The sequence below is a fragment of the Spirosoma oryzae genome (assembly GCF_003002825.1).
GTDB lineage: Bacteria > Bacteroidota > Bacteroidia > Cytophagales > Spirosomataceae > Spirosoma > Spirosoma oryzae.
Map to the genome: position 1 here is coordinate 1 of NZ_PVTE01000008.1, position 57,671 is coordinate 57,671.

Annotated in this window: 54 protein-coding genes; 31 read left to right on the top strand and 23 right to left on the bottom strand. The window is 52.9% G+C overall.

The window, feature by feature from the left end; genetic code table 11:
• The first annotated feature begins 352 nt into the window (after positions 1-352).
• Together CLV58_RS10690 and CLV58_RS10695 are read left to right on the top strand one after the other, a co-directional pair.
• A complete protein-coding gene (locus CLV58_RS10690; protein WP_106137802.1) occupies positions 353-754 on the top strand; it encodes a hypothetical protein in 402 nt (133 codons plus the stop codon).
• Between the two features lie 30 nt (positions 755-784).
• Positions 785-1,042, top strand: a complete 258-nt coding sequence (locus tag CLV58_RS10695) for a hypothetical protein (RefSeq protein WP_106137803.1) — start codon at positions 785-787, stop codon at positions 1,040-1,042.
• A gap of 205 nt (positions 1,043-1,247) precedes the next feature.
• On the opposite strand, the gene CLV58_RS10700 is transcribed toward CLV58_RS10695, so the two are convergent.
• From CLV58_RS10700 to CLV58_RS10720, 5 genes are all read right to left on the bottom strand, one after another.
• Positions 1,248-2,096 (bottom strand): TIGR01459 family HAD-type hydrolase, encoded by an 849-nt coding sequence (locus CLV58_RS10700; RefSeq protein WP_106137804.1) that lies wholly within the window; start codon positions 2,094-2,096, stop codon positions 1,248-1,250.
• Positions 2,097-2,167: 71 nt separating this feature from the next.
• Positions 2,168-3,208 carry an aminoglycoside phosphotransferase/kinase family protein gene (locus CLV58_RS10705; RefSeq protein ID WP_106137805.1) on the bottom strand — a complete coding sequence of 347 codons (1,041 nt, stop codon included), beginning with the start codon at positions 3,206-3,208 and terminating at the stop codon, positions 2,168-2,170.
• 2 nt (positions 3,209-3,210) lie between these two features.
• A complete protein-coding gene (locus tag CLV58_RS10710; RefSeq protein ID WP_106137806.1) occupies positions 3,211-4,572 on the bottom strand; it encodes a glutamine synthetase family protein in 1,362 nt (453 codons plus the stop codon).
• 301 nt (positions 4,573-4,873) lie between these two features.
• Positions 4,874-5,323, bottom strand: a complete 450-nt coding sequence (locus tag CLV58_RS10715; RefSeq protein WP_106137807.1) for an Hsp20/alpha crystallin family protein — start codon at positions 5,321-5,323, stop codon at positions 4,874-4,876.
• A gap of 50 nt (positions 5,324-5,373) precedes the next feature.
• Positions 5,374-5,628 carry a hypothetical protein gene (locus tag CLV58_RS10720; protein ID WP_245882298.1) on the bottom strand — a complete coding sequence of 85 codons (255 nt, stop codon included), beginning with the start codon at positions 5,626-5,628 and terminating at the stop codon, positions 5,374-5,376.
• Positions 5,629-6,000: 372 nt separating this feature from the next.
• Between CLV58_RS10720 and CLV58_RS10725 the strand changes: the two genes are divergently transcribed.
• From CLV58_RS10725 to CLV58_RS10735, 3 genes are all read left to right on the top strand, one after another.
• Positions 6,001-6,567: a hypothetical protein gene (locus CLV58_RS10725; RefSeq protein ID WP_106137809.1), complete on the top strand. Its 567-nt coding sequence runs from the start codon at positions 6,001-6,003 to the stop codon at positions 6,565-6,567.
• Positions 6,568-6,998: 431 nt separating this feature from the next.
• Entirely contained in the window at positions 6,999-8,114 is a 1,116-nt protein-coding gene (locus CLV58_RS10730) for a hypothetical protein (protein WP_106137810.1), read from the top strand.
• A 269-nt stretch (positions 8,115-8,383) separates the two neighbouring features.
• Positions 8,384-9,853, top strand: a complete 1,470-nt coding sequence (locus tag CLV58_RS10735) for a serine hydrolase (protein ID WP_106137811.1) — start codon at positions 8,384-8,386, stop codon at positions 9,851-9,853.
• Positions 9,854-10,136: 283 nt separating this feature from the next.
• On the opposite strand, the gene CLV58_RS10740 is transcribed toward CLV58_RS10735, so the two are convergent.
• Positions 10,137-10,898 (bottom strand): MBL fold metallo-hydrolase, encoded by a 762-nt coding sequence (locus CLV58_RS10740; protein WP_106137812.1) that lies wholly within the window; start codon positions 10,896-10,898, stop codon positions 10,137-10,139.
• Positions 10,899-11,256: 358 nt separating this feature from the next.
• Here CLV58_RS10740 and CLV58_RS10745 point away from each other — a divergent pair, with 358 nt between their 5' ends.
• From CLV58_RS10745 to CLV58_RS10770, 6 genes are all read left to right on the top strand, one after another.
• Positions 11,257-13,317 (top strand): S9 family peptidase, encoded by a 2,061-nt coding sequence (locus tag CLV58_RS10745; RefSeq protein WP_106138004.1) that lies wholly within the window; start codon positions 11,257-11,259, stop codon positions 13,315-13,317.
• A 185-nt stretch (positions 13,318-13,502) separates the two neighbouring features.
• Positions 13,503-15,137, top strand: a complete 1,635-nt coding sequence (locus CLV58_RS10750; RefSeq protein ID WP_106137813.1) for a M1 family metallopeptidase — start codon at positions 13,503-13,505, stop codon at positions 15,135-15,137.
• 219 nt (positions 15,138-15,356) lie between these two features.
• On the top strand, positions 15,357-15,665 hold the full coding sequence (locus CLV58_RS10755; RefSeq protein ID WP_146141407.1) for a hypothetical protein: 309 nt from the start codon (positions 15,357-15,359) through the stop codon (positions 15,663-15,665).
• A gap of 88 nt (positions 15,666-15,753) precedes the next feature.
• Entirely contained in the window at positions 15,754-16,065 is a 312-nt protein-coding gene (gene rhaM / locus CLV58_RS10760) for an L-rhamnose mutarotase (RefSeq protein ID WP_106137815.1), read from the top strand.
• A gap of 82 nt (positions 16,066-16,147) precedes the next feature.
• Positions 16,148-17,824, top strand: a complete 1,677-nt coding sequence (locus CLV58_RS10765) for a fatty acid--CoA ligase (RefSeq protein ID WP_106137816.1) — start codon at positions 16,148-16,150, stop codon at positions 17,822-17,824.
• Between the two features lie 10 nt (positions 17,825-17,834).
• A complete protein-coding gene (locus CLV58_RS10770; protein ID WP_106137817.1) occupies positions 17,835-18,326 on the top strand; it encodes a metallophosphoesterase family protein in 492 nt (163 codons plus the stop codon).
• A gap of 70 nt (positions 18,327-18,396) precedes the next feature.
• Here the strand turns inward: CLV58_RS10770 and ftsH are convergent, their stop codons facing one another.
• Positions 18,397-20,433: an ATP-dependent zinc metalloprotease FtsH gene (ftsH, locus tag CLV58_RS10775; RefSeq protein WP_106137818.1), complete on the bottom strand. Its 2,037-nt coding sequence runs from the start codon at positions 20,431-20,433 to the stop codon at positions 18,397-18,399.
• Between the two features lie 127 nt (positions 20,434-20,560).
• Entirely contained in the window at positions 20,561-20,953 is a 393-nt protein-coding gene (rsfS, locus tag CLV58_RS10780; RefSeq protein WP_106137819.1) for a ribosome silencing factor, read from the bottom strand.
• Between the two features lie 113 nt (positions 20,954-21,066).
• On the opposite strand from rsfS, the gene CLV58_RS10785 reads away from it, so the two are divergent.
• Positions 21,067-21,843, top strand: a complete 777-nt coding sequence (locus CLV58_RS10785; RefSeq protein ID WP_106137820.1) for a biotin--[acetyl-CoA-carboxylase] ligase — start codon at positions 21,067-21,069, stop codon at positions 21,841-21,843.
• Between the two features lie 112 nt (positions 21,844-21,955).
• On the opposite strand, the gene pafA is transcribed toward CLV58_RS10785, so the two are convergent.
• Both pafA and CLV58_RS10795 read right to left on the bottom strand, forming a co-directional pair.
• Positions 21,956-23,632, bottom strand: a complete 1,677-nt coding sequence (pafA, locus tag CLV58_RS10790; protein ID WP_106137821.1) for an alkaline phosphatase PafA — start codon at positions 23,630-23,632, stop codon at positions 21,956-21,958.
• Between the two features lie 180 nt (positions 23,633-23,812).
• Positions 23,813-24,787: a polyprenyl synthetase family protein gene (locus CLV58_RS10795; protein WP_106137822.1), complete on the bottom strand. Its 975-nt coding sequence runs from the start codon at positions 24,785-24,787 to the stop codon at positions 23,813-23,815.
• 216 nt (positions 24,788-25,003) lie between these two features.
• Here CLV58_RS10795 and CLV58_RS10800 point away from each other — a divergent pair, with 216 nt between their 5' ends.
• Positions 25,004-25,990, top strand: coding sequence for a patatin-like phospholipase family protein (locus CLV58_RS10800; protein ID WP_106137823.1), 987 nt, complete (start codon positions 25,004-25,006; stop codon positions 25,988-25,990).
• Positions 25,991-25,994: 4 nt separating this feature from the next.
• On the opposite strand, the gene CLV58_RS10805 is transcribed toward CLV58_RS10800, so the two are convergent.
• The 3 genes from CLV58_RS10805 to CLV58_RS10815 all read right to left on the bottom strand — a co-directional run bounded on the left by CLV58_RS10805 (position 25,995) and on the right by CLV58_RS10815 (position 31,585).
• Positions 25,995-27,290, bottom strand: coding sequence for a ComEC/Rec2 family competence protein (locus CLV58_RS10805; protein WP_245882299.1), 1,296 nt, complete (start codon positions 27,288-27,290; stop codon positions 25,995-25,997).
• Positions 27,256-28,113, bottom strand: a complete 858-nt coding sequence (locus tag CLV58_RS10810; protein ID WP_106137825.1) for a glycerophosphodiester phosphodiesterase family protein — start codon at positions 28,111-28,113, stop codon at positions 27,256-27,258. Before CLV58_RS10810 ends, CLV58_RS10805 begins: the two co-directional genes overlap by 35 nt.
• A gap of 79 nt (positions 28,114-28,192) precedes the next feature.
• Positions 28,193-31,585, bottom strand: a complete 3,393-nt coding sequence (locus CLV58_RS10815) for a TonB-dependent receptor (protein WP_106137826.1) — start codon at positions 31,583-31,585, stop codon at positions 28,193-28,195.
• Between the two features lie 329 nt (positions 31,586-31,914).
• Between CLV58_RS10815 and selD the strand changes: the two genes are divergently transcribed.
• From selD to CLV58_RS10850, 7 genes are all read left to right on the top strand, one after another.
• Positions 31,915-32,979 (top strand): selenide, water dikinase SelD, encoded by a 1,065-nt coding sequence (gene selD / locus CLV58_RS10820; RefSeq protein ID WP_106137827.1) that lies wholly within the window; start codon positions 31,915-31,917, stop codon positions 32,977-32,979.
• 68 nt (positions 32,980-33,047) lie between these two features.
• Positions 33,048-33,818 (top strand): alpha/beta fold hydrolase, encoded by a 771-nt coding sequence (locus CLV58_RS10825; protein ID WP_106137828.1) that lies wholly within the window; start codon positions 33,048-33,050, stop codon positions 33,816-33,818.
• Between the two features lie 112 nt (positions 33,819-33,930).
• Complete coding sequence (locus CLV58_RS10830; protein WP_106137829.1) at positions 33,931-34,632, top strand: SAM-dependent methyltransferase; 702 nt, start codon at positions 33,931-33,933, stop codon at positions 34,630-34,632.
• 96 nt (positions 34,633-34,728) lie between these two features.
• On the top strand, positions 34,729-35,367 hold the full coding sequence (locus CLV58_RS10835) for an MBL fold metallo-hydrolase (RefSeq protein WP_106137830.1): 639 nt from the start codon (positions 34,729-34,731) through the stop codon (positions 35,365-35,367).
• Complete coding sequence (gene pssA / locus CLV58_RS10840; RefSeq protein ID WP_106137831.1) at positions 35,364-36,035, top strand: CDP-diacylglycerol--serine O-phosphatidyltransferase; 672 nt, start codon at positions 35,364-35,366, stop codon at positions 36,033-36,035. Before CLV58_RS10835 ends, pssA begins: the two co-directional genes overlap by 4 nt.
• A gap of 86 nt (positions 36,036-36,121) precedes the next feature.
• Positions 36,122-36,373 carry a phosphoribosylformylglycinamidine synthase subunit PurS gene (gene purS, locus CLV58_RS10845; protein ID WP_106137832.1) on the top strand — a complete coding sequence of 84 codons (252 nt, stop codon included), beginning with the start codon at positions 36,122-36,124 and terminating at the stop codon, positions 36,371-36,373.
• A gap of 138 nt (positions 36,374-36,511) precedes the next feature.
• Entirely contained in the window at positions 36,512-37,519 is a 1,008-nt protein-coding gene (locus tag CLV58_RS10850; protein ID WP_106137833.1) for a 3-oxoacyl-ACP synthase III family protein, read from the top strand.
• A 64-nt stretch (positions 37,520-37,583) separates the two neighbouring features.
• Here the strand turns inward: CLV58_RS10850 and CLV58_RS10855 are convergent, their stop codons facing one another.
• A complete protein-coding gene (locus CLV58_RS10855; protein ID WP_106137834.1) occupies positions 37,584-37,955 on the bottom strand; it encodes a CoA-binding protein in 372 nt (123 codons plus the stop codon).
• 302 nt (positions 37,956-38,257) lie between these two features.
• On the opposite strand from CLV58_RS10855, the gene CLV58_RS10860 reads away from it, so the two are divergent.
• Positions 38,258-38,911: an NUMOD4 domain-containing protein gene (locus CLV58_RS10860; RefSeq protein WP_106137835.1), complete on the top strand. Its 654-nt coding sequence runs from the start codon at positions 38,258-38,260 to the stop codon at positions 38,909-38,911.
• Here CLV58_RS10860 and CLV58_RS10865 read toward each other — a convergent pair.
• Both CLV58_RS10865 and CLV58_RS10870 read right to left on the bottom strand, forming a co-directional pair.
• Positions 38,908-42,732: a sensor histidine kinase gene (locus tag CLV58_RS10865; RefSeq protein ID WP_106137836.1), complete on the bottom strand. Its 3,825-nt coding sequence runs from the start codon at positions 42,730-42,732 to the stop codon at positions 38,908-38,910. The genes CLV58_RS10860 and CLV58_RS10865 overlap by 4 nt on opposite strands.
• Before the next feature lie 92 nt (positions 42,733-42,824).
• Positions 42,825-43,118, bottom strand: coding sequence for an iron-sulfur cluster assembly accessory protein (locus tag CLV58_RS10870; RefSeq protein WP_106137837.1), 294 nt, complete (start codon positions 43,116-43,118; stop codon positions 42,825-42,827).
• Between the two features lie 100 nt (positions 43,119-43,218).
• Here CLV58_RS10870 and CLV58_RS10875 point away from each other — a divergent pair, with 100 nt between their 5' ends.
• On the top strand, positions 43,219-43,743 hold the full coding sequence (locus tag CLV58_RS10875; protein ID WP_106137838.1) for a DUF7935 family protein: 525 nt from the start codon (positions 43,219-43,221) through the stop codon (positions 43,741-43,743).
• Between the two features lie 93 nt (positions 43,744-43,836).
• On the opposite strand, the gene CLV58_RS10880 is transcribed toward CLV58_RS10875, so the two are convergent.
• The 3 genes from CLV58_RS10880 to CLV58_RS10890 all read right to left on the bottom strand — a co-directional run bounded on the left by CLV58_RS10880 (position 43,837) and on the right by CLV58_RS10890 (position 45,871).
• On the bottom strand, positions 43,837-44,685 hold the full coding sequence (locus CLV58_RS10880) for a hydroxymethylglutaryl-CoA lyase (protein ID WP_106137839.1): 849 nt from the start codon (positions 44,683-44,685) through the stop codon (positions 43,837-43,839).
• The gene (locus tag CLV58_RS10885) at positions 44,682-45,038 is read right to left on the bottom strand and encodes a transmembrane 220 family protein (protein WP_106137840.1); all 357 of its coding nucleotides are present in this window, start codon (positions 45,036-45,038) and stop codon (positions 44,682-44,684) included. Before CLV58_RS10885 ends, CLV58_RS10880 begins: the two co-directional genes overlap by 4 nt.
• A 113-nt stretch (positions 45,039-45,151) precedes the next feature.
• Positions 45,152-45,871, bottom strand: a complete 720-nt coding sequence (locus CLV58_RS10890; RefSeq protein WP_106137841.1) for a tetratricopeptide repeat protein — start codon at positions 45,869-45,871, stop codon at positions 45,152-45,154.
• A 330-nt stretch (positions 45,872-46,201) separates the two neighbouring features.
• Between CLV58_RS10890 and CLV58_RS10895 the strand changes: the two genes are divergently transcribed.
• The 3 genes from CLV58_RS10895 to CLV58_RS10905 all read left to right on the top strand — a co-directional run bounded on the left by CLV58_RS10895 (position 46,202) and on the right by CLV58_RS10905 (position 48,930).
• Entirely contained in the window at positions 46,202-47,359 is a 1,158-nt protein-coding gene (locus CLV58_RS10895; protein ID WP_106137842.1) for a galactokinase, read from the top strand.
• A gap of 103 nt (positions 47,360-47,462) precedes the next feature.
• Entirely contained in the window at positions 47,463-48,131 is a 669-nt protein-coding gene (gene fsa, locus CLV58_RS10900; protein ID WP_106137843.1) for a fructose-6-phosphate aldolase, read from the top strand.
• Positions 48,132-48,249: 118 nt separating this feature from the next.
• Positions 48,250-48,930, top strand: a complete 681-nt coding sequence (locus CLV58_RS10905) for a cell division ATP-binding protein FtsE (RefSeq protein ID WP_106137844.1) — start codon at positions 48,250-48,252, stop codon at positions 48,928-48,930.
• Positions 48,931-48,934: 4 nt separating this feature from the next.
• Here CLV58_RS10905 and CLV58_RS10910 read toward each other — a convergent pair whose 3' ends face one another.
• A complete protein-coding gene (locus tag CLV58_RS10910) occupies positions 48,935-49,303 on the bottom strand; it encodes a type II toxin-antitoxin system VapC family toxin (protein WP_106137845.1) in 369 nt (122 codons plus the stop codon).
• Complete coding sequence (locus CLV58_RS10915; protein WP_106137846.1) at positions 49,303-49,545, bottom strand: hypothetical protein; 243 nt, start codon at positions 49,543-49,545, stop codon at positions 49,303-49,305. Before CLV58_RS10915 ends, CLV58_RS10910 begins: the two co-directional genes overlap by 1 nt.
• Before the next feature lie 198 nt (positions 49,546-49,743).
• On the opposite strand from CLV58_RS10915, the gene CLV58_RS10920 reads away from it, so the two are divergent.
• From CLV58_RS10920 to CLV58_RS10940, 5 genes are all read left to right on the top strand, one after another.
• A complete protein-coding gene (locus tag CLV58_RS10920) occupies positions 49,744-50,622 on the top strand; it encodes an SDR family oxidoreductase (protein WP_106137847.1) in 879 nt (292 codons plus the stop codon).
• An 83-nt stretch (positions 50,623-50,705) separates the two neighbouring features.
• Entirely contained in the window at positions 50,706-51,632 is a 927-nt protein-coding gene (locus CLV58_RS10925; protein ID WP_106137848.1) for a M20/M25/M40 family metallo-hydrolase, read from the top strand.
• A gap of 53 nt (positions 51,633-51,685) precedes the next feature.
• Positions 51,686-51,907 (top strand): DUF433 domain-containing protein, encoded by a 222-nt coding sequence (locus CLV58_RS10930; RefSeq protein WP_106137849.1) that lies wholly within the window; start codon positions 51,686-51,688, stop codon positions 51,905-51,907.
• On the top strand, positions 51,904-52,278 hold the full coding sequence (locus CLV58_RS10935) for a DUF5615 family PIN-like protein (protein WP_106137850.1): 375 nt from the start codon (positions 51,904-51,906) through the stop codon (positions 52,276-52,278). Before CLV58_RS10930 ends, CLV58_RS10935 begins: the two co-directional genes overlap by 4 nt.
• 75 nt (positions 52,279-52,353) lie before the next feature.
• Positions 52,354-53,277, top strand: coding sequence for an aspartate carbamoyltransferase catalytic subunit (locus CLV58_RS10940; protein WP_106137851.1), 924 nt, complete (start codon positions 52,354-52,356; stop codon positions 53,275-53,277).
• 169 nt (positions 53,278-53,446) lie between these two features.
• On the opposite strand, the gene CLV58_RS10945 is transcribed toward CLV58_RS10940, so the two are convergent.
• Together CLV58_RS10945 and CLV58_RS10950 are read right to left on the bottom strand one after the other, a co-directional pair.
• A complete protein-coding gene (locus CLV58_RS10945) occupies positions 53,447-54,004 on the bottom strand; it encodes a DoxX family membrane protein (protein WP_211300845.1) in 558 nt (185 codons plus the stop codon).
• A 166-nt stretch (positions 54,005-54,170) separates the two neighbouring features.
• A complete protein-coding gene (locus CLV58_RS10950) occupies positions 54,171-54,758 on the bottom strand; it encodes a peptidylprolyl isomerase (RefSeq protein ID WP_106137852.1) in 588 nt (195 codons plus the stop codon).
• Positions 54,759-55,037: 279 nt separating this feature from the next.
• Here CLV58_RS10950 and CLV58_RS10955 point away from each other — a divergent pair, with 279 nt between their 5' ends.
• The gene (locus CLV58_RS10955) at positions 55,038-57,398 is read left to right on the top strand and encodes a TonB-dependent siderophore receptor (protein WP_106137853.1); all 2,361 of its coding nucleotides are present in this window, start codon (positions 55,038-55,040) and stop codon (positions 57,396-57,398) included.
• Positions 57,399-57,671: the final 273 nt, after the last annotated feature.

The following is a 57,671-nucleotide window of genomic DNA, read 5'->3' on the forward strand; positions in this document are numbered from 1 at the left end:
GACGGGGAGTCTGAACTGGGACGGTCGGTCGAGCGACGGCACGGAGTTGCCCAGCGGCTTGTACTACTACCAGGCGACGGTGCGCTACGCGGTGCAGGACCGGGGTGCGCCCGCACAGGTCTTCAAAGGCTACGTACAGATACTACGCGATACCGTTTCCATGCGTTGATTAGCCAGTTCATCCACTGGAAAAGGCTGACGGCTACGAGGTATGATACCCCGTAGCCGTCAGCCTTTTCTTTAACAGGCACCGTAGCTGCACGCTCCGCTCCCCGGCAAATGGCTGTAGCTGCGCAACGGGACTAAACACTCCGGTATTTCTCCGGTTTACTAGTCAGCAACAGATAAAATCATGAAACCACTCCGCACACTCACCGTTACCCTGATGGCGGTTGTATCGCTTCAGGCATGCACCCCTAAAATGGCTTTTCTTAACTCGACCGTAGCCCCTGCCGTTAGTGGTAACGTCCGCGTTAAGAAAGACAAAAATTCGAACTACATCGTCAACGTCGACGTAGCGAATCTGGCACCGGCGAAAAACCTCGATCCGCCCAAGAACACCTACCTGGTCTGGATGGAATCAAGCGATCGGTCAGTTCGCAAGCTGGGGCAGCTTAGCCCGGCTGGTCGGGCATTGGAAGCCAAGATGACTGCGACGGCCGTATCGAAGCCAGATGTGGTATTTGTCTCCGCCGAAGACAACGCCGACGTTGAATATCCCGCCGGACCAACCGTTATAACTACCCGCAAGTAGTCCAGTGCATTACCTATAAACTCAACGATCATGGAAAGCGAAGACAAAGAAGACATCATCCGGGCCAGGCAGGCCATTTCACCTAATGGGCTGGCCAATCAATCCGCAGAAGGCGACAGCGGGGTTAGCGGTCAGCTTCCGGATGACGCATTACCGGCAGACGCCTTGCCTAATGACAATCTGGAAGAGGAATACATGAACGGCGACGAGCCCGCCGAGAACGCACCGATGACGCACCCCAACCGCAACGTCGACAAGCCCGATAACGGCAAGGGATCGTACGCATAGCAATACCCTGTTAACCCGAACGAGCCGCGCAGTTTCTAACTGCGCGGCTCGTTTGCTTAGGTATATATCTTTATTTCTGTCCTCAGACGTTCAGTGGTGTCAGGTCCCTGACCTGACACATACGCGCCAGCCCTTTGCTTCGCCCTGGAATGTGTCAGGTCAGGGACCTGACACCACTGAAATCGTTCGATCAACAGGTAGTACATCACCCGACGATCGAGTCGCAGACATAGGTTGGAATAATACCCGTACTGCGAATCAGCAGTTCGGCATCGTCGGGCTGCGTGTTGCCGGTGAGGACGAGTACCGTATCCAGTCCAAATTTATTACCGCCGAGAATATCTGTTTTCAGCGTATCGCCCACCATCAGGATGTCGCTGCGCGTAATGCCCTTTGCCAGTTCCTGTACTCGCTCGTAGGCGAACATAAACAGTTGCGCGTCGGGCTTGCCGAAGTTGATAAACTGCTTACCAACAATCGATTCGATCATTCGGGCGACCGCACCGATGGCAATGGAAACGCGCGTTTTCGACGTCGGGTAAGTCGCGTCGGTATTGGCGACGATGACCGGAATATTGCGCTTTCGCAGCAGGTTGACAGTTTTGGTAATGTCATTATTCCAGTCGAACCCTTCATCGTCGAGCAGCACCAGTGCGTTGATGTCTGCCACGTCTTTCAAATCAACCTCGCTGATCGGCAATGTTTTCAGCTCAGCCGTTTCCAGATAGTGTGCCGAATTGGCCGTACCCAGATACGCTACCGTGCCGTGATGCACTTTCAGATCAAGGTAGTCGCGGGCGAGCATGCCCGACGAAATGATACGATCGGGCGTGATGGCGAAAAAATTCTGTCGGTAATACGACTCGGCTAGTTGTACCGGGCTACGCGACGCATCGTTGGTCAACACGTAGAACTCTTTGCCTTCGCTCTGAAGCCAGTCAAACGTCTCCTGAATACCCGGCAGAATCCCTTCCGCATTTTTCAACACCCCGAATGCGTCGAAAAAGACAAATTTATAGTTAGCCGCGACGGCTTTAAACGAAGACAGATCCATTCGTACGGTTTACAGTTTGTAGTTTACGGTTTACAGTTCCTGACAGTGGGCTACTGTCAAAAACGCACTCCTCACAGATTCAATGCCCGCAGTAGCTTGTCGACGTCGAAGGTGTCGATCGACGGAAAATGCAGCTCGTAGGCTTCGCGTTGCAACTTGATCGCGTACGTCCGGTGGAAGAAATAGCGACCATATTTGATGACGTAATTGAGCAGGAAAAAGCGGTACGCTTCGGGTAAGAATCGAATTTCGTTCTCCGTCAGCGGATACACTTTATGGTATTCCTGCAGGAACATGATAAAGCGGTCTTCCATCAGCGGACCGATATGGTAGCTGAATACAGTCCGGTCGCCAATGTCCGACACGACACGGCTGAAGAAATAAAAGTCGAGCACCCGGTAACTGATGCGGAACCAGTCGTAGTCCCAGCGCGAGTACAATTCGAGGCTGTCCGTTACGGAGAAGTTCCCGATGTTCCAGTCGACGAAGACGGGCATGGTTTCAACCGATCCGGCTACCAGCCGCTGCCGGTTTTGCAGAAAAATGTCGCACTGCTGCCGGAGTTCATCGATGTGCATCCGGTGCTCGAACTGCCCCGTTTCCGAATCAAGGAAGTCGAGCAAATCCCAGATGTCGGAACGCATTGTTTTCGAGGATTTGGGCAGTACCGTGCTGACCCGCGAGCAGGCTTTATGGAACAGCGCAATTTCCCGGCCCAGTCGCCGGATCTGCGCATCATTCAGCCGCCGGGGAAGCTTGGATACACTCCGGATGGGGTTGTAAAAAACGACCCATGCATCGACAAACCCGTCTTTGTGCCGATACGTGTACACCTGTCCGTCACGTAGCAGCGACTTTGCCAGCACATTCTCGAAAGGATATAACAGATTGTTGGACAGCGCATTGATGATTCGGTGATCCTCAACGAATTGTTCGTACGATCCGAAATACGACAGCTTGGCGATGATTGAATTCCCATCGTCAAAGGTCACTTTGAACACGTGGTTGGTCGACACTTTCGCGCTGATGTCGGTAATCGACTGAATCGATACCGATGCATCGAAGCCTGCCCAGGCCGCCCGTATTATTGTTGGATAATCAACTAGACGCATAATCAGATAATTTCAAAGTACCGCTTCAGTTCCCAGTCGCTGACCTGCCGCGCATACTGCCGGGCTTCCCAGTCGCGGGTGCGGGTGTAATAGTCGACAAAATCGGCTCCGAACAGGTCGACCGCAATCGGCGAATTAGCCATTTTTTGCGTGGCCTCGGCCAGATTGCCGGGCAACACACCGTGCTGCCTGTCGGTGTAGCCGCTACCCGTCGACGGGTCGATGTCGAGCGACAGTTGATGCCGGATACCGTACAGCCCCGACGCCAGCGCAGCGGCAATCGCCAGATACGGATTTGTATCAGCGCCCGACACCCGGTGTTCGACGCGGGTATACGCTTCATTTCGGTTCAACACGCGCAGCGCCGTCGTCCGGTTGTCGAGCGACCAGGTTACCGTTGTCGGTGCCCAGGCTCCTTCGACCAGTCGTTTATAGCTGTTTACCGTCGGCGCAAACATGGGCGTAATGTGCGGCAGGCAGTGCAGTTGCCCCGCGATAAACTGCCGCATCAACGCACTGATCCGGTTTGGCTGGTCAGCATCGAAAAACAGGTTTTTCGAGCGGTCGGGTGTCCACAGGCTTTGGTGGATGTGCCCGCTGCAACCCGGCAGATCGGCGTTCCACTTAGCCATAAACGTCGCGATGATGCCGTGTCGATACGCAATTTCCTTGACCGCCGTCTTGAACAGCGTCGCTTTATCAGCCGCCCGGACAACCTCATCGTGCAGGATAGCCGCTTCATAGACGCCCGGCCCGGTTTCGGTGTGTAGCCCTTCCAGGGCAATATCGAAATTAGTCAGGCCGTCGAACAGGTCGTTATTGAAGGCATTTTCCTGCGATGGGCGCAGCATCGAATAGCCGAACATGCCCGGCGTCAGCGGCTCCAGATTCCGAAAGCCTTTTTGTTGCAGGCTTTGGGGCGTTTCGCGAAAATTGAACCACTCAAACTCCTGCGCATACTCGGCATGATATCCCATATCGCGACACTGGGCCACAATGCGTTTGAGGAGACTGCGCGGACAGGCCGGCCAATCGGGTGTATCACCGGGCTGACTGAAATCAGCCAGAAAAAACGGTATGTTGGCCTCCCAGGGCACCTGCCGCAGCGTACTCAGATCGAGCCGGACAGGTGCATCAGGATAGCCCGACTGCCAGCCGGTCAGTGAGCCATTGTCATAGGGCGCGTCGGTGCAGTCCCAGCCCCAGACCACGTCGCAGAACCCGTAGCCATCGGTCAGGCCGTCGCGGAACTTCTGTTTGCTGATAATTTTTCCACGCAGTACACCGTCGATGTCGGCAAACGCGTATTTCAGTTTCTGGCCGTCTGTCTGCTCAATAAAGTCGATAGCCGCTTGTCCATTCATGTCAAAAAAGCTCGGTTTAGGCTGCCAGCGCACCTCGTCGGCTCCGAAACGCCGTGGTAAGCAAAGGATGGCGAAAGTACTATTTTACCCGAATAGTTTCGCGTTTCGCCGATCAGTATGTCTGTCATACAAAAAGCCAGCCCACGTTGGTGAGCTGGCTTTTTTCGTGTAAGCTGAGTGTGTAGCCTGGACGTCCACGTCCGGGTGGGCGCGATAGCGACCAATTAGCTGCCGCTTTGCGTAGTTGCCCTGACGGGCACCCGGACCGGGAGGTCCAGGCTACACACTCAGGCTACACGTGCTACCCGACGGTGATCGACTGCGCGGGCTTGTTTGTTTCCGGGTTTTTCGGCAGCGTCACGGTCAGAACGCCATCGGTATAGGTGGCCGAAATCTGGTCGACCAGTACTTTACCGTTGAGTTGAAACTGCCGTTCGAAACCGCGTGGACTAAACTCCTGATAGGTGTAACCATTATCAGTCGATGCAGAACCGGGCTGTTCCGAACCCGGATAAGCAATCGTCAGTACGTCGTCTTTGACGGCCAGCGTTACGTTTGCTTTGTTCAGACCGGCTGCGTAAAGCGAAATCGTAAATGCGGCATCGGTATCTTCGATGTTGATCGGTGGCTGACCAAACGCAGCCATACGACCGCCCCAGAACTTCCCGAAGTTACCGCGTCCCCACCGTCCGCGCCCCATTGATCCGCAACCTCCTTTATAGTCCGACTGAAATCCTTGCTTGTTAACCATGACTGTGTCTCTGTTTTTTGTGTGTATGTGTGTTTACTGATGTTGGCAGATTAGCCGATTTGAATGACCCGATCATACGACATGCGCTGTACGGGCGTTCGATACGCCGGATTATCGATGGCAATGACTGAGCTCGCCTGCAAGCCGCCCCGGCCAATCGGGCCAAACAGCCGACTCGCCAGCCGAACCCCAACGACCCGCACCAGCAGGCCCACCGCCACAGCAACCAGCAGCAGTTTTAGTAAAACAGTTATGAGAAAGAGGGCCAGTCCGGCAACCAGTACCAGCCCGCCTATACGCCACATATTCATTTTTGTTCGCTTGTTTATGGTTCAACAGCGGCCAACAAACCAACTCGTCGGTATCAGGTGCGCACCCGTTCGTTTGCCGCTTTACCGTATAGTCGTGACAAGACGTTCGGATATTTTACCGATGCGGAAAGTTTTTTCTAAACACGGAGGAAATGGAGGCTTCACGGAGCGAACAGAGCTTAAATCCTTCGGCTATCGTTGCGTACCGTCTGGTTGCACCAACTGGCGGTTTCGTAAATGCATTGAACGCCGGGCTTTGTCAGTGCTGCTTTATGTGTTTGCGGGTTGGCGAACAGTAGCGAAAACGGCTCATGCTCCTTTAGTGGTAAATCTGCCCCCGGCTACACCTTCGGGGTATCACTGCACATGCGGAAAGTCGTTTCCATCGGTTTGTTCATTCTGTTACTCTGCCATGTCCTGGGCTACGGGATAGCGGCAGTCAGTAGCTGGTGGCAGGAAGAGACTACGTTGATGGAGCGACTGGCCGTGTACCATACGACCGATAGTCTGATCGAATTTCAGATTCCGCTCGCTGATTCTACCCAGGCGGAACCAGCCATCACACGAACAACCGCCGGCGGATTTACGTACCGCAATCACTATTACGACATCGTCAGCCTGAACATTCAGAACGATACGCTCTACATTGCCGGTATCGAGCTTGATCGCCATGCGTTCTGGGAGGCAGATCTGTTGTCGTTCCTCAAGAACCATCTGGCGGATGCAGGGGGTACGCAGAAACGTGTAAATCAGGTGTTGAAATTATTGTTGCAGGAATACGACCCGCCAGTCCGCACTGCGTTTCTGTTTCTTGTTTCGCTACGCGCCCAAGCAGCGCCCCCAGTCAGTGACGTAATCAGTCTTTTGTTCCGTTCCCTGCCAGTCGGCTCGCCCCCGCCAGAAATAAGCAGCTCATTTTCATTGCTCAAGTAGTCAGGACAGGTCAAACCTAGCCGGAGAAGGGAACAGAACCGCAAACGGTTCTAGCCGGGATTTGCTATTGGCCTAGCCGACTCGAACACTGCGCAGCAACGTCCAGGACCAATCGGCATGCGAGGGTATGTACCTCGCGTAGGCGGAGCATCTGTTGCCACCACCACGACCGGGCAGTACGAACGGCCGCGTCGATGCTGGCTGGTTCACTGATAAACAGGTTCAATCTTCTGTTTGTGACTCGCTTAGCAGCCTACCGCCGGGCTGCGTTGAAAAGCCTTTGCCACCCGTCTGGCTCCTGGCTACCAGACACAGAATCACTGCGATCAATCAATTATTGTACTACGAAACAAGACCGGGTCGCTACCCAGTAGTCGCCCCCATTTGGCTACAGTAGCGGGTTTGTTTCGAAAACTGACTGTCAATCAATCATGAAAAAATACGTTTACCACGCGCTCGCTTTCGTGCTAGCGTCGTTTTTACCTGCTAAAATTTTGGCCCAGGGTTGCGTAGCGATCCGCAGTACGGGTAACGCCTGTATGCTGGCCCATGCCGACAGCAACCAGCATAAGCAATGGGTGCTTACTACGAGCGGACGCTATTTCAAATCGTTCCGGCATTACTCCGGAGATGTCGAAAATAAGGATCGGCTTCTGAATCACACGGAGGTAATCAACCATACCGCTGTGCTGGACATTAACCTGACCCGTATACTGAATGATCGCTGGTCGCTGATGATCGACCTTCCCATCATCTCAAATACTCGCTCGTCGTTGTATGAGCATGGTCTGATCAATGGCACAAACAACTTCAACCAGCGTCATAGCACGCATTCGTTTGGCGTCGGTGACCTACGCATTGCCGCTTATCACTGGCTGTTCGATCCCGCCGTCAGTACGCGCGGTAATATTCAGCTTGGCCTGGGCATAAAGCTGCCAACCGGCGATTATGACTATCAGGATTACTTCTACAACGTAGGTGCGAACGGAGCCAGAGAATTACGCCCGGTGGACCAGTCGATACAGCTTGGCGACGGTGGTACGGGCTTTACCGTTGAGGCAAACACGTACTATAATCTGACGCGCAGCTTTGGTGTTTATGCCAACCTCTACTACCTCGTCAACCCCCGCGAGCAAAACGGTGTGCGCACCTACCGGGAAACGCTGACTCCGCGTCTTGCCAATGAAGCCATCATGAGCGTTCCCGATCAGTACATGGTACGCGGAGGGGTCAGCTATGCCGTCAACAGCGTTACACGCGGACTGTCGGTCGCGCTAGGGGCCAGGCTGGAAGGGATTCCGGTTTACGATCTGATCGGCGGCAGTGGCGACTTTCGCCGACCCGGCTACGTCTGGAGTATTGAACCGAGCCTGAACTACTCCGCCGGCAAATTGGGCTTTTTCCTGACCGTACCGATAGCCTTGGTGCGCAACCGCACGCAAAGCGTAACGGACAAAGAAAATTCAGAGCGGACGGGTACGTTCGTGCGGGGCGATGCTGCGTTCGCTGACTATTCGGTAAACGCGGGGATCTCGTTTAAACTCTAATTATCATCTCCTTGACGGCAGAACGTGGCTCGGCAGCAATGCAGGGCCACGTTCTGCTTTTCTAATCTACCCAATCCAGGAACCTGCCATTCAGCGGCATTCTGCCCCACACGACAATTGATTTTTTACCAATCAATGCAACGAAGTGATATCGGCTTACATCTCTTTTAAACTACGCTACACAGACACCGCCTTTTAAAGTCACGTCGTGGAACCGTCTGGTTTTTACGCACTGCTCCAGACTGATTTACCACGTTATTAACTGATTTATGGGAATTCCTGCTTTCACCTGCATCATCCTGGCCTGTCAACTCGCCTTCGCACGACCCGCGTTTGCGCGTGAGAGACAACCCGATTTTCGTCAGTTGGTCGATAGCTATGCCAGGCAGCGGGGTTTCAACGGAACGGTGCTTGTTGCCCGGGGTGGTAAGGTGCTCTTTCGCGGTTCCTATGGGCAGGCGAATGCGGAATGGTCCGTTCTGAACGGCCCGGATGGACGGTATCGGATTGGCTCCCTGAGCAAACCGCTTATCGCGACGCTGGTGATGCAGCTCGTTGAGCAGGGTCGCCTGAAACTAGACGGGACCCTCGGCGTTTATCTGCCCGACTTGTATGGCGGTACGGATGCAGCGCCCGTAACGGTAGCGCAGTTGCTCAGTCACACTTCGGGCCTGGCTGACCTGCCTGCTCGCTACGACGATGGCTGGTATCAGACGGCGGCCCGACGAAGCTACGCGCCACTCGACTTTGCCCGCGAGTGGATAAAGCCCACATTACTCGAACAACCCGGCCTCAGGTTTCGATACAATAACAACGGTTTTTATTTACTGGGTGTCATTATTGAGCGCGTTACCGGGCAGAAACTGATCGACACCCTTCAGCAACGGTTGTTCGGCCCGGCCGGCATGACAGCAAGCGGTCTCTTTGCGGAGCGGGATGTAGTGCCAAAGCTGGCGCTTGGTTATTTACGTTCGCCCGCAGGCGTACTCGAACATCCAGCCGCCATTAATTCCAGCGTTTCGTTCGCAGCGGCTGGCATTTACAGCACGGTCGATGACCTCTTCCGATTCGATTGTGCGCTGTACGGCTCCCGGCTCCTTCGCCCGGAAACGCGGGCGCTCATGCTTCAGGCGCACAGTGCCGACTATGGTTTTGGCTGGAACGTGGGGCAGTGGACGCTGCCCGATGGCCGCAGCCTGCCCGTTGTCTCGCATACCGGGAGTGTGCCCGGCTATCAAAGCTACTATCTGCGTTCGGAGCCGAACCAGGACTGCGTCATCATCCTCGACAATTTCTGGCAGGGAGCCTTGGTCGTCCAGATGGGTCAGGACTTGATGGAAGTGCTCAATGGTAAGCCAATGCAGCTGGCTACCCGTAGCCTGGACGATTTACTCACCCCTATCGCCTATCGCGAGGGTACCCAGGCCATGCTGGCGGCCTATCAGGGTCTGGGCACGCAACGACACGAATACGATTTGAGCGAGAACGCATTTAATAGACTGGGTTACAAATTCCTCCGCGCCGGTCGCCTTGATGACGCCATTGCGGTTTTTGGCTGGGCGGTTCAGCTATTCCCTCGATCGGCCAACACACATGACAGTTTGGGCGAAGCCTATCGCAAGGCAGGCAAGCTCCCCGAAGCCGTACGCAGTTACGCTGCTGCGCTCGCTCTTGACCCTGCCAGCCTAAGTGCGAAAAAAGCCCTTGAGGAATTAAAGGCTGGTGGAACGTCAAACTAATGAGTTCATTACCGGAAAACGTGGCTCGTTGTAAACGCCAATGCCGCAGGCAGTGTCTTGACTAAAAACCTGGTAAAATCCGGACTGGATTGTCGAACTAATTTCGACCAGGATCGGCATCAGCCGGGTGCATCTACACCATAAGTTTAAGGAACTGACCAACGTAACCATGCGGGATCTGATACGCATGATCCGGCACCGTCAAAGGGTTACACGGTGTATCGCCGTTCACGGTCCGGCATAAGTCGGCCCGCAACTGCTGTTGCACCACTGGTCAGTACAGCTACACCGAAAATAACGGCGTTTCACTGAGTCGGGACGCGACGGTCAGGCGGGTAGCGCCCATATGCGGCCGGAAGAGATCGTGGGCAACCTGTGGCGAATTGTTTTGCGCGGATAAATGTGCCAGTATAACGTGCGACAGGTCGGGCGAGCGATGGGTTAGAAAGAGGTCGAGCGCCTGCTGATTCGACAGGTGACCATGCCCACCCCGAATGCGCTGTTTGAGGTAGTACGGATACGAACCGAACTCCAGCATCTGCTCGTCATAATTGGCTTCGAGAAACACCGCCTGACACTGCCGGAAATGGTACACCAGCCGGTCGCAGGGGGTACCGATGTCCGTAAAAACCCCCACGTTAACCCCATCCTGACTGATAACGAAACTCAGCGGATCGACAGCGTCGTGGTATTTGGCGAACGCCCGCACCTGCAACGCACCGACCTGAATCTGTGCGTCGTCGCACAGCGTTTGCACGGCCAGTTTCTGATCAAGTCCTGCCAGTTGCCGACCCGTTTTCGGCGTTACGTAGACGGGCAATCCGTACTTCTTGGCCAGCCGGGCTACGCCACGAATGTGGTCGGTATGTTCGTGCGAGACAAAAATGGCCCGAATCCGGCGCGGGTCCAGGCCCAGCCGTTGCAGGCGAAACTCGGTCTGCGAACACGACAGACCCGCATCGACCAATACGGCTTCCTCCTGATTACCGACGTAATAACAATTGGCATTACTCCCCGAATTCAGGGATGCAAAGACTAGCGACATACACAAAGTTACGGGCGAATGACCACAGTCCCGTATAGCTAACAACGCATACCGTCTAGCTGAGTGCCACTACCCGTTACATTTTTACGACTTCGTTCCGGTCGCGTCTTTCTCGGTGCAGACTTTAGCAAACTGATACTACCTCTCATCATTATTCTACCGATTCGGGCCGTAAAAGCACGTATTTTTGTCAATTCTTCATCCTGATACAGTTTTGTTTGTGACTAACCCCTTTCGCCAAACACGATTCGTAGCCGCAGCCCTTCTGCTGACTACCCTGACAGCGCAGGCACAGATACCCGGCCGCCAACCCCATTGGACGCCCGACGGCAACACATTACTGACCGCTGAGCCCGGTATGATTTCGCGCAACGACATGCGCACGGGTCAGAAAACGCCTTTCCTGAGTGGTACGCCGTTGAAGCAGCCCGGCACCGACCGGCCGCTCCAGATTACGGATTTTGCTTTATCGGCCGATACGAACACCGTCCTGGTGTATACCAACACAGCCCGTGTGTGGCGCTACAACACGCGGGGCGACTACTACCTGCTCGACCGAAAAACCGGACAGTTGCGGCAGGTCGGCAAAGATCGTCCGGCGCAGTCGCTGATGTTCGCCAAACTGTCGCCCGATGGTAAACTCGTTGCGTACGTCAGCGAGCACAACCTCTTCGTGGAAGACGTAGCCACGGGTCGCGTCACCCCATTGACAACCGACGGCACCAACCGGCTGATCAACGGTACCTTCGACTGGGTGTACGAAGAAGAATTCGGTTGCCGCGACGGCTTCCGGTGGAGCCCCGACAGCAAACAGATCGCCTATTGGCAGGTCGACGCCAGCAAGATTCGCGACTATCTGATGCTCAACACGACCGACTCGGTCTATTCATACGTCATTCCGGTAGAATACCCTAAAGTTGGGCAGGACCCCTCCCCGACCCGCGCCGGTATCGTGTCGGTGACGGGCGGGCCAACACGCTGGCTGGCCATTCCCGGCGACAGTCGGCAGCATTACCTGACCCGGATGGAGTGGTTTCCCAATGGCAGTTCGGTTATTCTGGAGCAGCTAAACCGCAAGCAAAACCAAAGCAAGGTGTTCGTTTGCAATCCGACGACGGGCGCAGCCAACCCGATTCATACCGAAACAAGCACAACCTGGATCGATTCGAAAGCGCGCTGGAACGACGGTGATCCCAGCGGCTGGGAGTGGCTCGACGGGGGCAAGTCGTTTTTGTGGGTATCGGAAAAAGACGGCTGGCGGCACATTTACCGCATCAGCGCCGACGGCAAGCAGGAAACGCTACTGACGCCCGGCAACTACGACATTGCTTCGGTTGAACTGGTCGATGAGCCCGGCAAGCAGGTGTATTTCGTAGCCTCACCCGATCAGCCGCTGCAACGGTATCTGTACCGTACCCGGCTCGACGGCAAAGGCAAGGCGACCCGCGTAACCCCGATGGGCCTGGCCGGAACGCATACCTATACATTGTCTCCCGGTGGGAAGCTGGCCCTGCACGGCTTTAGCAGCTACCAGACCCCGCCCGCCCGCGAATGGATCAACCTGCCCGCGCATACGCCCGTCAACGCGCAGAGTAGCATTGCCGCCAACGCCAAACCCATCGATAAATCGAACGTTCGGTTCTTCACGCTGACCACCGACGATAACGTAACGCTGAACGGCTGGATGGCCCGCCCGGCCGATTTCGACAGTACGAAGAAATATCCGGTTGTCTTTTATGTCTATGGCGAACCGGCGGGCAGCACCGTCGATGATGTGTTCTCGGTCGGCACCAACCGCCTGTTTGAAGGCGACATCACCAAAGCAGGCTACATCTATGTCGCGCTTGATAACCGGGGAACGCCAAACCTGAAAGGGACCGCCTGGCGCAAGTCGATCTACCGCCAGATCGGTCGGCTGAACGTCCGCGACCAGGCGATGGGTGCGCGTAAACTGCTGAGTCAGCATGCGTATCTGGACAGCAGCCGGGTGGCCGTCTGGGGCTGGAGTGGTGGCGGCTCGACAACGCTGCACCTACTGTTCCAATACCCCGACATCTACAAAACAGGTATCGCCATTGCCGCTGTGGGTAACCAGTTATTCTACGACAACATCTATCAGGAACGGTACATGGGCTTGCCCCAGGAGAATCTGGAGGACTTTGTAGCCGGCTCGCCCATCACCTACGCCAAGAATCTGCGCGGCAACCTGCTTTACATCCACGGTACGGGCGACGACAACGTGCATTACGACAATGCCGAGGTGCTCATCAACGAGCTGGTGAAGTATAACAAGCAGTTTCAGATCATGCCGTACCCGAACCGGTCGCATGGTATTTCGGAAGGCCCCGGTACCAATCAGCACCTGCGGACACTATACACCAACTACCTGAAACAGCACTGCCCGCCGGGCGCTCGATAGCGCTGTAGTGACGTTTTTTTGTCATCCCGACGTAGAAGGAATCTTCGGTAACTAGTTGAAATTCTCCTTTTTCGAAGATCCCTCCTGCGTCGGGATGACAAAAATCAGTTTAGTTTTCGCAAAGCGCCACAACAGCATCACTACTGTCTGCGACAGTCACCACCGACTAACCTACCCGTACGCGCATGAAACTGGTTTTTGCCTTCATAACCGCCTGCCTGCTCAGCTTGACGCATGTTCAGGCGCAGCGATATGAGTTTACCCACGACGACACACTACGCGGTTCGATCACGCCTGAGCGTGCCTGGTGGGATTTACAATTTTACCACCTCAGCGTCCGCGTTGACCCAACGGACAGCACACTGACCGGCTCGAACGAGATTCGATACAAGGTACTGAAACCCATGCAACGCATGCAGATCGACCTGCAACGGCCGATGCGTATGGTCAGTGTCGAGCAGGATGGCAAGTCGCTTCCCTTCCGGCAGGATGGCGACGCTTACTTTGTCACGTTGACCAAGCCGCAGGAGGTTGGTCGGCAGGAGCGCCTGCTTGTGCGGTACACCGGAAAGCCCCACGTTGCCAAACTCCCCCCCTGGGATGGCGGCTTCGTCTGGTCGCGGGACAAAAAAGGCGGCTGGTTCATCGCGACGGCCAATCAGGGGCTGGGTGCCAGTTCGTGGTGGCCCTGCAAAGACCACCTCTACGACGAACCCGACTCAATGGCGATCAGCGTAACCGTACCAGAAGACCTGATGGACGTGTCGAACGGTCGGTTGCGTAACGTTACGACCAACAACGACCACACCCGCACGTTCAACTGGTACGTACAGAACCCGATCAACAACTACGGCGTCAACCTCAACATCGCTCATTACGAGCATTGGTCGGAAGTTTACAATGGCGAGAAAGGTCCGCTCACGGTAGATTACTACGCGTTGCCTACGCACGGTGATTCGGCCCGTCGGCAGTTCCGCGAGGTACCACGCATGCTGAAAGCGTTCGAATACTGGTTTGGCCCTTACCCGTTTTACGAGGATGGTTATAAGCTGGTCGAAGCGCCCTACCTAGGTATGGAACACCAGAGTTCGGTAACGTATGGCAACGGTTTTCGCAATGGCTACAAAGGCCGTGACCTGTCGCAGACAGGACTAGGCCTGCTCTGGGATTTCATTATCGTTCACGAATCAGGGCATGAGTGGTTCGCCAACAACATTACCTACCGCGACGTGGCCGACATGTGGATTCACGAGAGTTTTACGAACTACTCGGAAAGCCTGTTTACGGAGTACTACTTCGGTAAACCCGCCGGAGCCCAGTACGTGATCGGCTGCCGCGCCCTTATTCGCAACGACCGGCCTATCATCGGCACCTACAACGTCAACCGATCGGGGTCGGGCGATATGTATTACAAAGGGGGCAACATGCTGCATACGATCCGGCAGTTGGTAGGCGACGACGATAAGTGGCGGCAACTGCTACGGGGCATGAACAAGACGTTCTACCACCAGACGGTTACGGCCGCGCAGATCGAGAACTTCATGATTCAGCAATCGGGCCTTAATCTGAAACCCGTCTTCGACCAGTACTTACGGACGACCAAAATTCCGGTGCTGGAATACCGACTCACGGCAACGGGCTTTCAGTATCGATGGGCCAACACAGTTCCCGGTTTCGCGATGCCCGTCCGCATATGTGCGAATGAAAACGGTCCGAACCAGTTATTGAAACCCACCGCGCAGTGGCAGACAGCGACGATGCCCAACGTCAAGTCAATCACAGCCGACGCGAACTACTACGTCCTCTGCAAGCAGTTGTAGCTAGCGGTGTAGCCTGGACCCGCGCCGGCAATCGGTGTAGCCTGGACCTCCAGGTCCGGGTGCCCGTCAGGGCAACTGTTGATAGCGGTAGCTTTATTGGCCGCTGGCGCGCCCACCCGGACGTGGAACGGTCCGCCGACGCGGGTCCAGGCTACACAATCGCAACACTATCGATGCACAGCGGTTATGTATTCACCAACTTATACGTACTCGATAGCCATGCGCCTGCTCCTTGCTTCTGTTCTGTTCTGTGCCGCTCTATCGGCTTATGGACAACAAGCTGACTCGACAACGACCCGTCGGCAACCACCTACGAACGGAGCGCAGCCAGTACTGCCACCGGGTATTGACTCACCGTTGTCGGCCCCCGGCACGTTGATGCAGTCGACGCCGAACCCGAGCGCAGCTGCTGAACCGCTCAACAAAAACGGGCAACGTAAACGCACGGCTCCACCTTCCAGCCCCCGTTCGTTCGGTGTGTCTATTCCACTGGGCAAACCTAAACGCGATACTATCCGACTCAACTAAAGGCGAGTCGTCGGTAGAATAGCGCATACCCTGGGTTTTGACAAAGCACGACTGTTGACTGACGTGCTTTGTCAAAACCTACTTTTTTATGGCTGTTATTGCCTTCCGAATGAAACTCCGGCCGGGTTGTCAGGCCGAATACCAGCGTCGACATGCTGAGATCTGGCCTGAACTACTGACTCTTCTGAGCGACAGCGGCATCAGCGACTACCGCATTTTTCTGGACGAACCGACCGACATGCTGTTTGCCGTTCAGTCCGTTGCGGGCGAATCATCACAAGCGTTGGGACAAACCGAGATCGTACAACGCTGGTGGGCCTACATGGCTGATCTAATGGATGTCAACGCCGACAACTCGCCCGTCAGTGTGCCGCTACGCGAGGTCTTCCACATGTCCTGACACGGCTTTTCTTTTTACGGCCTTTTTGCCTTTCAAACGGGCAATCTTATCTTCGAATTCTTACATCTGAATTACTACTTCGATGATTACCACCAAACTAATCCCCCGTACACCCGAAGCTGTCGAACCACCTCTGTTAATCAAAACCTTACTGGCACAGTCGCTTCGCTACGAACCACACCGCGAAATTGTGTACCGCGATCTGTTCCGCATGAACTACGTCGAATTCAACAAGCGGGTCCGGCGTCTGGCAAACTTACTGACCAAGCTGGGCGTAAAACCCGGCGATACGGTAGCCGTACTGGATTGGGATAGTCATCGGTATCTGGAATGCTTTTTTGGCGTGACGAGCATGGGGGCGGTGTTGCACACTGTCAATGTCCGGTTATCACCCGCGCAGATTCTGTACACAATGAATCACGCGCAGGATAAGGTTGTACTAATCCACGAAGATTTCCTGCCCATTCTGACCGCGATCAACGAGCAGCTGACAACGGTTGAAACGTATGTCATTCTGTCCGACAACGTCTACACGAACCTGAACGCAACCGCTCAACTCCCCGCCGGGTTCAGTTGTGAATACGAAGCGGGACTGCGAACTGAGTCTGACGAGTACGACTTCCCGGATTTTGACGAAAACACTTGGGCGACAACGTTCTACACGACAGGCACGACGGGGAACCCCAAAGGGGTGTATTTCTCGCACCGGCAACTATTTATGCACACCATGGGGTTGAGCACGTTCGTCTGCGGGTATCAGGCGGTGCCGTTCACCTCCGTTGCGGACGTGTACATGCCCATTACACCCATGTTTCATGTGCATGCCTGGGGCTTTCCCTTTCTGGCCACGATGCTGTCGGCCAAGCAGGTGTATCCCGGCCGGTATGAGCCGGAAATATTGCTGAAATTGCTCCTGACAGAAGGCGTTACGTTGTCACATTGTGTACCAACTATACTGACGATGCTGGTAAACAGCCCGGTTGCGAAGCAAGTCGACCTGTCGCGCTGGAAAGTAATCGTCGGCGGCTCTGCGTTGACCAAAGGGTTAGCCAAAGCCGCACTCGACCTGGGCATACAGGTATATCAGGGCTACGGCATGTCGGAAACAGCGCCGATCATGACGCTCACGCAACTCAACGACAGCGAACGTCCGCTACCCATCGATGAACAGGTTGACTACCGGACACGGACAGGCCGGGTAGCCCCTTTTGTCGACATTCGGTTAATGGACGACGACGGCAATTTTGTTCCTCACGATGGTCACTCGCTGGGTGAAGTGGTAACGCGGGGCTACTGGATGACGCAGGGCTATTACGAAGACCCCGAACGAAGCAAAGACCTGTGGAAAGGTGGTTGGCTACACACGGGCGACGTGGCCAGCATGACACCCGATTATTGGCTCCTGATCGCAGACCGAACCAAAGACGTAATCAAGACCGGGGGCGAATGGGTATCGTCGCTCGATATCGAAAACCTGATTTCCCAGCTTGACGGTGTCGGCGAAGTGGCCGTTGTAGGTCTACCCGATGAACGCTGGGGTGAACGCCCGAATGCCCTGATTGTACAGAAGCCGGGCTTCGACTTAACCACCGATGGTATTCGGCAAACGTTGCATGAGCGTATCGAGTCAGGTCATCTCAACAAGTGGTATCTACCCGATCATATTCTTTTTGTAACCGAAATACCTAAAACCAGCGTTGGTAAGATTGACAAAAAACGAATCAGGTCGGAAATGAAAGACCAGATTCTTAGCGCCTGATAATATTGTTATGACTCGCATCGGTCTGCTTTCAGATACCCATTCTTACCTTGACGACCAGCTTTTCCGGTACTTCGATACCTGCGATGAGATCTGGCACGCCGGTGATGTAGGGGACCAGAACGTACTGACGCAACTGCGTGCATTTAAACCATTACGAGTCGTATGCGGTAACATTGACCACGAGGACGATTTAATGCCATCGCACCTGCGCTTCACACTCGAAGGGCTCGACATCTGGATGACGCATATCGCCGGTGCTCCGCCCCGATACAACCCGATTATCCGGCCGAATCTGAAGCTGAATCCGCCGAACATACTGGTGTGCGGTCATTCGCATATTCTCAAAGTCGTCCGCGACCCGACCATGCAGAATATGCTGTTTGTCAACCCCGGCGCGGCTGGCAAAACGGGGTTTCATATTGTTCGAACGGCCGTCCGGTTTACGCTGAACGAGCAGAAAACGCAGGACATGCAAGTGATCGAGTTGGGTAAGCGATAGGCCAAACCGATCTAAAACAAGAAGGCCCCGCTACAGTAGCGGGGCCTTCTTTTGTTGTTAACTAATCTACCTAGATAGGCAGTGTCGTTTCCTGTGGCTCGGTTTCTTCAGGTTTGGCTTCCTTACCAATTTCCTCTTTCACCTCTTCAGCAACACCGCGATTCTTGTAAGCCTGATACACTGTTTCGCGCTCGAACGGACGCTTACCGATCAGCCGAACCAGGTCGTTCTGGTACAGAATCTCTTTCGACAACAGTTCTTTAGCGATAATTTCCAGTGCTTCGCGCTTGTCGGTCAGCATGTCTTTCGTGCGGGTATAGGCGATGTCCACAATCTTGCGAACTTCTTCGTCAATATGCTTGGCCGTCTCTTCCGAGTAAGGCTTGTTGAACGCGTAGTCAGATTGCTTCGAATCGTAGAACGAGACGTTACCGATTTTGTCGTTCATGCCATACATGGTGACCATGCTATACGCCAGCTTTGTAATCCGCTCCAGATCACTCAGCGCACCCGTCGATACTTTACCAAAGATCAGATCTTCAGCCGCCCGACCACCCAGCGCCATGCACATTTCGTCCATAAGCTGCTCGGTGCGATACAGGTATTGTTCGCGGGGCAGATACTGGGCATACCCAAGAGCGGCAACACCACGTGGTACAATCGTAACTTTCACGAGCGGATCAGCGAACTCAAGGAACCAGCCTGTAACGGCGTGACCCGCTTCGTGGTAGGCAACGATTTCTTTCTCTTCCGGCGAAATGATCTTGTTTTTCTTCTCCAGACCACCGATAACCCGGTCCATAGCGTCCTGAAAATCATCCATACCGACAGACTCTTTGTCGCTACGGGCAGCAATCAGCGCAGCTTCGTTACAAACGTTGGCAATTTCAGCGCCGGCAAAACCCGGTGTCTGTGCCGCCAGTTCTTTCGGATCGACATCGGCAGCCAGTGTGATTGGTTTCAGGTGTACCCGGAAGATCGCTTCCCGGCCGATGATGTCCGGCTTATCGATGCTGATCTGACGGTCGAAACGGCCCGGACGTTGCAACGCAGAGTCAAGTACATCGGGACGGTTGGTAGCCGCCAGGATAATGATCCCGGAGTCTGTTGCAAAACCATCCATCTCTACCAGCAGTGAGTTCAGCGTGTTCTCCCGTTCGTCATTGGCACCCGGCATAGCACCACGTCCCCGCGACCGGCCAACGGCGTCGATTTCGTCAATGAAGATGATACAGGGAGCTTTCTCCTTCGCCTGCTTAAACAGGTCACGAACACGAGCCGCACCTACCCCGACAAACATTTCAACGAAGTCCGATCCCGACAACGAGAAGAAGGGCACTCCTGCTTCACCCGCAACGGCTTTCGCCAGCAGGGTTTTACCGGTGCCCGGGGGGCCAATTAGCAAAGCACCTTTCGGAATTTTCGCGCCAAGCTTGGTAAACTTGGTTGGATTCTTCAGGTAGTCGACAATTTCCTTGATTTCCTCTTTGGCTTCGTCCAGACCGGCAACGTCATTAAACGTTATTCGTACTTTATTTTCAGCGTCGAACAGAGCCGCTTTCGACTTGCCGATGTTGAAAATCTGGCCACCAGGGCCACCAGCACCCGACATCCGGCCGAGCAGGAAGTACATGGCGAGGATCATCACAATCAGGAAACCCCAGGTGCTTATCATACTGCCTATGTCGTTTCGACTCTCGAACTTGAGATCAACCTTCTCGTTATCCGCGACTCCCTGTTGCAACTGATCGAGGTCTTTCTTGAACGACTCGGCCGAGGCAATCTGGAATTGAAAGTGTGGACCATGGTTGGTGCCGAAATACGGCTTATCGGCAAACATGTTCCGGTATTTCGGGCTTTGAGCAGCCTGCTGCGTCAGCGATACTTCAGCGATGCGGTCATTGACCACGATCACGTCCGCCACCTCTTTGTCCTTGACCATGCGTTCAAACCGCTTCTGCGATATTTCGCGCACGGCCGAACTCTTGTTAAAAAATGTGATACCCAGTATCGCGGCAATCAGCAGAGCGACGATCCAGCCCTGAAAATTGGGCTTACGACTTCCTCCGCGTGGCATCATTGGATTTTTATTGTTGTTTTCTGACATTTCCTCAGGCTGTACGAACGGATTTTAAAAGTAACACCGCCTACGCGGTTAATGTTTCCCGGTTAAACAGGTTGGGACAAACGGTCTGTCGTACCCACGATCGGCTGAAAACAACGCTGGTTCGCCGTCAGGCAGCAACGGGCGTATCTTCGGTAATATGCTGAATTTCAGCGTCACCCCACAGCTGTTCGAGGTCGTAGAACTCTCGTCGGTCTTTTTTGAAAACGTGGGCTACCACATCTACATAGTCAAGCAAAATCCACTCGCGGTTCAGTTTCCCTTCCTTATGCCAGGGGTCCTGCTTGCTCAGTTTATACACCTCTTCTTCGATAGAAGTTGAGATAGCGTCGATCTGTGTGTCAGAACCACCCGAACACAGTATGAAATAATCACAGATAGCGTTTTTAACCTTGCGCAGGTCCATTACCACAATATCCTGCGCTTTCTTTTCCTGCATACCGCGTACGACAAAATCGCGCATCTGCTCAGGGGTGAATGTACTTTTAGGCGTACTTATCATGCTTTCGGTTTAACATTGCAAATCGGGCCATTCAGCGGGTGTAGTACCGATAGACTCAAAACAAGTCTGCCACACCATGGTTCGGCCCTTCCTTTCTAAATCTAAACAAAGTTTTGTACAAAATCTATCCCAAAACTTTTTTCGTCGGGCAAATAGTCCAATACCTGCCAAGCTGTCAGTCTACCAACGATGAAGCCGCCACTTTGATTGCCCAGTCGGACCCGGCAGAGGGAACGCTGGTTGTAACCGATCAGCAAACCGCCGGCCGGGGGCAGCGGGGTAACCATTGGGAAGCACAGTCGGGGCAAAACCTGACCTGCTCGTTGATTCTGTATCCGACGTTTCTGCGAGCAACCGAACAGTTCTGGCTCAATATGGCCATTTCGCTCGGCATTCACGACACCTTACACCCGCTGCTCGGCGATCAGGCAACAGCGCTTCGGGTGAAATGGCCGAACGATGTGTACGTGGGGAATCAGAAGATGGGGGGCATCTTGATCGAGAACAGTTTGCAGGGATATCAGCTTGCGACCTCGATCATCGGGATGGGACTCAACATTAATCAGACGCAGTTCACCTATTCCACCGCTACGTCTTTGCAACAGCAGGCCCCCCTCCCCGACGGTTACGACCTGCCGGGTTTCCTCGGCAAACTCTGCGAAAGCATAGAAGCCCGCTATCTGCAACTTCGATCCGGTCAGCGCGAAGCCTTACGGATCGCTTATCTCCAGCTGCTATATCGCTACCAGGAAGAAGCCCTGTACGAAGCCGAGGGCAGACGCTTTCGGGGCATCATTACCGACGTCGATGAAACCGGCCGACTGGTCATCGTTGAGAACGGCCGTCAGCGCGTGTTCGCGTTTAAAGAAGTAAGCTTTATAATCGAATGATTGAGTGATTGAGTGACGGAATGATTGAATAGAAATGCTTGCGCCAACTTATTCAATCATTCCATCATTCATTCACTCAATCATTCAACCACCGCACGGGCGGCCCCGTCAATCATTTTAAAATAGCTTCTTCCAGGGGGGTGCCTATGTTTCCGCTTGGCTCCAGCACGTTCAGGATGGCGGTTACCGTTGGGGCGATGTCGTGAATATGGGTCCGACGGAAGGTGTGGCCGGGTTTGACACCCCAACCGTAAATCAGGAAGGGAACGTGCGTGTCATACGCGTAGGTTGTGCCGTGCGTCGTTCCCCGGTTGCGGCCTTCGATCCAGCCCGGCTGCTGCAACACGTAAAAATCACCGCTACGATTTGGGTAATACACGTTGCGGAACATGTTCAGTTGAATCTCCGGCAGAGCTTCCGCACCCAGGTTGTGCAGGTTGATTACGTTGGCAATGCCTTTGATTTTAAGCAGCGCCGGCTGGAGCAGTTCGTACACCTGCTGCATCGGAATTTTCTTCTCGGCCAGCAACGTCTGATTCAGATAAACCTGCTGATTCAAATACGTGATCATCCATTTGCCGGGTCCGTATGCTTTTTCCAGCGTTTCGCGGATCGTCGTCGCGATTTCTCCGCCACCGCGTACACCGTTTGGAATCCGGTATTCTTCCAGGAAGCCCGGTACGTCGGCGGCACCGTGGTCAGCCGATAAGAAGGCCGTCCAGCTACCCGCTCCAAGCGATGCGTCGAGTTCGCCGAACAACTCGGCCAACTGCTTGTCAAGCCGGATGTAGTTGTCTTCGGTCTCGATAGCGTGCGTACCAAAGGCGTGGCCAATATAGTCAGGCGACGAAAAGCTGACGCACAGCATATCCGTTACATCGTGCTTCCCGAGCTGCTCGCCTTTCAACGCAGCAAGCGCAAATTGTTTCGTCAGTTCATCGCCGAAGGGACTGGTCCGCAAGCCTTCATATTTCGGACTACCCGTCTGTACCACAAATTCGTGCGGAAACACCGACTTTGTCTCGCCCGCCATCAGACTCTCGTAAGGCTTGTCGTCGATGGTACTTTCCGTGTAGCGCGCCAGCGGTAGCAGCATTTCCCACTTTTTCTGAATGTATTGCTCGGCCAGTTTCCGGTCGTTGAACGCCTGCACCCACTGCGGCAGCTGCGGTCCGTAGAACGTGCTGGAAATGAAGTTGCCATCTTTCGAGTCGAACCAGAACGCGCCATTCGCGGCATGACCGGCGGGTAGAATGGCCCCCCGATCCTTGAGCGCAACACCAACTACTTTGGCACGACCGTCGGTCGCCAGTTTCAACTGATCGCCGATGGTCGTTACAAGCATATTGCGGGGCGACATCTTACCGGCTGACCCGTTATTTCCAACCGTGCTAACGGTCGTGTCTTCCGCGCAGTACATCAGCCGACCAGCATTGCGCTCGTAGAAATCGTTGCCGACAATTCCGTTCAACGCGGGTGCTGAGCCGGTATAAATTGCCGTATGCCCTGGTCCGGTGTAGGTTGCGGCATAGTGGTAATGGTTGTTACGGGCATTGAAGCCTTCGTCCATCAACCGGCGAAAACCGCCTTTGCCAAACTGATTGTAGTACCGCGATAGGTAATCGTACCGCATCTGATCGATTACGATACCGACGACTAGTTTGGGTTTGTTCAGGGCCGGCACGGCCGCTGAGGTAGCGTTCTGCCGCTGAGAAGCCGCTTTTTTAGTCTGGGCGAGGGAAGGAACGGCCAGTACTGCCGTCAGAAGAAGAGACGTGAGTAAACGCATACACGCTGGTTAATGAGGTTGGGCAACAGGCGGCAAAGATACGCACACAGACATAGCCTGCGGGATGAATCGCAATTTGTTAACGAGGACAGGCGGTGCGGTTTGCAGTATATAGTTTACAATTTTCGGTAGTCAGTACACACCGCTACCGTAACCCGTAAGCTGTGAACCGAAAACCGACTACTTGCTACGGTCGATCGTGTATTGCACCAGCTGATGAAGCGACTGTCGATAGCGTGAATCCGGGAAAGCGTCGAGCAATTGCTGCGCATCGGTGACGTACCGGTTCATCGCCTGTGTCGCGTAATCGATCCCGCCGGACTGCTTCACAAACGTGATCACTTCATCGACCTTGCGTGGATTATCACTCTCGTTTTTTACCAGATTGATGATCCGGCGACGTTCAAAAAAGCTGGCATTGTTGAGCGCATAGATCAGCGGCAACGTCATCTTTTTCTCCTTGATGTCGATACCGAGCGGCTTACCCACTTCGGCCGTGCCGTAGTCGAACAGATCGTCTTTGATCTGAAACGCAATGCCTACTTTCTCTCCGAACAGCCGTGCTTTCGCAACCTGTTCCGGTGATGAACCCACCGAGCGGGCTCCTACGGCACAACAGGCGGCAATCAATGAGGCCGTCTTCTGCCGAATGATTTCGTAATATACCGGCTCCGTAATATCGAGCCGACGGGCTTTTTCAATCTGAAGAAGTTCGCCCTCGCTAATCTCGCGAACAGCCGTCGAAACGATTTGCAGCAAATCGAAGTCGCCGTTATCGACCGATAGCAGCAATCCCCGCGACAGTAGGTAGTCGCCTACCAGGACAGCGATTTTGTTTTTCCAGAGGGCGTTGATGGAGAAGAAGCCGCGTCGGTAGTTCGAGTCATCGACAACGTCGTCGTGAACCAGCGTTGCCGTGTGGAGCAGTTCGATCAGCGAAGCTCCCCGGTAGGTGGCTTCGGCGATGGGTCCGCAAACGCCAGCCATCAGAAACACAAACATGGGCCGCAACTGCTTGCCTTTCCGCTTCACGATGTAACTCATGATGTGGTCGAGCAGTCGGACGTCGCTTTTCATTTGGTTCCGAAATTTCTGCTCGAACAAGGTCATTTCAGCAGCAATCGGAGCCTGAATATCGGCGACAGTAAGAGCCATTTTTAGCGGTATAATTCAGTACAGACGGTTTGGAAACGTGTTTACGATCCGCGACTTCGTGGAAAGTCACGGCAAGTATAACACGGAAAGTGCAGACACCGTTCTGATCCGATGGAAATAGGCAGGGCTGGTCGGCTTGCCAACGGCTAAGTTTCTTTTGTTTATCCATCGAAAACGACCAACTTACCCTCACATCATTTAGCATCCGTTCCGGTTATGATCGATAACCCCGTCCCGCCGTCACCCCGCCCCGATCAGGTCCCCCCGCCATCACGCCCGCCCGTCAAGGCCCTCGTCCTGGGGGGCGGCTCCCTGAAAGGTGCTTTTCAGGTGGGCGCGGTTATGGCGCTGTTTGAAAGCGGCTTTGTGCCCGACAAGCTATACGGTATTTCCGTGGGTTGCCTGAACGCAACCTTTCTGGCCAATTCAGCCGCCAAGCAACAGGCGGAAACGGGTAGCGTCGACTGGGTGAAGGCGGGGAAATACCTGATCGAATTCTGGATACGCAATATCACCAAACCCAGCGATGTGGCAGTACTGCGGTCCCGCTTCCGTATGGGCTACGACACGCTGATGAGCCGCTTCGATGGGCTGCTCGACAACACACCGATTCAGAATCTGATTCGGCAGCATGTCGACATCGACGCACTTAAAACCGGCCCTGTCAGCCTAAAAGTGGGGGCAGTCGACATCATCGACGGCGACATGCGCTACGCGGAAGCCACCGACCCTGACTTTCTGGATTATGTGTTTGCCAGCAGCGCCCTACCGATTCTGATGCCCGCTGTTCAAATTGGGGGCGACCACCGGCAGGCCTTTCTGGATGGAGGGCTTCGCGAAGTAGCCCCGCTGCGCGTCGCTATCGAGGACGGCGCTACCGAGATTGCCTGCGTCGCCTGCCACGCGAAGCGGGTATACAACGAGAAATTTAACTACCGCAACCTGCTGAATCTGATGGATCGGGTGAAGGATATTACGGTCAATCAATTAGTCAACAACGACATTGCCTGGGCCGAACGGTTCGCCGAACGCGAACACTTTCACGGCCGTTCGCTGAACCTGACCGTCATCCGCCCGACCGAACCGCTTTATCTGAACCTGATGAAGTTTACCTCCGACGACATTGGAAAGATGATCGTACAAGGGTATCAGGCGGGCGTTGACGCACTGAAAAAGAATCCGCCCCTGCCGACAAATCCGTAGCGTATCACCGTTTCGATTTGGCCTTATAGAAGCCGTAAATTGCCTTAATAGGAGCTATTTCCTGCGTATCGTCCAGTACAAACACACGGTACCGTTTACCACCTGGCTCTACACGTATTACAACATGCCCGGACTGACTTTTCAATTGCGCTAGCCATTGTTTATTGAGCGTTTTTGCTTCCTGTAGCAAATTGGTCGTAAATACATCGCGCTTACCATCGTATGTCATCGTTGAAAGCATCCTTTCCAGCACTTCAGGGGCTGGATGCGACGTAGACCAGGCAGGAATAACGAGCACCCGCGGCTTCAATGCAGTTAGTAACACGCTGTTTTCAGCGTCTCGGTAACCGTGATGGTCAACCAATTTTACGTCGATTGGGCCGGTAATTGCAGCCAATGGCGTTTCCATGTCGTGCCATTCTGGCGTCCCAAATGAAAGTACACCGGGAATGTCACCACCGGAAAAATAAGTGAAGTCACCGTAATGAATGCTTAAGACCGCACTACACATATTTTCATTCGGACGCTGTAGTAGCGGCAGACCCGTAAGATCTGGAAACAAATGCTTAGTCTGGGTTCCCTTTCCAGTCCAGCATTCACCATTGACCATCAGATTCCGTATCTTGACTGGGCATGTTGAATTATATTTCGAAACAATTTGATCAGTACGTCCTGCCTGAAAACGTTCGACAGTGAGTCCGTTATGCTTTTGCTGCCAGCTCAAAAAGTGGCGATAGTTCGCTACTATAGAATCAGCCTCCATTGACTGCGGATAGCTGTAATCTGGCCAGCCGCGATCCAGAACACGGTGCACTGATATATACTCCGCTACTTCTGTTATTCCACTCAACACGTAGCCCCCGGCAGCCCGCTTTATTCCGTGACGGGGTGTGCCCATATGATCATCGTGAAAGTGCGTCAGCAGTACATAATCAATAGCAGGGTCCGCTCTAAATCGTAATGCGTTACGTGCGTAGCGAGCGATCCACTCCCCTGCCTGACGCATGGTATCAGGACGGGTTGGTATATCTCGTGGTTTACCAGTTCGCCAGTCTACCGGGTCAATAGCACCAGCATCGATAAGTAGACTCGTTCCGTCGGGCAAAATAAGTAATGCCGCATTTCCCTGGCCTGTACTAATGTGATGAATATCAAGTTGTCCCTTTTGCCAAACAGACAGTGGTTCTCCAACGCGTTGTGCAGCAACGTATCTTGTTGAAATTGTTACGAGCAATAACAATAGTAATCGACCAACAACCATTTTTTTACCGCTCAGATTGAAATAATGTTGATAACACAACCGGCCGATCGGTAGTCACTATATCAGCTCCAACTCTCACAAGCTGCCTGTATTGATCTGCTACATCAGCGAGTGGTCGATCATCCAATCCAGTACGGCCGTAGGTACTAGCTGTGCAAAGGATACCCTGTCGATGGAAAGCATCGTAAAAAGCGCGATTACGAATTGATGCCAACGCAATCAGGTTTCGTAGTTCAATTTCTTTCCCAACCGTATTCAGCTGTTCAACTGTTTCAAAACCCAGCGCTACCCACAGATCGGGGAATAGCGTGCGCATTCGTTTGGCATCGGCAACTGAATAACAGATCAGAAACACCTGATCCAGTGCTCCTGCCTGTTCGATAGCCTGCATTACCCGATTCAAATCGGTACCGGGCTTAGCATCAATAGCCATCAACACCTTCCGGTCGGATGCCCAGCGCAGGACCTCGGAAAACAACGCCATTTTCTGGGTAGTAGGCTCCCCTTTGAGGTTCCGCAGTCGTACCTGATTCAGAGTCGACCACATCATTGTTTTCAACAATCCCGTCCCTGTAGTGGTCCGGGTAATATCATCATCGTGAAGCAGGACAAGGACGCTATCAACCGTCATGCGTACATCCATCTCAAGTATGGCATCTGGCACTTCGCGAGCCGTTTGTCTGAACGTCACTAATGAGTTTTCGGTATCGGTCGGTCCGGGTCCACCCCGATGAGCCAGAATAAGCGGACGACTGCGACCAGCCTTGTACCGGAATGCCACGTCGACTGGACGACTAGTTGACTGAGCCAAACTGGTTGTCAGACAGTAAAGAATAAGGAATAGGCTTAGCGAAAAACGCATTGTTCTTGACAATAAAGGCAAATCCCCCGTCACGATGCCGTGCGGGGGATTTGCGTTATCAATTAACCTTTGGTACCGATTAGAATGAGTAGCGAACGCCAAGCTGCGCCTGCCAAACGTTGTCAATCGTAATGTTTTTCACGAAAGAGTCACGCAGCAGGATCGTTTTGGTTGTGCCGTTTTCAACGATCGACTGCGTTCCCATCCGGTAGGTAGGTACACCAGCGGTACTAACACCGACCAGCGACAACGGGCTCGATGACGTATTCTGCCAACCTACACCCCATTTGTTATTCAGCAGGTTACCAACATTCAAAATATCAGCCCGGAATTGAATCGTGTGACGCGTTCCTTTAGAACCGGTCCGCACATAGAATTCCTGAATGGCCGTGAAGTCGAATCGAGTCAACCAGGGAGCATAACCACCATTCCGCTCAGCATACTGGCCACGACGGGTTTTCAGGTAATCGTTGCCGTTGATGTACGCGTCGAAAGCAGCCTGTTGCTGTTCAGGAGAATATACCACTGCCGACGAACCCGATCCTACGGTCAGTGCCGAGAAGTTCAGTTCAGAAGCGCTGTTCGGTACGTAGATCAGGTCGTTACTTGTTTGACCGTCGCTGTTCAAATCACCACCTACTACGTAAGACGCTTTATAACCACTGGTCGATTGCATACCCAGCGTAAAGGTTGTCGAACCCCCAAACTTACCGCCGTAGTTTATGCGGTAGTTTGCATAGCCGATGATCCGATGACGCAGGTCATTATCGCCGTACGACATGGTTAGATAGTTCTGGCCCTGTACAGTCGGCGTGTTACCAACCACTGTGCTACCCACTAACTGCAGATCTCTCGCAAGGCCGTATGTATAAGCCAGCATTCCGCCAAGACCACTTACTGCCGGTTTTTCCAGTTTAGCTGTGAACGTGTACGAATTACCTACGTTTGTGTTCTTCAACACGAACGCGTTCGTATTATACGGATAGTTGATGTAACGAGCCGTGTTGATTGCTGCGGTACCCGTCACACCCGATGCCGGGAAAAGGTTACGCGTATCTGGACCACTCAACTGACGGGTTGGCGTAGCTAAGTTGGCGTCAATGTAACGAAGCGCCTGGATTGTCTTATTGTAGATTACTTCAACCGTTCCAATCAGACCCCAAGGCAGGCGTTGGTCAATCGCCAGGTTTGTTTTCCAAACCGTTGGATATTTCAACTCTGGATCGGTTGCGTTAACAGCATAGCCTGTCAAGCTACGAACGTCTGTAGTCATTGCTGGCAATATACCAGCAGGCAATTTGCTAGGATCAGTAACAAACGGAATATTCGCGTTCGGCAGGTTATAAACACCTGTGTTCACGCCATTGTTACCGAGCTGGTTCGACACCAGTACTTCAGGAATACGCGATACGAAGATACCGCTACCACCCCGAATCTGCGTTGTTTTGTCGCCTTTGATATCCCAGTTGAAACCGACGCGGGGGGAGAGCAGCAAGCGTGCTTTCGGGAAAGCACCGGTATTCAGTTTATAAGGCTGATTGTTTTCATCCTTGTACGTTTGCTCTGCTACCCGTGGGTTGTAGAAATCAGCAGCAGTTGAGTTATCGTAGGCGAAAATATCTGCCCGTAAACCAGCTACTACTTTAAACGCTGGATTAACCTGGAACTCATCCTGTACGTACGCACTATAGGTACTCCGGTGCAGCGTTTGCAGCGGCTCACCACTCACCAGCGAGTAACGCAGGTTGTACTGCCGTACCGATACAGGTGAGGTTGTTGACGCAGGGTTAGCGATCGAGGCCAGTGCTGCGGTCTTGAAGTCAGCAATCGAGTTATACACATAGACACCGTTCGATGCCGGGAAGAACACGTTATTCGAGGTGTATTTCTCGTAAGACAGTCCAAACGTCAGCGTGTGTTTACCAGCGAAATAGCTAAAGTTATCCGTGATGTTCAGCGTCGAATAATTCAGCTTGTTGTTCGGTGTGAACGGGTCAAAACCAATCGACGTATAAGTCGTTCCTTCTTTCAGAATATCGATCGTCGGGAATATATCCGTCCGATACGTTCTGTCTTCGATTTGCTTGTTATACGTAGCAACCAGTTTGTTAGCGAATTTGCCGCCGAAAGTCGAGTTCAATTCTACAGCAATCGAGCGGGTATTATCGGCAATTTTATAGCCTGTATTCTGCGGGGAAAGCGCCAGGTTACCGGAGTAAGCACCAGTAGAATAGCCAGTGCGGTTGCCAAATCCGGCGGTACCACTACTGCTACTATTGCTAATCGCCTGATCTGACTCAGAATTGTGGTGCGAATAACGAACCGCCAGCTTGTGGTTATCACTGATGTTCCAGTCAAGACGGAGCAGCCCTTTTATGCTTTTCACCTCGTTATTGAAGTTGTCAATAGCGCCCAGATCCCGGTTGAAGTTCGTCTTCATGAACTGGCTGAGGTCATTCAAATCGGCCGCTGTTACCCGTGATACGTTACCCGCAGTTGAACCATCGCGTTGAGCAACCCAGTCTAGTGCAGGCTGGCTACTGTTGTACTGCTCTACGTTGGCAAAGAAGAACAGCTTATTGGGAATGATTGGACCACCGATTCGGAACCCCTTTGTCTTTTGATCAATCGTGACGGGGGGCAAATCGATTCCATTCGCTTTTTTACCTGCCAGGCTACTGTTACGGAACAGGTAATACACCGACCCTGAAAAATTGTTCGTTCCGGAGCGCGTTACAGCGTTAATACCAGCTCCTGAGAAACCCGTCTGACGAACGTCGTAAGGCGCTACGTTCAACTGAATTTCGTCCAGAGCGTCGAGTGAAACGGCTGTTGTACCCGTCCGTCCACCAGCGATAGCAGACGATCCCAGACCGAAACCGTTATTGAATACGGCACCGTCGATTGTAATGTTGTTGAAACGAGGGTCCTGTCCACCAAACGACTGCCCATTTCCGTAGGCATTGTACTTCGTAATGTCGTTGATTGTACGGCCCAGCGTTGGAATGGCATTGATCGTCTGCCGGCTGTACGAAGCGGCTGCACCTGTCCGGTTTGAACTGATGATATCATTGCGATTACCGGATACAACCACTTCAGAAAGTGACGTACTGTTGTCAAGCATCTTGAAGCTAACATCAGCCGATGTACCCAGGTTAGTGAATACGCCACCCACAACCTGGTCTTTAAACCCTACGTACGAAGCGATTACTTTGAACGGACCGCCAACCCGAACACCCGGCAGCGTATAACGGCCAGACGTGTTTGTTGTGGTTCCGTACCGGGTTCCCGAAGGCTCGTGGATAGCAACAACGGTGGCGCCTGGTAACGCACTGCCTTTGTCATCGTTCACTTGTCCTTCGATAACCGATGTAGTTACCTGTGCTCTAACTGCGCTTCCACCGAGCACAGTTAACAGCATACTGCTAATCAGCAAAAAAGCCAACCGGAATTGCAGTAGTTGTTTAGACATAGATGTTGATTGATTTTAGTTTGTACTGTTGAGAAAACCGCTGGTCAAGTACGCTGTTTTCAAGCCGCAAAGATGTTACAAAATTTTGGCGGCATCAAAGGCCCTTGTCCGCTTAAAGTACTATTATGCGTGCATACCAAACTACTTTCCCGGAATAGGCCAATAGCAGGCTCATTCTGTTCTATTTTCAATGTTAAGTTTTTGTTAAGCAGCCAGTAAAGAATTACCCGTAGCTGACCACCGAACCATTCATCGCAACACCGTGTACTTCAATACAAACCCTATTTATATCTCAGAACCTCAAACGGTTACATCTGATTTTTTTCGCCATGACAGCCGACTTTTCTTCAATAAAACTGACCCAATACAGTCACGGTGCGGGCTGTGGTTGCAAGATCTCACCCCAGATTCTGGACACTATCCTGCACAACCGAACCACCGGCCGCCATCAGGCTGGCGACCAGCCGTTGTTCCCGGATTTGCTGGTCGGTAATGATTCGCGCGACGACGCAGCCGTGCTCGACCTCGGCAATGGCGAAGCGATTATCAGCACCACCGACTTTTTTATGCCGATCGTCGATGACGCCTTCGACTTCGGTCGTATTGCGTCGGCCAACGCCATCAGCGACGTGTATGCCATGGGGGGTCAACCCATCATGGCGATTGCGATTCTGGGCTGGCCAGTCGATAAGTTGTCGCCGGAAGTGGCTGGACAGGTCATCGAAGGGTCGCGGGCCGTATGCCGGGAAGCGGGCATCCCACTGGCGGGCGGGCACAGCATCGACTCGCCCGAGCCGATTTTCGGACTGGCGGTTACCGGCCGCGTTCGCATCGATCACCTCAAACAAAACAACACCGCTACGGCTGGCTGTCGGCTGTACCTGACGAAGCCACTGGGTGTCGGCATTCTGACTACGGCACAGAAAAAAGGTATCCTTAAACCTGAACATGCCGATCTGGCCCCCACCCAAATGGCGCAACTCAACAGTTTCGGTGCGGTGCTGGGCACGCTGCCGTACGTGAAAGCCCTGACCGACGTAACCGGCTTCGGCTTGCTGGGTCATCTGACCGAGATGGCCGAAGGGTCGGGATTGAGCGCGGAGATCGATTATGATGCGGTACCGAAACTGCCCGTTGTCGAAGCGTACCTGGCGCAGAAGAGTTATCCCGGCGGTACGAGTCGTAACTGGGCCAGCTACGGCCATAAAATTGCGGACCTGACGGAAACACAACGCTATGTACTGGCCGACCCGCAAACGTCAGGGGGCTTGCTGATTGCCGTATCGCCCGAGGCCACCGATGTGTTCGAGCGTATGGCTAAAGGAAACGGGTTTACACTTCGCCCCTTCGGCACACTGGTCCCGCAGCGCGAACGAGTCGTTTACGTGCAGTAGCGAACGCCAAAGATCGGTTTTCGATTTCCGGTCGCTCCGGCTAGCTTTGCCCTGCATTTCTTTTGCCTATGAACTTATATTATCGCCAGGTCGGCGAGACAGGTCCGGCCATCGTTATTCTGCACGGCCTGTTTGGTTCGTCCGACAACTGGCTTACCATCAGCAAAGCAATCGCCGAGCCGGGCTACCGCGTATTTCTGGTCGATCAGCGCAACCACGGGCAATCGCCCCACACGACTGAACACGACTATGTGGGCATGGCCGATGATCTGCGTGGCTTCCTGACCGATCACAGCCTGAGCGACGCCATCCTGGTCGGCCATTCGATGGGGGGCAAAACCGTGATGCAGTATGCGATGAACTCCCCCGGTACGTTTCGCAAACTCGTTGTCGTTGATATTGCGCCCAAATTTTACCCAATTCATCACGCCGATATTATCCGTGGTTTTAACGCTATCGACCTGACGACGCTGAAAAGCCGTAACGAGGCTGATAAAATTATGAGTCAGTACGAGCCGTCGCTGGCGGTACGGCAGTTTCTGCTTAAGAACTTGTACCGCAATGAACAGGGGCAGTTTGCCTGGCGTATCAACCTGCCGCTGATCGAGCGCGAATTGCACGGTATCGGCGGTGACCTGACCGATACGACAACCGTTACCGCCCCTACCCTATTTATCCGGGGCAGCGAGTCGCCTTACATCACCGACGCCGACATTCCGGCTATTCAGCTGATGTTTCCGCATTCGACGGTCCTGACTATCGAAGGCGCTGGCCACTGGGTACAGGCTGAGAAGCCCGATGAATTTGTGACTGCGCTGATGAAATTTATAAACGAATAGTTGTAGGGTTGGACTGTTGTAAAGTTGCTACCGCGCGACCAATAGTCAGATGCACTGACGCGCCAGCCAATTTTACAACCCTACGACTCTTCAACTTCGTAACTTTTAAAAAATGCCGACACTTTATCTGATTCCCACGCTACTGGCCGACGACACGGCGACTACCGTTCTGCCACCGGTTGTGCGCGACATTATCGAATCGACGGATGCGTATTTCGTGGAGAACGTTCGCTCAGCCCGCCGGTTCATCAGCGGATTGAAAACCAGCCGGGTCATCGACGAAACAACGTTTTTCGAGCTTGACAAAGACACCCCTCCGGCCGACACGCGTCGGCAGATTCAGGAACTGATGGAGCGTAAACGGAACGCGGGAGTGCTATCGGAAGCGGGTTGCCCCGGTGTGGCCGATCCGGGTTCGGTTGTCGTTGGGTTTGCGCATAGCCTGGGGTGGAAAGTCGAGCCGCTGGTCGGCCCCTCATCGATTCTGCTGGCACTGATGGCGTCCGGGCTAAGTGGTCAGTCGTTCATCTTCCACGGGTACCTGCCTATCGACAAGCAGGACCGGGGGCGCTCGATTCGCCATCTGGAAAAGGAAGCACAGCAGCGGCTACAGACCCAGATTTTCATGGAAACGCCCTACCGCAACGACGCGCTTTTCACCGACATTGTGGCGCATTGCCAACCCAACACGCGCCTGTGCGTTGCCTGTAATCTGACCGCCCCCGACGCCTTCGTCCGCACGATGAGTATTCGCGAGTGGAAAGCAAACGTGCCCGATCTGCGCAAAAAACCGACCGTGTTTCTACTTTTGTAAGGTTAGTTTACGGTTTTTAGTATCCCCCCGTCACATCGAAGGTTACCTCCGGCGCTGCTCACCGAAAACCGTAAACTAAAAACTGAATACCGATCTATGATTCAAGCGTTTGAATTTTCGCCGTTCAGCGAGAACACCTATGTCATCGCCGACGATGTGACGCGTGATGCCGTTATCATCGACCCCGGCTGTTACGAGCAGGCTGAGAAGGAAGCGTTGAGCCAGTTTATTACCAGCAACCAGTTGAACGTACGGTACCTGCTGCTGACACATGCGCACCTCGATCACGTGTTTGGGGTTGCTTACGTCAAGCGCAAGTACAACGTAAAGGCGTACCTACACGAACTGGATCAGGTGATTTACAACGATGTGCCAACCCGTTGTGCGGTATTCGGGCTACGTGGCTACGAGCCATCAGAGATCGATGCGCACATCAAAGAGGGCGATCAGATCAAGTTTGGCAGCATCGTACTCGACGTCGTCTTCGTACCGGGTCACGCACCGGGTCACGTTGCCTATATCAACCACGCCGAACGCTACGTCGTCGGGGGCGACGTACTGTTTCAGCGCAGTATCGGTCGGACGGATTTTCCCTATAGCAACCACGCCGATCTGGTCAACAGTATCCGCACCGAGTTTTACACCCTTCCCGACGACTACACCGTATACGCAGGCCATGGCGAACCCACCACGATCGGGCAGGAAAAACGGGCTAACCCTTTTGTTCGACCATGAAGCTGCTTCGTCATTTGCCCAACGCCATGACCTGTGGCAACCTGCTGTGCGGTTGCCTGGGTATCGTACTGGCCATGCGCGGTCATCTCGACACGGCCGCCTGGCTTATTCTCCTGGCGGGGGTTCTCGATTTCGGCGACGGCTTTGTAGCCCGGCTGGTGAAGGTTTCCGGTCCGTTTGGCAAAGAGCTTGATTCGCTGGCCGATGTCGTCACGTTTGGCGTGCTACCATCAGTTATTGTGTTTCAACTGATGTGGTTTCAGAATCTGGGTGTTATTGCCTACAGCGCCTTTTTGATTGCGATCTTGGCTGCACTACGATTAGCTAGATTCAACATCGACACGCGGCAAAGTGATCAGTTTATCGGCGTCCCGGTTCCTGCTAACACTCTTTTGATTGCCGCTTTTCCGCTGATGGAGCGATATCAGCCCCAGTTTGATAGTCTTTGGAAAAACGACATATTTCTGGGTGCACTTATAGCTTTCTCTTTTTTCATGGTATCAGAGATTCCGCTGCTTGCCCTCAAATTCAAGTCGTTTCGCTGGGCCGATAATCGCACGAAATTCAGTTTTCTGCTGGCTTCCGCGCTACTCCTCTTATTTTTGCAGTTCGCGGCCATCCCGCTCATCATCGTTCTTTACATCGCCGTTTCACTTTTTTCAAAGTAGTTGACTGATGGAGTGATAGAATGATTGAATACTTTGTGTTAGTCTATTCAATCATTCTATCACTCCATCAGTCAACAATTCAAATTATGAAATACATCGCTGAAATTGACATCATGACCCGCGCTGAAATTCTTGATCCGCAGGGTAAGGCCGTTAAACTGGGGTTACACAACCTGCAAATGGATACCATCGACAACGTACGGATCGGGAAGCATGTGAAACTCGAAGTCGAAGCCGATTCGGAAAGCAGCGCCCGCGATACCGTTGATGCAGCCTGCCGTCAATTACTGGCCAACCTCATCATGGAAGATTACACGTTCGAACTGCGCACAGCCTAGTTGTTTTTGACAGGATTACAGCCGGGCCGCCGGGCGGATTTTCAGGATTTATGGTTACGGTCGTACCAATCCTGAAAATCCTGTAATCCTGTCTATTCAATACCCTTTTCGTACTTTTGTCGACAGCTCTATCGACAAATGACAACGACTTATTCACGAATTACCGGGTTAGGCTTCTACGTTCCCGACAACGTGGTGACGAATGACGACTTAACCCAATACATGGAAACTTCCGATGCCTGGATTCAGGAGCGAACCGGCATCAAACAACGTCGCTTTTTTACCTACGGTAAAGACACCAACGCCAGCATGGCGACAGCCGCTGCGCGTATGGCACTCGACCGGGCCGGCCTGGAACCGAAAGCCGTCGACCTGATCGTTTACGCGACCCTTTCGCCTGACTACTACTTTCCTGGATCGGCCTTCCTGATGCAGCGCGAACTCGGCCTGGAAGGCTGCGCCGTAATCGACGTGCGACAGCAGTGTTCGGGCTTTGTCTACGCCCTTTCCATTGCCGATCAATTCATCAAAACGGGCATGTACAAAACGGCCCTCGTCATCGGATCGGAGATTCAGTCGACACTGATGGACAAGACAACGGAAGGTCGCAATGTCGCCGTCATCTTCGGTGATGGTGCCGGAGCCGCCGTCGTGCAGGCCACTACCGATCCCGAACACCGTATTCTGTCGACACACCTACACGCCGACGGACGGTATGCCGAAGAGTTGTACCTGAAAGATCCAGGTAGCAGTCGGGAAGACCATTTTATCAACGCAGGCACGGCCGATTCGGCGGACAGCAGTGTTGTCATGAACGGAAATACCGTGTTCAAACATGCCGTCGTGCGATTTATGGAAGTAATCAACGAAGGCCTGTCGGCCAATGGTTATCAGGCCAGCGATGTCGACTTGCTGGTGCCCCACCAGGCCAATATTCGCATATCGGAGTACGTCCGGCAGCAGATGGGACTACCCGAAGAAAAAGTTTTCAACAATATTCAGTATTACGGCAACACCACGGCGGCTTCGATTCCGATCGCGTTGACGGAAGCCTACGAACAGGGCCGTGTCAAGTCCGGCGATCTAATTTGTCTGGCTGCTTTCGGCAGCGGCTTCACCTGGGGATCAGCTTTGATTAAATGGTAGAGTGATTGAATGACAGAGTGATTGAATCTACCAGTAGCATTCAATCACTCTGTCATTCAGTCATTCAATAATTTCCAACTGATAGCATCACCAGAGTACACGCTTCAATCGGCTCGATACCAGCCTGTTGCAGTTCTCGCTCAAAAGTCGGGTTTTCCGTTCCAGGGTTAAAAATCACCCGACGGGGCTTCATTGCCTTTACGTAGTCATACAGATTAGCCTGATTTTGCGGACCAACGTATAACGTTACGGTATCGACGTCATCCAGCATAGGTTGCCCCGTCTGAATCGTATGGCCGGCTACCGTTCCAGCTCGTAATCCGATCAACTCGACATCGTGCCCATACCGCAGCAGACTACGCGTAGCCTGATTGGCGTAGCGCGCGGGATTTTCTGTAGCACCAATTACTACCGTTTTTTTTCGACTTGTGCTCATCTGTTTGTTGTAGGTCTACCAGCCTCCCGATGAAACGATTCCGCACCCACCGTGGTTCAGCAGGACGTTTTTAGAAAAAAACTTTGTTTATGGATACTTAAACAAAAAATAGGTAATTTCGCGCTTACCCATAGGTATGTATCCTTATATACCCTTCCTTACCTCCTCTTTCTTAGGGCAATCAGGTCGTCATTAAATTTATCGCTAACTATTGTGGCAAAACTTTGTTTACGTTTTGTTCATCAATACGGCACACAGTTGATCAATACATATACCATTCAGCGCACTTAACAGAATTACCCATGAGTGATCGGAAGAACCAAAGTTTTTGGAATGAAAAATGGGCTCCCATCTCGTTTGATGAAGTAGAGAACCCACCCCGCTACGAAGTTTCGAACTACGGTAGGCTACGGAGTTTCCAAACGGGTTCGCGCGCAAGCACCACGACCACAGATAGGCAGACAGAGGTCGGTACGATCATAAAAGGCTCTACCATTCAGGGCTACCGATCGCTGAATATTCGTGCGGAGGGTAAGACGTTGAATCGCTACGTACACAAGCTGGTAGCCAGTCATTTTTGCCAACCTGGTGGTCCGGATGATACGTATGTTATTCACCTTGATTTTGATAAGCTGAATAACTTTTATCAGAACCTTCGATTTGTGACGAAGGAGGAGATGATCGAGCACAACCGGCAAAATCCGAATTTGAAGGATCGGGTGGTAAAGCGGGCGACCAGCAATTACAAACTCACCGAAAGTAAGGTCAAGATCATCAAGAAATTACTGCGTAACGATAAGAACCGGCTCAAGATGATCGCCAAGCAATTTGGCATCACTCATACGCAACTCAATCGCATTCGGTCAGGCGAAAACTGGAAACACGTCAGTATCGACGAAGAGCAACACCCGGCTCCGGCAAGCCGGCAGAAGGTTCGCTCGGAAGTGAAATCCTAGATAGTGAGCAAGGTTGGCGCTTCCACGAGCGGAAGCGATATAAAGAAGGAAGTGCCAACCCCCTCAGTTGTTTCAAACCAAATATTACCGCCGGCGTGCTCAACCCCCCGCTTCGCAATCGCCAATCCTAAACCAGAGCCGCCCCGCTTCGTGCTGAAGTTAGGCAGAAACACTTTCGGCTGAATGGCTTCCGGGATACCAGCCCCATTGTCGTGAAGTTCAATCCGAACTGATTCTTCGTAGGTGTACACCCGCAACTCGATCGTCGGCTTTCGGTCGGCGGGCACCGACTGGATAGCGTTGATAAGCAGATTGGTCAGAATACGGCCGATTAGTTGCCGGTCGCCAATAACCATCAGCGGCCCGCTGGCAATTTGCCGACTCAGACTAATTCGTTGATCGTCAGCGTATAAATCGGCCGCTTTGTTGATTACGGCCGTTATCTCGAACGTTTCATTCTTCGGCATTGGCATTTTTGCGAAGTCCGAGAACGACGTAGCGATATCACTCAGGTTATCAATTTGATCAAGCAACGAGTCGAATGTGCGCTGCATAATCCGGCGCGTGGCAGTATCGTTGACCGGCCGGGCTGTTGCGTTCTCGGGTTGCATACCGGGAAGCGTTCGTTGCAGGTGTTGCAGCGTCAGTTTCATCGGGGTCAGCGGATTTTTAATTTCGTGCGCAACCTGCTTGGCCATCTCCTGCCAGGCCGATTGCTTCTCATTCTGTGCCAGCGCCAGCTTACTTTCCTGTAGTTTCTCCAGCATCCGGTTGTACTCCCGGATCAGCATGCCAATCTCGTCGTCAGAACGCCAGGGTAAGGTTTCGTTCAGTTGATCCAGGTTCGTTTTGCTGATTTTCCCCGTCAGAATCTTTAGTGGCTTCGTCAACAGGATTGACGCGAAGTACGATAGAATCAGGAAAAACAGGAACAGCATCGTGAAAATGCTCAGAGCCGAGGAAATAACCTCGATCAACTGCCGGTCGAGTTCAGGCTGGGCGTAGAAATAAGGTACGCTCAGAATGCCCAGCAACCGCCCGTCGAACGATTTGATACTGGCGTAGGCCGTACTGTATTGCTTCCGACCCAACGACTCCGGCAACAATCTCTGATTCTCCTTGTCTTCGATCATGTGTACGTAAGCGGCCGGATTTATTCGCTTGGAAAGGTAGCCGCTTTCGTAAATCAGCGGACGCGTTGAACTGTATAACACGCCTTCGGCATCGAACAAATTGATATCGATACCCGCATCGCGGGCCACTTTGCCCAATTCCTCTTCCATCGACGCTTTGGTCCGTCGCTTGGCCTGTAGCTCATCGAGTGTCGTCACCAGATTAGCCGCAATGTTTCGGGCATTGGTGACGTACGTATTTTCCTGATTGTTGATGTAATTATTGCTGATAACGGTCAGGATAATGACGATAACCAGCACCAGTGGCAGAAAGAAAGCCAGGTTCAGCAGAATCTGAATCCGCGTTGAGTAATTGATACTGAATCGCGATCGGCTGTAGTGAACGGCGTAAAGTATGATGACGACGATCACCGTCAGCACCAGCAGCAGGTACAGAAACGAGAAGTTCGAGAATACATTCTGAAGCGGATACCCAACCGACGAGACGACGACAAGCCGCCCACCCTTACCCCACAAACCAACGTGTCGACTGTCGTTAACGACAATTCCCGTCTGAAAAAGTGCGGGGTCGGTCAGCATCGACAGGGGCATCCGACGTTCGTAATTATAACTACCCGAACTGTAAAGCCGCTTAGGCAACGGTTTACCACCGGGGCCGGGGCCACTATAGATCGCATAGCTATACTCCGGCATATCAGGCTGCTGAATAAACCGCGTATCGACCAACTGCTCCGGGTATGAGTTCTCGGGCTTTACGGTCTGTAAACGGAAGTCGATCACGACATAGCCAAGCGTGTCGGCCCGCACGGTAGTATCAGCGGTACTCCGGATGGGAATGAAGCAGACGTACTGTTTGAACGACTGCCGGGTGGCTTCGTTGAGCAGGTAGACACCGGGATAAGCCGTCCGATAGCCCGGTTGTCGGTATCGGTTGTTCAGCATCATGAGTCGATTCGCTTCCGACAATATATCCGTCGACTTACCGGTACGCCAGAACGACATTACGTCGATTTTATACTTGTCAAAATAACGATCGAGGTGAACCCCTTTCACGCGATGCTGAATCTGCTGATGCTGAAATTTCAGGGTATCGTTGCGCAGAATTTGGATGATATCGGGATCAGTCGCGATGGATTTCTGGGCCTTGCTCATCAGAAACTCACCCAACTCATCGTTTTCGGCCAAAATCCGTCGACCGAACGACTGTTTTTGAGCCAGTTGCTTCTGTAGTTCCTGCTGGTAAACCACATACGCCGTTGCAGCCGCTGAAATAAACGCAGCCAGAAACAGGTATATCGACGTTTGGTACCGAAACATGTATAAGGTTCGGGGGAACCGGTAGCGGTACAGCAGAAACCAGTAAATACCATTCAACGCCAGCACTGGCTCGACTGGCAAGCTGGCTACGTACAGCCACATCACGGCCAGTATTGTTCCAATCACTAACCAGAGTAAGCCCCCCCATCCCTTGCGATTGAACCGTACAAACAGACTGCCCAACAGGTGAGTCAGCAGGAAATAGATAGTTGAAACCGAAATGAATATCAGCAGACATGCCACCTTAAGCGCAGTAAACTGAATACTCAGCGTGATGTCGAGCGTAAACTGCGACTTCTCGTAGATGTTGTTGATTTCGGCATAGCAAGCGACAAAAACGACGTAGCCCAGAATGACCAGTACAACCGAAAGGCCATGCCGTGCCCCTTCCGGCAATTGCAACAGTTGGTTATACCAGCGCGATCGGTAGTAATTGTTTACCCAGTACAGTGCGAGTAACAGCACCACCAGCGAATTCAGCAACAGATCGCCAAGCGACGGCACCACTGCTGACGAATTATAAAACTGGGGATTGAATAGATCCGACTCAATGAACAGAAATGGGACGCCGAAATAAAGCATCAGTGCCCGCAGAATCAGCAGGTAGGCCGCCAGCCAGAAAAAACCCCAGCCATACCGACGCTTCTGCTGCAAAAGCAGCATGAACTGAAATACGTAGAGCCCCAAAAACACGACGCCCAGCGTGGCCAGGATAATCGTGTTTACGGGCGTCGTTTGATTCTGGTACGCGTGAATTTTGGGCGGCACAACCGAAAACAGAAAAATCGGCGTGTTATCGTAAATGATCTGATACGGCTTGCTTCGATCGCTGGTGATCGCGGTCGGGTCGGTAGCGAACAGGTCAGGATTGTAGCCGGAGTGCAGATACGCGTTGTCGTTGCGGTAGTGCCGGTACACGTTTACCAGTGAGAACACGGTCAGTGTATCAGCCGCCCGAATAACACGTTGCCGGCTAACAATGTAGCGCCCCCCCTCGAAGGATACCAACCGGGGATACGTGATCGTAGCAACACGACTGTAATCTGGTATAAACTGGTTATCAGACCAATACAACAGTTTAGGCGCTCCAGCCTGTCCGCGCTGCTTTTCAAAAATGTAGTACGGGAAACGCGTTGGCACACTCAGGTTACTGAACGTCAGCTCAGCTGTCTGCTGTAATTTGCCGGCAACCAGGTTCAGTTCCTCGCTGCTTGTGCGCATTTCGTCTTTTACCCGCTGCTGAACGGCACTCAGGTACTGCTCATCAGCCGCACCGGGCGCATTCTGCTCTAGAAACCAATAGCAAAGCGCCGACAGGGTAAATGCCAGAACAGCCAATACCAGAAAGATATGTTGCTCAATTCGCTTCACAGGCCCTCAACGGGGATGGTTTGGCTGTAAAAAAGACTAAAATCATGCCAGATTTGGCAGAAAATGGGTACGTATCTACTGAAACCAGGGATCTACTGGCTTGCAGATGCACCTTTCTCAACGGTGAACCCACCCGGCTCATACCCAATTTCGGCACCCAGTACGTACAGTAAATGTTTGCGGTCAATAATGATACGTACGCCTTCAACGTTATACACCTCGTCGGTTGGACCGGGCAGATCGAAGCCTAACAGCCAGGACGCACCACAGCCACCGCCACGAACACCAACGCGTAGTCCGTACTCCGCCGGAATTTTGTTGGTCTGTAGTGTATCCTGAATTTGCTGGCGGGCCGTTTCCTGAACGGTTACGGGCTTATCAAGCATACTAGTCATGTAATCGGCACAAAGGCCACCTGTAACGAGATGGCGTCAATACATACTGGACAAATTTACTATTTTTCGCGTACTCCTTTATTGTCTTTTCATGGAACTCCTGAGTGATTTTCTTAAGCTGATTATACCTGCCGGACTGGTACTGTATGGCATGTACGTAACTGTACGCCTGTTGCTCGAGCGCGAAGCCGACCGGTATCGGCATGACACCAAAACCCGTTACACCGACGCTGTCGTGCCGGTGCGGTTACAAGCATACGAACGAATGGTGTTGTTTCTTGAACGAATCAGTCCCAATAATCTGCTGCTGCGGTTAGGTAATAATTCCGTGTCGGCTCTCGAACTACAGCAACGACTTCTACAGGAAATCCGGGACGAATACAACCATAACCTGTCGCAGCAGGTGTACATGAGTCAGGATGTATGGGATCAGATTCAAACGGCGATGAACGAGGTGAACACGCTCGTCAATCAGGCAGCGGGCGATGTTCGGCCCGACGCACCGGCGCTTGAACTATCGAAGCGCATTTTCGAACGCATCATCCAGAAAGACCGGATGCCGACAACCGCTGCCCTGAAGGCTGTCAAGGAGGAAATTCAGGCCATGTTTATGTGATAGAGGAGGAAAGAGGATAGACGAAAGAGAAAAGAGACGTTAACTCAGCCATCTTTTGTCTTTCTTCTTTTCTCTTTCGTCTATCCTCCTTTTTCACACCAAAAATACCGCAGTCGAGAGCCGCATAGCTTCCTGTAAGGCATGTTGATTGATACGTAGGGCTATACCTTCCGCAATAAGCGTCTGAATGATTTCTTCCGTAGGCAGGTTTCCGGTCAGCTGATCGGTGGCCATCGGACAACCACCGAAGCCGTGTAGCGCCCCATCTATTCGCCGGACACCCGCTCCGACAGCCGCCCGAATTTTAGCGGGTGCCTGACCCGGTGACGCGTGCAAATGGGCACCAAATTCAAGCTCCGGAAAAGCGGGAATCAGGTGACTAAACAAAGCTTGTATAGCCTCGGGCGTAGCACTACCGACCGTATCCGACGGGGCGACTATGCGCACGCCCAGATCAACCAGTTGCGCCGTCATGTCACCTACCAGTGCGGGGCTGTAGGGATCGCCATACGGGTTGCCGAAACCCATCGACAGATAAACAACCAGCTCGCGTCCTGCCCCTTCACATTGGTTTTGGATGGCTCGTACCTCCTCGACCGCTTGTGCGATCGACTTATTTGTATTGCGCTGCTGAAACGTTTCCGATACCGATAGAGGGAATCCCACATACTGTATGACGGGGTGACGCAGTGCGTCTTCAGCTCCACGCAGATTGGCCACGATAGCCAGCAGTTTTGTAGTGGTGCCCGACAAATCAAGTCCCGCCAATACGTCAGCCGTATCCCGCAGTTGTGGAATAGCGCGGGGCGATACGAAACTTCCAAAGTCGAGCGTATCGAATCCGACCTGCAACAGCGCGTTCAGGTACTCGATTTTCAGCGCTGTTGGCACGAAATGAGCCAGTCCCTGCATGGCGTCGCGGGGGCATTCGATCAGTTTCATCGGCGTATCGGTGGTGTCGATCGGGTCAGTACCGCCAGCCCCACCATGACCAGTGAGCAGAGCGCCATACCACCGGCTTCGCGGGCCAGTTCGATGTTCAGACTGCGCATTCCTATTTCACTGAACAGGAACCCCTCGAATTTTGGTGGCCATTGATAAACCGTGGCAACGGCATACATCACAGCCATACCCGCCAGAAACCACCAGCGGGCTGCGCCTGCCCAGGTCATGAAGCAAGCCACTGCCGCCAGCCCATAAATCGGAATCCACACTTCCGGATCGGGGTCATTGTATTGCAGGGCGGCAAACAAGACAAACAGCAGCCCGAAAACAAGGGCAATCGGTTTACGCATAACGGGTTTACAGTTTATAGTATACGGTTTACAGTATTCGGTGTTCATAATCAGCAACACCAACAGCCTTCGGTCAAGACAACCGAAAACTGTATACTGTAAACCGTGAACGCTCACTTACAATACTGCGCGACGGCATTAGCGGCATCGGCATACCCCAGTTGCTGCGCCTGTTTCAGGCTCAAACAGCCCGGCTCGCGCTGATCCTGAACAATCTGCGCGATACCCAGTCCGTAGAATGCCTTACCAAACTTTGGGTCAGCAACGACGGCCTGTTGAAAATCGGCGACAGCGCCGGCCAGGTTCTTTTGCTGAAAGTACAGATTCCCCCGATTATAATACGCCATCGCGTTTTTCGAATCGAGTTTGATGGCCTGCGAAAAATCGGTGATAGCGGGCTGCACCTGTCCCTGTGTCGCAAACAGCTGCCCCCGGTTCAGATAAATTTCGGCGGCCATACGCTGACTCGTATCGGGGGCCAGCCGAATGGCGTCGGAATAGTCTTTCAGGGCTCCCGTAAGATTATTCTGCGCTACTTTCATCAACCCACGGTTGTAATAAGGCCGGTACGAGTCCGGATTCAGCTTGATCGCCTGATCGTAATCGAGTGCGGCATTGGCGTATTCTTTCAGTTCGAAATACGCAACGCCCCGTGTGTTGAAGGCTTCGGCATTGGCGTCATCGGCTTCGACAGCCTGATTCAGGACCTGTAACGCGTCCCGAAACTTACCTTCCCGCATTAATTTACGGCCCTGTTCGACAAAATCTTCCGACGACGTACAGCCGAAGGTTAGCGCCGAAACGATGCTTAGTACAGCAATTAACTTCCTCATTGTTAATAAAGAGCGAGAGAGCGAAAGACTGAAAGAGTGAGATCCAGAGCTGGCGCTCTTTCGCTCTTTCAATCTTTCGCTCTTTAAATTTCCACAAAGGTAGCCGCGAAATTTGGTCGTTCGCGCAACAATCGCTTAACTTTGCATCGGCAAATCGGTGCTACCAGCTCCTGCTGAATCCCCCAGGTCTTGACCGAAGCAAGGGTAGGTGGTCGTAGCGGTGAGACATTGATTTGCCACTTTTTTTTGCCCTTTCGGGCGGTATCGCAGTCTCCGACCCTTCTTTTGTTACGTAAGTAGTCGTACGACTGCCCGTAACCATTGCACTGTATGGACCTGCTTACTCAACTGACGGCCATTTACCACCAATCGTTCCCCGCCGATCAGTCTCCCCTGCTTATTTGTTCGCCCGGTCGGGTCAACCTCATCGGCGAACATACCGATTACAACGAAGGCTTCGTTTTGCCGGCGGCTATCGACAAAGCCATTTATCTGGCAATTTCGCCCCGCACCGACAATCGTATTCATGCCGTCGCGCACGACCTCGGCAAAAGCCGTGACGTTTCCCTGTCGGAGCTAACCCCTACCCATTCCTGGCTGGACTACCTGCTGGGTGTCGTCGCTCAGCTACGCCTTGCCGGCCACACTGTCGGTGGGTTCAACTGCGTCTTTACGGGCACTATCCCTATCGGCTCGGGTCTGTCGTCGTCGGCAGCGCTCGAAAACGCGGTAGGCTTTGCGCTGAACGAGCTGTTTAACCTGGGCATCGATCGGATGACGTTGCTACGAATGTCGCAGCGGGCCGAAAACGAATTCGTCGGGGCGAAAGTCGGCATCATGGATATGTTTGCCAGCATGATGGGCAAGGCCAATCACGTCATCAAACTCGATTGCCGGTCACTCCAGTACGAATACGCGCCCCTCTCCACCGAGGCTATTCGTATCGTGCTGTGCGATTCGCAGGTGAAACATTCGCTGGTAACGTCGGAGTACAACACCCGCCGGGCAGAGTGTGAGGCCGGTGTCCGCTTCCTGAAAACGTTCTACCCCGACATTCACAGCCTGCGCGACGTGACAATGGACATGCTCGACAAACACCTGCGCGACGCGGACGCGCTGATTTACAAACGCTGCTCGTACGTGGTGCAGGAAAATGCGCGGGTGGTCGATGCGGTGCGGGCGCTGGAAGCCAACGACCTCAGCACCTTTGGTCAGCTGATGTACGGTTCCCATGCCGGGCTGAGCGAAAAATACGAAGTAAGCTGCCCCGAACTCGATAGTCTGGTCGACATCGCCCGGCGGCAATCGGGGGTATTCGGGGCCCGGATGATGGGCGGTGGCTTCGGCGGCTGCACCATCAATCTGATCGAAGCAGCAGCCGTTGAGACGTTTGCAGCCAACATTCGGCACGAATACAAGGAGCGCACAGGTAAAGACACGCTGATTTACGTGTGCAGCTTGCAGGACGGTACGCACCGTATGAATTGATTAAGTTTTTGGATTCTTCCGGCCTTAGCGGGAATCTTCTCTATTTTTGTCGACAGAATCAGCTGATTCTGCTTAGTCTCGGTACTGACAAACACTCCTTACCATGAAATTTTTCATTGACACAGCCAATCTGGCTGAAATCCGCGAAGCCCAGGAAATGGGTATCCTCGACGGCGTAACCACGAACCCGTCGCTGATGGCGAAAGAAGGCATTACGGGCAAAGACAACGTAATGCGTCATTACAAAGAGATCTGCGACATCGTAAAAGGTGACGTGAGTGCCGAAGTCATTTCGCTCAAATACGACGAGATGATCAAGGAAGGCGACGAACTCGCTGAGCTGGACGAGAATATCGTCGTAAAAATTCCGATGACGGCCGACGGTATCAAAGCCATCAAATATTTCTCGGAGAAAGGTATCCGCACCAACTGTACGCTGATCTTCTCGGCCGGTCAGGCGCTGGTAGCGGCTAAAGCCGGTGCGTCGTTCGTATCGCCTTTCGTTGGTCGTCTGGACGATATTTCGACCGATGGTATGGAGCTGATCGCGCAGATCGTAACCATCTTCACCAACTACGGTTTCGACACCGAAGTACTGGCAGCATCGGTACGCGGACCAATGCACGTTATCAAATGTGCGGAAATTGGTGCTGACGTGATGACGGCTCCGCTGAGCGCCATCAAAGCCCTGCTGAACCACCCCCTGACCGACAGCGGTCTGGCGAAGTTCATGGCTGACCACGAAAAGGCAAATCTTCCCGTTAAGAAGTAATTTTTTGGACAGGATTACAGGATAAGCAAGATTTTCTTTTTATCGCTCGACGTCACTCGGTGTTGATGATACCAACAAAATCCCGTTAATCCTGTAATCCTGTCTACTCATCAACACTATGTTTTCTACCGATCCCGTTCTGAGTTTCGAGCACGCCGACGTCTATCAGGGCGACCGATTGGTGCTGGGCGACGTTACGTTTCAGATCCACAAAGGCGATTTCGCCTACCTTATCGGTCGGACGGGCAGTGGCAAATCGTCGCTGTTGAAAACATTATACGCCGATCTCTTTTTGCGGAACGGCAAAGGACACATCGCTGGTTTTGCGCTTGAGTCGCTCAAGCCGCGCGACGTACCGATGTTGCGCCGGAAAATCGGCATTGTCTTTCAGGACTTTCAACTATTCACCGACCGGTCGGTTGAAGATAACCTGCGGTTCGTCCTGAAAGCAACCGGCTGGACAAATAAGAACGACATCAACAACCGCATCGCCGACGTGCTGATGCAGGTAGGGCTGGGCACCGCGCAGAAGCGTATGCCGCATCAGATGTCGGGGGGTGAACAGCAACGGGTCGTTATTGCGCGGGCTATGCTCAACGAGCCCCAGATTCTGATCGCCGACGAACCAACCGGCAATCTGGACCCCGCCGTCTCGGATCAGATCATGAAGGTGTTCCAAACTATTAACAGTGCGGGCACGGCCGTGTTTATGGCGACGCACAATTACGAGTTGCTCAACAAGTACCCCGCCCGCGTACTACGCTGTCAGGACGGGCAGGTTATCGAATTAGCTGGCTAATAAATTAGCTGGCGAGCGGATTAACCACGACTAGATCTGAGATATGCGCAAAATCAGCGGTGTTGTTGGTATACAATTCGCACTTGTTCAATAAAGCTGTAGCGGCTATCAAACAGTCACCAAGTGACATTCTCCGTTGTTGCCGAAGCTCAATGGCTTTATCGATGATAGCGTTCGTTACAGGCATTAGGTTTACTGTCCTAAACAACGCTACAAAATAGTCCCTGTCATCTTCGGGCAGTTTATGATAGCCCAATGCTTCTACCTTCGTGATAGTTGAAACAGCTACGTCAGGTTCTGCAATCAGCAATCGTATCTGTTCATATTTATCTGACGCAGAATAGATAATCAGATTAGAATCGAATAGTCTCATCAGTCCTCACGAAAGGGCAATGACCGTTCTCTAGTCTCATTTACATACGCGATCATTTCGTCAACATCGAGCGTTTGGCTCCCCCCCCGCAGCACGCGCTCACGAGCAAGGGCTCTTTCTTCGTCTGACAATGCGTCAACAGACGAGCCCGCCTTTTTCAAATCGATCAGTTTCATATCGGCTAAATCTTCAAGCAACCGTAGTGCTTTTGGATTGAGAATGTCGACTGTGTACGTATCCATCTATCTGTCTGTCTGCATCTACGGCAATATACTAAAACCAGACGGATCGATCGTACTCACTGATTTTGCGCAACAAGTACCCCGCCCGCGTGCTACGCTGTCAGGACGGGCAGGTCATTGAATTGGCTGGGTAGCCTAACTAATACCCAACAACAGGCTGACATCCGGGGTTGAGTTATAAAACTAGACTCAACTGTTATGACAGCATTGCAGGACCCCCGGCATCAGTACCCAGCCCCTCCCTACCCACAAGACGATCAGAATTACCCCGGCACCGAATCCCGGATGGCCCCCAAAGCCGATCACGGGGAGACGTCTTACAAAGGAAGCGGCCGGCTGGCGGGCCGAAAAGCACTCATCACCGGTGGCGATAGCGGTATCGGTCGGGCCGTAGCCATCGCTTTCGCCAAAGAAGGGGCCGACGTGGTGATCTCCTACCTCAGTGAAGATAAAGACGCGCAGGACACGGTTCGTGTCGTTCAGGAAGCTGGTCAGAAGGGGATCGCTATTAGCGGTGATATTCAGGAGAAAGCGCACTGCCAGCAACTCATTCAACGCACTGTCGATGAGTTGGGCGGTCTGGATATTCTGGTCATCAATGCGGCCTTCCAGATGGCCCACGATTCGTTTCTGGACATTCCCGAAGACGAGTTCGAGCGTACCTACCGGACCAACGTCTTTGCGATGTACTACCTGTGTCAGGCGGCCGTACCGGTGATGCCTCCGGGCGGTTCGATCATCAATACGGCGTCCATTCAGGCCTATATGCCGGAGCCGTCGATCCTGGCGTACGCGAGCACGAAAGCCGCTATCGTCAACTTCTCGAAGGGACTGGCCAAGGAGGTCATTGAGAAAGGTATACGGGTGAATGTTGTAGCCCCCGGTCCGGTGTGGACTCCGCTGATTCCATCGACGATGCCCGAAGAAAAAGTGAAAAAGTTTGGCGAAGACTCGTACCTGGAGCGCGCAGCACAGCCCGTCGAATTATCACCAATTTACGTGTTGCTCGCGTCGCAGGAAGCCAGCTACATTACCGGTATGGTCTACGGCGCAACGGGTGGTCGACCAATTGGTTAACGTAGCTAGTCTTACTGATCGATTAAAAGGAACCGGTTTCGCAGCCGGTTCCTTTATTTTTGCTGTTTATTCCCCTACCCGCTATGCGCTTTTTTCTGCTTCTGCTCTGCTTTCCGCTTGTCTCACTGGCCCAGGAGCCAGCATCGCAACGCATTCGTAAACACGTCCAGTTTCTGGCTGCCGACGCGATGAAAGGACGCGGGACCGGTAGTCCGGAGAACGCCAAAGCAGCCCGTTACATCGAGAAGCAGTTCCGGCGGTACGGCTTGGCACCGCTGGGTACGAACGGATACCGACAAGCGTTCACTGCCAAAGTTCGGCGGGTCGTCGTACCCGATAGTCTACGTCCGGCAGAAAACGTCATTGGCTTTCTCGACAACGGTGCGCCGTACACCATTGTCATTGGCGCTCATTACGACCATTTGGGTATGGGCCGGCAGGGAAGTTCGCTTGATTCGTTGCCCCATGACAAGATTCATAACGGTGCCGACGACAATGCATCGGGGGTGGCGGGGCTACTCGAACTGGCACGGCATTACGCTAAAAATGGGGTAAAGGAGCCATACAACCTGCTGTTTATGGCTTTCGGTGCCGAAGAGCTGGGCTTGCAGGGATCGCGCTATTTCCTGAACAACCCGACGCTACCGCTCGACAAACTGAATTTCATGATCTGCATGGACATGATCGGCCGCTATAACCCCGATCGGGGCGTTGGCATCGGTGGATACGGCACGAGCGCGACATGGCCTGATGTATTTACTGGCGTAACCAGTTCCATAAAATTCTTCACGGATCGGGCGGGTAATGGTGGTTCCGACAACGCTGCCTTTTACGCCAAACAAATTCCGGTCTTGTTTTTCCACACGGGCGGTCACCCCGACTATCACAAACCCAGCGACGACCCGGACAAGATTGACGTCGACGCGGAGAAGCATATTCTCGACCTGGAAATTACCTTGCTGAACCGCGCCATGCAGCACCCCAAAATGACGTTTACACCAGTGAAGTAGGGCCAAATCTAATCGGCTGTTATCTTTGTTTACACTGTAAAACTTTCCGCGTAATGCTAGAACGCATAACGATAGATCCAGCGGTTTGTCATGGCAAACCTACTATCCGAGGCTCAAGGATACTCGTGACAACAATACTGGAATTACTGGCGAGTGGCATGACTTGGGAAGAAATTCGGGCCGACTACGACGGACTCGAATCAGAAGACATCCAGGCATGTCTGAACTACGCTGTTCGGCTGGCGCAGTTCCGTACCCTGCCATTAGCAGCATGAAATTTTTGATCGATGAGCAGTTGCCTCCCTTGCTAGTGAGCTGGCTAACCGAAAAGGGATTCGACACGATTCATGCAACGACGTTGTCGACCGGGGAGCGTATATCGGACGCCTTTATTTGTCAACGCAGCGTTGACGAGCAGCGGGTTGTCATTACGAAAGACGAGGATTTCCTCACTACGTATCTCCTTAAAAAGCAGCCCTATAAACTAATCTACATAACGGGCGGAAACATGAAGAACAGGCAATTGCTGGACATGTTCCGCGCTAATTTTGATGCCTTACTTTTTCGACTGAACATAGGTGCCAACGTGATTGAGATCAATCAGTTTGATATCAGGGTTCGTGCGTCTGATAGTGATCCGCAGTAACGGTAAATACGTTCCAGTTGCCGGTTTAGCCATACGTCTGTTATCTTTGCCCCCGCTTACTCCCCGACTGCTCGTATGGCCCAATCCCTCAGCGTCCGCCATTTGGTGGGCATCAAAGACCTGACCGAAGCTGATATTCAACTCATTCTCGAAACAGCCAGTCAGTTTAAAGAGGTCATCAACCGCCCCATCAAGAAAGTACCTTCGCTACGCGACATCACGATTGCCAACGTTTTCTTCGAAAATTCGACCCGAACCCGGCTCTCGTTTGAACTGGCCGAAAAACGATTGTCGGCCGATGTTGTGAATTTTTCTGCTTCGGGTAGTTCCGTCAAGAAAGGCGAAACGCTGCTCGACACGGTCAACAACATTCTGGCCATGAAAGTCGACATGGTCGTGATGCGGCACAGCAGCCCCGGTGCGCCCCACTACCTCACCCAGCATATCAAGGCCAACGTCGTCAATGCGGGCGATGGGACGCACGAACACCCCACACAAGCCCTGCTCGACTCGTTTTCCATTCGCGAAAAGCTGGGCGACGTAGCCGGTAAACGCATCGCAATTATTGGTGACATAACGCATTCACGGGTTGCGCTCTCCAATATTTTCTGCTTACAGAAGCAGGGAGCCGAAGTCATGGTTTGTGGTCCGAAAACGCTTATTCCCAAGCACATGAGCGCGCTGGGTATTCGGGTGGGTCACGACGTGCGCGAAGCCCTGGCCTGGTGCGACGTTGCCAACGTACTGCGCATTCAGCTGGAACGGCAACAGATCAAGTACTTCCCCTCATTGCGGGAGTACTCGCTGTACTACGGTATCTCGAAACAGATGCTCGACGAGCTGGACCGCCCGATCGTGCTAATGCACCCCGGCCCGATCAACCGTGGCGTTGAACTGACATCGGATGCAGCCGACTCAGCCCACAGCATTATTCTCGATCAGGTCGAGAATGGTGTCGCGGTGCGGATGGCGGTGTTGTATCTGCTGGCGCAGTTATAAGAAAATACGTCCTTGATCATCAATTAAAATAGATCATTCAATAGCCTTATTTTTTTACATCACATCTAAAGCGCGCAAAAAATAAATCATCGATTCGACGCAATCTCGTTTAACCGGTAAACAAAAAAGAGTGTGCTTTTCCCTCGAAAAGAAGCACACTCTTTTTTGTTTATACGGTTACTGTCGTTTTTAATTTAGGCCGCATATCCGATACACGTTTTCGCAATGACTGCCGCAATCCCTGTGGCTCGGCAACGATACGTGCACCCGTCCACGTGGACGCAATCACCATACCGGCAGCAACCAGAATAATGTCTTTGATAATGTACTGAGCTGCCAGCGTGGGCGCATGGTAAGGGCCTACAAATAATTCCGCTGGAAACAGAAACAGCGGTGACATGGCACCAATCATCTGCACGGCCATTAACCACACGCCGACACGCAGAAAGCGGCCTGTCAGAAAGCAAATACCGATAATACACTCTAAACCAGCCACAAAATCCATAGCGTAATGCCCGGATAGTACACCGAATGTAAGTACGTTTGTCGTGTGCGTAGCTAGTACTTCGATCGGGCTGATACCAGGAAAAAACTTTAGCACGCCAAACCCCAGAAAGACAATACCCATACCGATACGTAACAAGGTAATGCTGTGCGCGACCAGCCAATGATTCATTCTTGTATCAAAGCGGTCAAAACCATCCATCCATTTCTTGCCGATGTTCATAGCATTTGTCTTTTTCCATATATCTACGCAGACTGTTGCATGAACAGATTGATACTGACTAATTAATTTATCAGTGTCTCTATTTTAATAATAGTATTCGAATGGTTCATCGTTACCAAACGTATTCCTTAAGAAAAATTTTGCGCCCCTATTCATCAGACTAACACTAGTTTTTTATACCCGTATACCCCAGCTTTTTCAGTTCCGACGCTGTCAGGTTTAAGACGTTTACGTCGAGCTTGATTGGTTCCAGTGGCGTATCGGTTGAATCACGTTTTGTATTGCAGATTGCGTCGATGACGTCCATGCCTTTAAAGACCTGCCCGAAGATGGTGTAATTATCATCCAGCCGGGGCAGGCCTTTTTTGTTCTGCACGATATACAGCTGGCAACCCGCCGACAGCTTGCCGGGGTTATCGTCACGCCCGGTACCGACCGCCCCATATACGTGCCGAACAGTCGGTACAAACTCAGGTTCGAGCAGGTAAGGTGAGCCGGCAAATCCGGCGGGGGTATCGGGGCAACCACCCTGCGCCACAAAATTCGGAATCACACGATTGAACGTCAGCGTATCCCAGTAGGCGGCATTGGCCAGTTTCAGAAAGCTGGCTTTGTGCCTGGGCGTTTCGTCATACAACCAGAAAAGCACCTCACCGAGCCGCGTCTTGATCTGCCCGACCGGATACGTTTTCGGTGGTTTCGAATCTGTTGATGTTAGGAAAAGATGGGCAATGAGCAGCAGATTGTAAAGCATGGTCAGGTTGGTGCGTGTAGCACATGCGCTTGAGCTACCGATTCCGCAAGCTAGCAGGCAACCCAGAAATTGCCAACAGTGTAGTCATCCACTTACTAAATGTTAGCAATTCTACACCTGACTGATAGCGCATTATATCGCTAATAATCAACCGATTAATAGGCAATTTCCAAAGCAAGATCAGTATCTAGGAAAGTAAATTATTAAAAATTTTTATTTGTAAAGAGTCTAAATAAATAGTCTAGTAGTACTTTTGCGCTCATAACTAAGCCAAGTATTATGAGTAAGCTATATCTGTACACGCTGCTGCTTTGCTTTTGTAGCAGTGCCGTGTTCGCACAGACGGGTGGTCTTCGTGGCAAGATCACATCGGCTGATGGCAACCCTGTTGAAGCCGTGACGGTACGCCTGAAAGGAACCCGTCAGGGCGCTATGTCGACCGCCGAAGGAACATATGAGGTAAAAAATATCAAGGCGGGCGAGTATACGCTACAGGTTTCACTGATCGGTCTGGAAACGAAAGAACAGATCGTCAGTGTACAGGCCGGCCAGGTGACCGACGTACCGACGATCACGCTGAACGAGAACACCAATCAGTTGCAGGAAGTGATGGTGACCGCCGGCCGTGGCAAGTACACCGACCCAACCATATCGTCGTCGCTGCGACTGGCAGCCCCGGTTATCGAAATTCCGCAGAATATTCAGTTAGTCACCAGCAAAGTCCTGGCCGACCAACTGGTTACCAGCATGAGCGACGGCGTCATTCGCAACGTCAGCGGAGCGACCAAGCTTGAACACTGGGGTGATATGTATTCACGCATCAATGCGCGGGGCGGTCGGTTGTCGGCCTTTCGTAACGGCATGAACATCACCTCGTCCTGGGGTCCGCTAAACGAAGATATGAGCTTTGTCGATCATATCGAGTTCGTGAAAGGACCGGCTGGCTTTATGATGTCGAACGGCGACCCAACGGGTATTTACAACGTCGTGACTAAGCGCCCGACCGGTGTCACCAAAGGTGAAGCCAGCCTGCTGCTGGGCAGCTACGATTTCTACCGGGCATCGCTCGACCTGGATGGCAAACTCAGCGCCGACGGTCGACTGCTGTACCGCTTCAACGCGATGGGACAGACCAAAAACTCGTTTCGCCCTTATGAATTTAACAACCGCTACAGCATCGCGCCCGTCATCAGTTACCGCCTAAGCGATCGGACGACACTTACCGCTGAGTATATCTACCAGTACTCGAAAATGTCGAACGTAGGCAGTTTCTACGTCTTTGACACGCGTGGCTACGGAACCTTACCCCGCGATTTTACCTTCGCTGAACCCGGTCTCGATCCCACTACGGTCAACGACCATAACCTGACGGTGAACATTCAGCATCAGATTGACCCGAACTGGAAAATCACGGCGCAGGGGTCATACTTCAACTACCAGCAGGTCGGCAGTTCGATGTGGGTCAACTCGGTGGCGACCAACGGCGACGTGAGCCGGTACGTGAGCATCTGGGATGCCTCGAACATCATGAAATTCGGCCAGGTTTACCTGAACGGAACAACCCGAACAGGCGGCATTCAGCACCGGATTCTGGCCGGTCTGGACCTGGGCAGCAAAGAATACCTGGCCGACTGGAATCAATCGCATGACCTGGATTCGGCAGGTACCTTCAACATTTACCGGGCGAATCGCGGACTCCCCAAATATGGCTTCCCTACCTTCGACCGGAGCCGGTCGCTGGCCCAACGGGCGGGCATTTATGGCGTCGTATCGCAAGCCTACACGGGGGCCTATCTACAGGATGAACTAGGCTTCCTCGACAATCGCATCCGCCTGACGCTGGCCGGGCGCTACACCGACGTACGCCAGAATTCGTACAACACGATCACGACCGGCAAGCGCTTTACGCCACGCGTTGGCCTGAGCGTTTCGCTCGGTCCGCAAACGGCAGTCTACGCACTTTACGATCAGTCGTTCGTTCCGCAAGCAGGTGTCCGGCGCGATGGTGGCGAAGTGAAACCCGTTACCGGTAACAACCGGGAGATCGGTATCAAGCGTGACTGGTTCGGTGGTCGCTGGAGCACGACGCTCGCGCTGTACAGCATCCTGCAAAACAATCAGAATGCCGCCGATCCGACTAACCGGGCGGGTGAGCAGTTTGTGGTTCAGTTCGGGCAAACAAAAACGCAGGGTATTGAATTCGACCTGCGCGGGGAAATCGTTCGGGGCCTGAACCTGGTTGCCAATTATGCGCTGACCGATTCAAAAATCGCGCAGTCGGCCACGGAATCACTGGTCGGGAACAAAGTGCCCGGCTATGCCAAACACAACGCCAATGCCTGGCTGAGCTACCGTGTACAGCAGGGTGTGCTACGTGGCTTCGGCGCGTCGCTCGGCTTCACCTATCAGGGCGACCGCACTACCTGGGCCTGGACCGGCGCAACAGGACAGCAGGCCTTACCTGACTATTTTAAACTCGACGGTGGTTTGTTCTGGGAAAAGGATCGGTTCCGGATTACGGCCAACGTGTTCAACATTGCTGACACCTACCTGTATTCGGGCTCGCCTTATCTGAGTTACTACTACTGGCAGGCAGAGCCGGGCCGTAACTCGCGCGTCGGTGTAACGTACAGCTTCTAGGTATCCAGGTTCACCTGGCAACGTATTGAATCAGCCCCTGATTCCCCGGCAATCGAACGCCGTACGGGAGTCAGGGGCTGACTTATTCATGAGCAGGGCAGCACATAGCCCTACGCCACCATCATGTACCGCTGGGATAGAAATGCAGTAAGGACCTATTCTGGGCACCTCGCATACGAATAGAACTAAAGACGTTACAAAGCAATCGAGATAAGATTGCGAAGCGTGTATGAACGCACGTTGCTTCTGCCCTGCATACCTATTTTTTCAACC

What these genes read in the sequence shown, in the direction of transcription:
- CLV58_RS10765 (WP_106137816.1), top strand. Translation starts at nt 16,148, where the DNA reads ATGATTACCACCAAACTAATCCCCCGTACACCCGAAGCTGTCGAACCA.
- CLV58_RS10740 (WP_106137812.1), bottom strand. Translation starts at nt 10,898, where the DNA reads ATGTCGCTAGTCTTTGCATCCCTGAATTCGGGGAGTAATGCCAATTGT.
- CLV58_RS10940 (WP_106137851.1), top strand. Translation starts at nt 52,354, where the DNA reads ATGGCCCAATCCCTCAGCGTCCGCCATTTGGTGGGCATCAAAGACCTG.
- CLV58_RS10815 (WP_106137826.1), bottom strand. Translation starts at nt 31,585, where the DNA reads ATGTCTAAACAACTACTGCAATTCCGGTTGGCTTTTTTGCTGATTAGC.
- CLV58_RS10715 (WP_106137807.1), bottom strand. Translation starts at nt 5,323, where the DNA reads ATGGTTAACAAGCAAGGATTTCAGTCGGACTATAAAGGAGGTTGCGGA.
- CLV58_RS10825 (WP_106137828.1), top strand. Translation starts at nt 33,048, where the DNA reads ATGAACTTATATTATCGCCAGGTCGGCGAGACAGGTCCGGCCATCGTT.
- purS (WP_106137832.1), top strand. Translation starts at nt 36,122, where the DNA reads ATGAAATACATCGCTGAAATTGACATCATGACCCGCGCTGAAATTCTT.
- CLV58_RS10935 (WP_106137850.1), top strand. Translation starts at nt 51,904, where the DNA reads ATGAAATTTTTGATCGATGAGCAGTTGCCTCCCTTGCTAGTGAGCTGG.
- CLV58_RS10700 (WP_106137804.1), bottom strand. Translation starts at nt 2,096, where the DNA reads ATGGATCTGTCTTCGTTTAAAGCCGTCGCGGCTAACTATAAATTTGTC.
- CLV58_RS10885 (WP_106137840.1), bottom strand. Translation starts at nt 45,038, where the DNA reads ATGCGTAAACCGATTGCCCTTGTTTTCGGGCTGCTGTTTGTCTTGTTT.
- CLV58_RS10945 (WP_211300845.1), bottom strand. Translation starts at nt 54,004, where the DNA reads ATGAACATCGGCAAGAAATGGATGGATGGTTTTGACCGCTTTGATACA.
- CLV58_RS10875 (WP_106137838.1), top strand. Translation starts at nt 43,219, where the DNA reads ATGGAACTCCTGAGTGATTTTCTTAAGCTGATTATACCTGCCGGACTG.
- CLV58_RS10950 (WP_106137852.1), bottom strand. Translation starts at nt 54,758, where the DNA reads ATGCTTTACAATCTGCTGCTCATTGCCCATCTTTTCCTAACATCAACA.
- CLV58_RS10850 (WP_106137833.1), top strand. Translation starts at nt 36,512, where the DNA reads ATGACAACGACTTATTCACGAATTACCGGGTTAGGCTTCTACGTTCCC.
- pafA (WP_106137821.1), bottom strand. Translation starts at nt 23,632, where the DNA reads ATGCGTTTACTCACGTCTCTTCTTCTGACGGCAGTACTGGCCGTTCCT.
- CLV58_RS10955 (WP_106137853.1), top strand. Translation starts at nt 55,038, where the DNA reads ATGAGTAAGCTATATCTGTACACGCTGCTGCTTTGCTTTTGTAGCAGT.
- CLV58_RS10910 (WP_106137845.1), bottom strand. Translation starts at nt 49,303, where the DNA reads ATGAGACTATTCGATTCTAATCTGATTATCTATTCTGCGTCAGATAAA.
- rsfS (WP_106137819.1), bottom strand. Translation starts at nt 20,953, where the DNA reads ATGATAAGTACGCCTAAAAGTACATTCACCCCTGAGCAGATGCGCGAT.
- CLV58_RS10810 (WP_106137825.1), bottom strand. Translation starts at nt 28,113, where the DNA reads ATGCGTTTTTCGCTAAGCCTATTCCTTATTCTTTACTGTCTGACAACC.
- CLV58_RS10710 (WP_106137806.1), bottom strand. Translation starts at nt 4,572, where the DNA reads ATGAATGGACAAGCGGCTATCGACTTTATTGAGCAGACAGACGGCCAG.
- CLV58_RS10905 (WP_106137844.1), top strand. Translation starts at nt 48,250, where the DNA reads ATGTTTTCTACCGATCCCGTTCTGAGTTTCGAGCACGCCGACGTCTAT.
- CLV58_RS10800 (WP_106137823.1), top strand. Translation starts at nt 25,004, where the DNA reads ATGATCGATAACCCCGTCCCGCCGTCACCCCGCCCCGATCAGGTCCCC.
- CLV58_RS10720 (WP_245882298.1), bottom strand. Translation starts at nt 5,628, where the DNA reads ATGTGGCGTATAGGCGGGCTGGTACTGGTTGCCGGACTGGCCCTCTTT.
- CLV58_RS10745 (WP_106138004.1), top strand. Translation starts at nt 11,257, where the DNA reads ATGATTTCGCGCAACGACATGCGCACGGGTCAGAAAACGCCTTTCCTG.
- CLV58_RS10770 (WP_106137817.1), top strand. Translation starts at nt 17,835, where the DNA reads ATGACTCGCATCGGTCTGCTTTCAGATACCCATTCTTACCTTGACGAC.
- CLV58_RS10930 (WP_106137849.1), top strand. Translation starts at nt 51,686, where the DNA reads ATGCTAGAACGCATAACGATAGATCCAGCGGTTTGTCATGGCAAACCT.
- CLV58_RS10855 (WP_106137834.1), bottom strand. Translation starts at nt 37,955, where the DNA reads ATGAGCACAAGTCGAAAAAAAACGGTAGTAATTGGTGCTACAGAAAAT.
- fsa (WP_106137843.1), top strand. Translation starts at nt 47,463, where the DNA reads ATGAAATTTTTCATTGACACAGCCAATCTGGCTGAAATCCGCGAAGCC.
- CLV58_RS10880 (WP_106137839.1), bottom strand. Translation starts at nt 44,685, where the DNA reads ATGAAACTGATCGAATGCCCCCGCGACGCCATGCAGGGACTGGCTCAT.
- pssA (WP_106137831.1), top strand. Translation starts at nt 35,364, where the DNA reads ATGAAGCTGCTTCGTCATTTGCCCAACGCCATGACCTGTGGCAACCTG.
- CLV58_RS10925 (WP_106137848.1), top strand. Translation starts at nt 50,706, where the DNA reads ATGCGCTTTTTTCTGCTTCTGCTCTGCTTTCCGCTTGTCTCACTGGCC.
- CLV58_RS10890 (WP_106137841.1), bottom strand. Translation starts at nt 45,871, where the DNA reads ATGAGGAAGTTAATTGCTGTACTAAGCATCGTTTCGGCGCTAACCTTC.
- CLV58_RS10870 (WP_106137837.1), bottom strand. Translation starts at nt 43,118, where the DNA reads ATGCTTGATAAGCCCGTAACCGTTCAGGAAACGGCCCGCCAGCAAATT.
- CLV58_RS10755 (WP_146141407.1), top strand. Translation starts at nt 15,357, where the DNA reads ATGCGCCTGCTCCTTGCTTCTGTTCTGTTCTGTGCCGCTCTATCGGCT.
- CLV58_RS10735 (WP_106137811.1), top strand. Translation starts at nt 8,384, where the DNA reads ATGGGAATTCCTGCTTTCACCTGCATCATCCTGGCCTGTCAACTCGCC.
- CLV58_RS10705 (WP_106137805.1), bottom strand. Translation starts at nt 3,208, where the DNA reads ATGCGTCTAGTTGATTATCCAACAATAATACGGGCGGCCTGGGCAGGC.
- selD (WP_106137827.1), top strand. Translation starts at nt 31,915, where the DNA reads ATGACAGCCGACTTTTCTTCAATAAAACTGACCCAATACAGTCACGGT.
- CLV58_RS10920 (WP_106137847.1), top strand. Translation starts at nt 49,744, where the DNA reads ATGACAGCATTGCAGGACCCCCGGCATCAGTACCCAGCCCCTCCCTAC.
- CLV58_RS10830 (WP_106137829.1), top strand. Translation starts at nt 33,931, where the DNA reads ATGCCGACACTTTATCTGATTCCCACGCTACTGGCCGACGACACGGCG.
- CLV58_RS10860 (WP_106137835.1), top strand. Translation starts at nt 38,258, where the DNA reads ATGAGTGATCGGAAGAACCAAAGTTTTTGGAATGAAAAATGGGCTCCC.
- CLV58_RS10725 (WP_106137809.1), top strand. Translation starts at nt 6,001, where the DNA reads ATGCGGAAAGTCGTTTCCATCGGTTTGTTCATTCTGTTACTCTGCCAT.
- ftsH (WP_106137818.1), bottom strand. Translation starts at nt 20,433, where the DNA reads ATGTCAGAAAACAACAATAAAAATCCAATGATGCCACGCGGAGGAAGT.
- CLV58_RS10895 (WP_106137842.1), top strand. Translation starts at nt 46,202, where the DNA reads ATGGACCTGCTTACTCAACTGACGGCCATTTACCACCAATCGTTCCCC.
- CLV58_RS10835 (WP_106137830.1), top strand. Translation starts at nt 34,729, where the DNA reads ATGATTCAAGCGTTTGAATTTTCGCCGTTCAGCGAGAACACCTATGTC.
- rhaM (WP_106137815.1), top strand. Translation starts at nt 15,754, where the DNA reads ATGGCTGTTATTGCCTTCCGAATGAAACTCCGGCCGGGTTGTCAGGCC.
- CLV58_RS10750 (WP_106137813.1), top strand. Translation starts at nt 13,503, where the DNA reads ATGAAACTGGTTTTTGCCTTCATAACCGCCTGCCTGCTCAGCTTGACG.
- CLV58_RS10730 (WP_106137810.1), top strand. Translation starts at nt 6,999, where the DNA reads ATGAAAAAATACGTTTACCACGCGCTCGCTTTCGTGCTAGCGTCGTTT.
- CLV58_RS10915 (WP_106137846.1), bottom strand. Translation starts at nt 49,545, where the DNA reads ATGGATACGTACACAGTCGACATTCTCAATCCAAAAGCACTACGGTTG.
- CLV58_RS10795 (WP_106137822.1), bottom strand. Translation starts at nt 24,787, where the DNA reads ATGGCTCTTACTGTCGCCGATATTCAGGCTCCGATTGCTGCTGAAATG.
- CLV58_RS10695 (WP_106137803.1), top strand. Translation starts at nt 785, where the DNA reads ATGGAAAGCGAAGACAAAGAAGACATCATCCGGGCCAGGCAGGCCATT.
- CLV58_RS10690 (WP_106137802.1), top strand. Translation starts at nt 353, where the DNA reads ATGAAACCACTCCGCACACTCACCGTTACCCTGATGGCGGTTGTATCG.